We start from the raw sequence: 56,201 nt of genomic DNA, 5'->3' as shown, positions 1-56,201 counted from the left end.
TCGCAGCAGCAGATATTGAAGTCCCATGCCCGCCCGGGTGACCCAGTTGCGGTACAGCGTGTTGACGGTCCTGGCGCCCCGCACCCGGTAGATCGTTCGCAGTTGCAGGTGGTCCTGAAGGTTTTCACCCACTCCGGGCAGATCTACGGCCACCGGCACCTGATGCTGGGCGAGCAACCCGGCCGGGCCCACGCCCGAGGCCTGCATGAGCTGCGGTGACCCAATCGCTCCGGCGCTCAGGATCACCTCGCGGCGGGCGTGGACGTCGACGACTCGGCCATCTTCGAGCACCCGCACACCGGTGGCGCGGTGCGCTGCTTTGGTCCAGGCACCGCGACGCTGACTGTCGCGGACCTGGTCGTCCATCAGCAGCTTCAAGGCTTGGGTCTGGGTGTAGACCACTAGATTCGGTCGGTGGGCGACGGGATGCAGGAAGGCATCGGCCATCGACCAGCGGCGGCCACGGCGTTGGTTGACGTGAAAGTATGCGCTGCCGGCGTTGTCACCGCGGTTGAACTCGTCGATCGGAAGGATGCCCACCTGGGCAGCCGCGGCCTGCCAGGCGTCCAGGATCTTCCACCGCACCCGGGGTCGCTCGACGGCGATCTCACCCCCGGTGCCGTGCCAGTCGTCGGCGCCGCCGAAGTAGTCCTCCAACTCCTTGTAGATCGACAGTGTCTCGCCGGCGTTGTCCCACAGCCAGCGTTCGTCACCGGTGGCCTGCGCCCACAGCTCGTAGTCACTGGCCTGTCCGCGCATGTGGATCATGGCGTTGATCGACGAGCTGCCGCCGATCACGCGGCCCCGCGCATAGTGAATGCTGCGGCCGGCCAGACCTGGGTCGGCCTCGGTCGTGAAGCACCAGTCGGTGCGGGAGTTGGCGATCGTGTACAGGTAACCCACCGGCACCTTGATCCAGAACCAATCGTCCTTGCCGCCAGCTTCGATCAGGAGCACACGATGATCGGGGTTGGCGCTGAGCCGATTTGCCAACAGACAGCCGGCGCTGCCCGCGCCGACGATGACGAAGTCGAACTCGGCGACGGGGCTGGGTTCCGGCATCCGTACACCGTAGGGGAGGACGGGTCGAGCATTGCCCCGCTTTGGCTCACCGGTCGAGAACTGCCTGGCCGCAGCTCATTGCGTAGCGGACTACTGGATGATGCGCGCTGGGATCACGTGATCATCGTCGGGGTCACGCCTCGTCCCGCCAGGCGAGCACCTGCTTGAGAGACGTGAGGTCGTAGCCGTCGTCGGCGGTGAGTTCGGTCTGGAACAGCGTCACACCTGCCTCGCGGAAGGCGTCGGCGCTCTCGGGGTTCTCCCACAACGTCGAGCGCTCGATGTCGGCGCCGCTGCGCCCGAACGTCGCCGCCAGCTCGTCGACGAGGTCGCTGGACTTGCGGAACGCGTCGAGGTCCTGGAATGCGTGCCAAATGTCGGCGTGCCGGGCGACGGCGGGCAACGACCGCTTGGGCCCCGTACCGCCGATCAAGATGGGCAGCTTGCGCACGGGTGGCGGAATCAGCGCGGTGAGCCGATTCTCGATTCGGATCAGGCTTTCATCGAAGAGGTCGAAACGCGAACCGAAGGTGCCGAAGTCGTAACCGTAGGTGGTGTAGTCCTTTTCGTACCACCCCGCACCGAGGCCGAGGATGAGGCGGCCGCCGCTGATGTGATCGACGGTGCGGGCCATGTCGGCCAGCAGGTCGGCGTTGCGGTAACCGACACCGGTGACGAGGAGTCCGATCTCGGCGTGCGAGGTGATCTCACCCCACGACGCCAGCGCGGTCCAGCCCTCGAAGTTCGCGACGTCCGGTTGTTCGTCGAACATCACGGGCTTGCCGTCGACGATGCCCTTCATCGCCGGGCGGTGGAAGTGGTCGTAGCCGAAGATCACGTCGACGCCAAGCGCGTCGGCGCCCACTACGGCGTCGCGCCAGCTGGCGTAGTCGGGCGTGCCGCCTGGCTGGACCTGCACGGCGACGCGGACGGGACGGGTCATGGATGCTCCTGGGTCGGGGACGGTGCGACTCTGGTGCCAAGCTCGCCGATCCCAGGTTTATTCCAACTAGCTTTGTTCGCCAACGCCCGCTGGCCGACCGCCACCCGCCCGTGACGACGGCGCTCGCAGGACGAAGGTGCGTTCACCCGTACCGTTGGCTCCGACGGCTACGCTGCGCCGATCCTCCCGGGCCGTGTCAAGGATTCGACGCACCACGAGCCTCGGGGTGACGGCGACTTCGCACGGCGGCGAACCACCGCACGCCGGCTGAGCCGGCCGCTCGATGATCACCGCCGCTCAACTCAAGCGCTCGTCAGACCAGGCCAGCAGGTCGGCCACCACGCGACGCGCATCGTCGTCGGCGAAATACTGGACACTCACGCCGCGCGTGCCAGTGAGCGTGATCGCCACCATACCGTCCTCTACGCCGACGCTCGCGAGCCGTAGCGATGAATCGCGCTCCAGGCCCACGATTTCGGACAACGCCCGGGTCTCACCCGAGATGAGGCGTGCAGTCATGTCCTCTGCCTTACCAACGCAGCGACGGGGTCCAAACCTGGTCACGTGCCGGGAATTACCCGCGCGAGCAGATAGAGCAATGCGCCCACCGCCAGCAGGGCCGCACCGAACAGCCATACCTTGGCATCCTGCTGGGTCAGCAAGAGGATGCAGGAGCCGACGCCGAGAACCGGCACCGCCGTCCACACACGAAAGTGGCTGTGCTCGAGAGTTTCTCGCCGTAGCACCAGTACCGCCACATTCGTCGAGATGAAGACGATCAACAACAGCAGTACCACCGTCTTGGCGAGCGTGGACACGTCACCGCCGAGGGTGAGCATCATGGCGATCACCGTCGTCGAGACGATCGCAACCCACGGCGTCCGCCGATTGGGCAATAGTCGGGTCAACGCCGAGGGCAACAGTCCCTGCTCGGCCATTCCGTAGGACAGCCTGCTGGACATGATCATCGTCAACAGGGCGCCATTCGCCACGGCGACCAAGGCGATCGCACTGAACACCCAGTTGGGAATGCCCACGCCGGAGGCGCCGACGACAGCGAGCAGGGGGCCCGTCGACTTGGACAGTTGGTCCGGGGACAACGCGGTCGCGCTGGCGACGCCGATCAACACGTAGACCATGCCCGCGGTGAGTAGCGCGCCGAACAGGGCCGTCGGATAGACCCGCCGGGGATCTCGAACCTCCTCGATGACGTTGGCCGAGGTCTCGAAACCCACGAACGAGTAGTACGCCACGATTGCCCCGCTCAAGACTGCGAGCGCGGGTGCCGAGCCGTCCGGAAACGACGTCACGCGGCTCGGGTCGCCACGGCCACCGGAGACCATCATTGCGACCACGACGACGACGATGAGCAGACCCGATAGTTCGACGACTGTCATCACGACGTTGCTCTTGACACTCTCGCTGATGCCCCTGGCGTTGAGTGCCGCAACGACGACCAGGAACGCCATGGCGGCCGGCACTGGCGGGACGTCGACGAAGGTGCGCAGGTAGTCACCGGCGAAGGCGAGGGCGAGACCGGCGGCACTGGTCACGCCGGCGGCGAGCATGCTGAAACCGACCAGGAACGACACCACCGGCCGCCGAAACGCGCGCTCGGCGAACACGGCGGCTCCGCCCGCCTTCGGGTACTTGGTGACGAGTTCGGCGTAGGACCCGGCCGTCAGCAGGGCCATGAGCAACGCCAACAGCAGCGGCGCCCACAGTGCGCCGCCGACGTCCTTGGACAACACTCCCATCAGGGCGTAGATACCCGCGCCGAGGACGTCGCCGAGAATGAACAGGAACAACAGCGGGCCGGTGATGCCACGCTTGAGTCGCCCGGTGCTCTCGTCGTCACCCGATGGGGTCTCGGTCATCCACTCCGTCATGGGGGCGTCTTACCCGCTTCGGTCTGGGGCAAGCGTCGTGGACGCACGGCTAGGGTCGAGTCATGGCAGACGAATCCCTCTACGGCTCCCTCTACGGCGACGTCTATGGCGCCCCAGCCGTGGTCGGCTGACGCCTGGGTCCCGCAGTGGTGAATCGCGCCGTCACCCGGCAGAATCTCGGGGCCTGGGTCATCAAGTGCAATCCACGCAGTACGCCGGTGGAGCCGTTCGTGACCGCGGGCCGGACGAAGTCCACCTGGTGTGTGGCAGCCAACTATCGCTCGCAGCTCATCCGGTCCGGCGACCGGGTGCTGTTCTGGGTCTCGGCGCACCCCAGGCGGGGCATCTGGGGTGCCGGTTGGGTGACGTCCCCGATGTGGGTGCTGGACGGACGCGCGCACGTGACGGTGGCCATTCCGCTCTTCGACGAGCCGCTGGTGGCCATCCGGCTCGGTCGGTTGCCCGAGCTGCGCTCGCTGGAGGTGCTCAGGGCACCGCAGCAGGCCAACCCATCCTGGGTGAGTACCGCCGAGCTGGCGTCGTTGGAGCCGCTGTTGCCCACCGGAGCAAGGGGCGACGGCGAGCACGACGCGAGTTGAAGGGCCACGATCGACCTCATGGCCAACGAAGAGTCCTCTCGCGCAACCTGACTCAGTGTTGGTGCCGCCGTTGGCGCTACTTGCGGGCTGCTCCGCTTCCCGTCGAGCGGCTACAGTCCGAGCTGCAGCCGATATAGTCGGGCGTAGGTACCGTCCGGCACCGCCATGAGTTCGCGATGGGTACCGCGCTCGGTGACGACGCCATCGTCGATGACGAGGATCACGTCGGCGGTGCGAATCGTACTGAGGCGGTGGGCGATGATGATGACGGTCTTGTCCCTCGTGAGCCGATCGAGGCCTTCGATCACCATTTCCTCGGACTCGGCGTCGAGCGCCGCGGTGGGTTCGTCGAGGATGAGGATCGGGTTTTCGCGAATGAACGCGCGGGCGATGCCGATCCGCTGGCGCTGTCCACCCGACAGGGTGAGCCCGCGTTCGCCCACGGCGCTGTCGTATCCGTGTGGCATCCGCTCGATGAACTCGTGGGCATTGGCCAGTTTCGCGGCGGCAACGACCTCGTCTCGGGTCGCTCCTGGACGCCCGAAGGCGATGTTGTCGCCGATGGTTCCACGAAACAGGACGGTGTCCTGCAGCACGAATCCGATCTGTTGGCGCAGGGGATGCAACTGGTAGTCGCAGATGTTCACGCCGTCGATCTGAATCGCGCCGGAGTCTGTGTCTCGGAAGCGCGGAAGAAGGCTGACGATTGTCGACTTGCCGCTGCCCGTCGGGCCGACGATGCCCACGGTTTGGCCTGGATCGATGCGAAACGTGATGTCCCGCAGCACCGGAACATCGACGTCGTATCCGAAGGAGACGTGATCGAAGGTGATCGAGCCCGTGAAGGGCGGTGGCATTCGCGCGTCAGGACGTTCCGGTACCACGTAGTCGGCGTCCAGGATTGCCTTGACCCGTTCGAACGCGACCGACACCGCTGCAATGGTGTTGCTCATGACTGCGAGTTCGCGAATGGGTTGGAAGAACTTGGCGAGGTAGGAAAGGAAGACCGTCAACGTCCCCGCCGTCATGGCCCCGGACACGATGAGAAGTCCACCTCGCCACAACACGAGACCGGTGCACAGCGCGACGGCCAACCCCACGATTGGCGTCAGCACTGCCGACACGCGGCGCGCCCTCAACCATGCGGTGATCGTCTCTTCGCTGGCGCGGACCAACTGTTGCTCCTCGACGTCCTGGCGGTCGAAGGCCTGTACCACCTCGATGCCCTCGAGGCCCTGCTGCAGAGTCGACATGAGTTCTGACTGACGTGTGCGGACGTCTCGGGTCGCAGTTCTGATCATGGCGTTCACGCGCCAGACGAACAGGGCGAGGAAGGGGACCACGCCGATGGCGATGAGCGCGAAATCCATTCGCAAGAGCAGCATCACGACGACCATGCCGATGATCGTGACGGTATCGGTGACGATGTTGAGGGTGGATACCGAAGCGAAGTTCTGGATGGTCTGAACATCGGTCATGATCGTGGACAGGAGCGTTCCGACGCGGTTCTGGTCGAAGAATCCGAGTGAGAACAGCTGCAGACGGTGGAAGGTCCGGACCCGGAGGTCGTTGGCGACTCGCTGGCCAAGCATCTCCGTCGCGTAGTTCGACACGTAGAACGCCAACCCGGTGACCACCGCGATCAACACCGTGGCCAGGCCTGCGGCGGCGGCGATGTGTCCCTTTCCGGCCCCGCCGAGGAGGGGGAGGAACCAGGCGATCCAGGTGGGCGGGGGATGGTTTCCGACGACGTTGTCCAAGATGGCCTGGAGCGGCCAGGGAACGGCCAGGCTCATGGCAGTCTGCACGGCCATCGACATAGCGATGATGGCGATGCTGCCGCGGTAGGGACGGAGCAGATCGGCGATCAGGCGCAGCATCTCGCGTTCCTCGTCATCCGTGCAGTTACTCGCCGGCCCACCCATGACCGACCCCGCGCCACTGAAAGGGGCGACGATACGCCGGGGGTGACGCGCGACGCTGATACTAGCGACCGGAGGGCCGACGGAATAGGGCGATCACCAGCAAGCCGAACTGCGGCCCGGTACATCACCCGGTCTGCGCTTGTTCATCCGCTCGTTGCCCGTTCGGCGTGTGGTCACGGACCGCTTCCGGTAAAACGTATTCACCGGCACACGGTGACGATCGAAGGAGTCGAGCGATGTTGACGATGCGGGATCACGGCGTGGAGGACTATGCCGATCTACGGGACATGGATGCCACGGACGTCGGTGTGCTGGGTGACGACGACCGCGAGTGTCTGACTGAGTTGGGCGAGTACCTCGTTGGTGCCGGCGCCTGGCAGCGATTTGCGATCTGGTTGCTACACAAGCACTTCGAGCCTTCCGATGACGAGCTGTTCGTCGAAAGCGCCAGTGCCGAGCCCAGAAGGATGCAAACTACGCTCATCGACCGGTCCCATGTCGACATGGCCGCTCTGCACCCGACCGCGGTGCGCTTCGATGGCTCGGTCGAATCCGGGACCGGCGTCGTGGGTATGGAGTTCTCCTCGATGGCAGACCTCGGGGCGACCTCACCGGTTTCCGACGACGACGAGGCCGTCCTGGCAGGTATCGAGCAGCGCCTGCGCGCGCGAGCCAAGTCCGACCGATTCGGGGTGAAACTCGTCCGCGATCCGCTCAACCTGGCGGCCGACGAGGTGCTGCTAGAGACGTGTGACTTCGGGAATCGGATCCTCAGCAGCGACGTGACGGGACGGACGGCGATCGAACCGGGCACATTCATCGAGACGGTGTGGAACTTTCGCCCCGCTGCGAACGGGGCGGACATCGTCGTGATGCAGGACTGCAACATCGGCTGCTTCAGCGAGCCCACGGAGGGCCACACCCTCGCTCACGGCCAGGGCGCCGGTAACAACCAGGACGATTAGATTCGTTCATCGAAGCACGAATTCGTCGAGGGTCGGCGTCTCTGGGTAGTCCGACGACCCGCGGTGCTCTGCTCCATCGTCTCGGCCCGTTGCCGCGGACGCAGTTGAGCGGACGCCGCACCGCGGGCAGGACGGAGACCGACGATGGACCTGTTCGTGTCCTCGATCGACTGGAACGGCCAGTTGACGGCCTCGATGTGGTGGATCTCGTGCACGTGGTCCGCAAGTGCGGCGGGGGCACTCGTCGTCGGGGTCGCTCTAATCCGGTTCACCACGTGGGGTCGACGTTTCTGGCGTGTCACCGGAGGCTTCTTCACGGGTCGCCGCAGTGTCCGCGTATGGGCGGTGCTGGCGGTGCTCCTATTCTCGGTCGTCACCTCCGTGCGTCTCGCGGTACTGATGAGCTACTACAACAACGACCTCTTCTCGGCGTTGCAGACCGCGTTTCAAGGCGCCAGCGCGCACGACCTCGCGAAGCGCGACTCCGGTATTCACGGGTTCTGGATTGCCATCGCAATCTTCTGCGTGCTCGCCACGATCACCGTGGTGCGTATCGTCCTCGACACGTATTTGACGCAGCGCTTCATCATCGCGTGGCGGGTGTGGTTGACCGACCGCCTGTGCGGCGACTGGCTCGACGATGACGTCTACTACCGCACTCAACTCGCGGGGGATGGAGTGGACAACCCCGATCAGCGGATTCAGCAGGACATCGATGTCTTGACCACGGGAGTAGGTGCGAGCACCAACGTGCCGTCGTACTACTCACAGAGCATGTTGCCCTTCGGTGCGCTGAACTCGGTGATCTCGGTGGCCTCGTTCGCGGCGATCCTGTGGAGGCTGTCTGGCACGGTGACCGTGTTGGAAATCGGGATTCCACGAGCCCTGTTCTGGATCGTAATCCTCTACGTCTTGGTGGCGTCGGCCATCACGTTCCGGATCGGCCGTCCCTTGATCGCGTTGAGTTACCGCAACGAACAGACCAATGCCGCATTCCGCTACGCGATGATCCGCGTGCGCGACGCGGCCGAGGCCGTCGCCTTCATCAAGGGCGCGCGCGCCGAGCGTCGCCGACTCGATGCGGCCTTCGGCGCCGTCATCGGGAACTATCGGCGCTATCTGGGGCGAACGTTGCGCATGATTGGATGGAATTACTCGGTTACCCAGGCGATCACGCCGCTGCCCTTCCTGGTGCAGGCGCCACGCTTGTTCGCCGGTGCGGTCACCTTGGGCGACGTCATGCAATCCGGGACGGCGTTCGGAAAGATCGAAAGCGGCCTGTCGTTCTTTCGCAACGCTTACAGCCAGTTCGCCAGCTACGACGCCACCATCGTTCGGTTAGACGGCCTGATGCAGGACAACGCGCGCGCCCGCCGGCTACCAAGGATGGCCAGCGGGCCGAGCGTCGACGGATTGGTGCGTCTCGACGGTGTCGAGGTGCGCTCCCTGGCTGGTGACCGGCTCGTCGCGTCGCTCGATCTGCAGTTGAGGCCAGGCGAGTGGTTGGTCGTCTCGGGCCGGTCCGGGACCGGCAAGACGACAATGTTGCGCGGCCTGGCCGGCATGTGGCCGGCCGTAGGTGGTCGATGGCATCGACCCGATGGACGATACGAGACGATGTTCGTCTCGCAGCTGCTCTACATGCCGCTAGGCGAATTGCGTTCGGTGGTGTGCTATCCGCACCGTGCGGGTGATGTCAGCGACGAGCGTCTTCGCGCCGTGCTCTCCCACGTCCTGCTCGACCAGCTGAACGATCGGCTCGACGAGGCACGCGACTGGGCGAAGGTGCTCTCGCCCGGTGAGCAGCAACGAGTTTCATTCGCCAGGGTGCTGCTGACCCGACCGAAGGTGGTCTTCCTCGACGAGGCGACTTCCGCCCTGGACGAGGGCGTGGAACGCGCGCTTTACCGGGTGCTCCGTGACAGCCTGCCCAACCTGATAGTGATCAACGTGAGCCACCACGGCTCCGTTCATCGACACCATGATCGGCATCTCGAATTGTTGGGCGACGGTGGGTGGAGGTTGCACAGCATTGCGGCACCGGGCTGAACCCGGGCGGGAATCAGCGCCCGCTGTCGACCGAGGGGGACTCTGCCAGTACCCCTACTACGGGGATCTCCCTGACGCGGTGATTGCCGCTTAGCGTGTCACGCGTGGTAGGAAGCCAATTCTCGACGCATGCGGAACGTTTCAATCTGACTGGTAAGCGCGCCCTGGTCACCGGCGGCACCCGGGGGATCGGAATGATGATCGCCCGCGGGCTGCTTCAGGCCGGCGCCAGTGTGGTCGTCAGCTCACGCAACGCAGAGGCGTGCGCTCGGGCGCGGGACCAGTTGTCCCAATTCGGCGACGTCCTGGCCGTACCCGCGGATCTGTCCCGACACGACGGATGCGAGCGCCTCGCTCAACTCGTCACGGCCGACTCCGGGAGTCTGGACATCCTCGTCAACAATGCGGGTGCGATGTGGGACGAACCGCTGGAAAACTTCCCGGACGCTGCCTGGGACGCCGTCGTCGACCTCAACCTGAAGGCACCGTTTTGGCTGGTGCAGGCGCTGCTTCCGGCGCTGCGCAAGGCCGGGACCGCAGACGATCCCGCACGGATCATCAACATCGGCAGCATCGCCGCCATTCACATCCCTGCGCGGCCCAACTACTCGTACTCCAGCAGCAAGGCTGCGCTGCATCAACTCACCAGAGTGCTCGCCAAGGAGCTTGGCCCGCAACACGTCACGGTCAACGCGGTGGCTCCGGGACCGTTCCCGTCGTCCATGATGGCTGCCACCCTCGACGAACTCGGCGAGGCGATCGCGGCGGCGGCGCCGCTGCGTCGGATCGGCCGCGACGACGACATGGCGGGGGTGGCCGTGTTCCTCGCCAGCAGGGCAGGCGCCTATCTGACCGGCACCGTCATCCCGGTAGACGGGGGCATCGCCACGACCGCGTAATACTGAATGGATGGCTGTCGAGCTCGATCTGCGTACCGAGATCCGGGAGTTTCTGACGTCGCGTCGCGCTCGCGTCACGCCTGAGGTGGCTGGATTGCCCACCTACGGCGGCCGGCGTCGGGTCAAGGGACTGCGCCGTGAGGAGGTAGCGCTGCTCGCGGGAGTCTCGGTCGAGTACTACGTCCGCATCGAGCGCGGCAGCTTGGCTGGGACGTCGGACGGAGTGCTCGACGCGCTGGCGTCGGCGTTGAGGCTCGACGACGCGGAGCGGGATCACCTGTTCCATCTGGCACGCCGGTCGGAGGTGCCGGTTGGTCGACGGCGCCGCCCGCCAGCGTCGCTGGTGCGTCCGGCGCTGCAAGACGTTCTCGATGCGATCACCGATGCGCCGGCGTTGATCCGCAACTCGCGCTACGACGTGCTTGCGATGAATCGCCTTGGCCGCGCTCTGTATTCACCGGTGTTGGCGGACCCGCGACGGCCCGCCAACACCGCGCGGTTCGTGTACCTGAACCCCTGCGAAGCCGAGGCGTTCTTCGTCGACTACGACCAGGTGGCGCGGAATGCGGCCGCGATGTTGCGGATGGAACTGGGCCGCAGCCCGTACGACGACGAGCTCCTAGCTCTGCTGAGCGAATTATCAACGGGCAGTGAGCGATTCCGACAGCTGTGGGCGTGTCGTGACGTTCGACAGAAGGGACATGGCAGCAAGCGGCTGAACCATCCCGTGGTGGGGCGGCTCGACGTGAACTTCGAGTCCTTGGACCTCGCCACCGAACCCGGTCTGCAGTTGAACGTCTACACCGCACCGGAGGGTGGGGCGACCGCGAAGAACTACGCAAGGTTGGCGTCGTTGGCCAGCCAGGAGGCGCGGTGACGTGACCGTCACCGTCCGAGACATCGGTCAGTCCGGCGGCGCGGCAGTTGCCATCCATGCCGACACGAGCGCGCGGAGCAGGTCCGGCTCGACGCCTCGTCAGCTCGGGTCCAACCCGAAGGTCACGGGGCGGCGACGTCGAGAACGACTCGAAAGCGCGCGCGGCCCGACATCATGCGTTCGTAGGCCTGGGGTGCGTCGGCGAAGGCCATGGGCTCGATCATCGGCGAGATCTGATGGGCGATGCTGAAGGCCAGGTTGTCCTCGTTCTAGACGGCCGACCCGGTCAGGCTGCCCACCACGCTGCGGCCCCCGAAGATCAGATCCGAGGTTCGTACCTCGATGGGGTCGGGGGCGGCGCCGACGACCACCAGTCGGCCGCGTGGGCGAAGTCCGGCGAGCAGCGGACTCATGGACGCACCACTGGCGGCCGTGGCGATGATCGCCGATGCTCCACCGAGTGCGGTCAGAGCTTCCCCGGGGTCCTCAATCGCACTGTCGATGTAATGTTCGGCGCCCAAATCGGCTGCCAATGACGACTTCTCGGATCCGCGGGCAATGGCGGCGACGCGGTAGCCCATCTTGCGGGCGTACTGGATTCCGAGATGCCCCAATCCTCCGATGCCCTGTATGGCGACCAGGCCGTTCAATGCCGCGGTGCTGGCTCTGAGGGCATTGAACAGCGTCAACCCGGCGCACAGCAGGGGAGCCGCCGTCAACGGATCGAACTCGTCGGGAATGCGGACGAGCCCGCTCGACCGGGCGTACACCATTTCGGCGTATCCGCCGTCGACGGTGGTTCCGGGCTGAGGTTGATCGGTGCAGTCGACGAACTCACCTCGACGGCAATGGTCACACTGGTTGCATTGCCCCCCGAGGAATCCCAACCCGACGCGTTGGCCGACAGTCCATCCCCGAACCCCGGTGCCCACGGCGTCGATGACGCCGACCACTTCGTGACCGGGGACCACGGGACGGTGTGGGTCCTCGCGTTGGCCCTCCACGGCGAGCACGTCGCTATGGCAGACGCCGCATGCCAGGGTGCGGATGCGAACCTGCCCGTCGAGCGGTTCGACGACGTCTCGCTCGACGAGGGTGAAGTTGCGCTGCCCGCTGACTTGGTATGCCCGGTAGGTCTGCATCGTCGTTCCCCTTCATGTGCCGTCCTTCGGTCCGTCGCACACCACGACACCAAGACCGAGCCTCGGGCGGTATCCGCACGATGACTCTTCGTCGACGTCCCCGCCACGACGTGACTCCCTCGCGCCCAGATCAGGACAGGAAGCGACTGACTTCGGCGGCGAAGTCCGCTGCGTGTTGAAAGAGGAATCCGTGACCGGCGTTGCTGTAGAGGATGATCTTGGCGTCGACGAGTGATCGAGGCAGTCGACGACTCGCCGCTGCTGCTGAAGTCGCTGGCCTTCGCCGCCGAGGCAGTCCTGGACCGTCACGGCGCGCTCCGGTGCTGGGTCCGCGTGCAAGAGCAGGCCCGCCGGACCGGGACACCGGCCAACGAATGCGAAGGGCTGCGCGGCGCGGCCCACATGCTGCTCACCGAGGGACGCATCGGAGCGGCAGCGATCAGTGCGCAGACCGCGTTGCGCATGGCCGAGGACATGAACCTCCCCATGACCGCCGCCTCCTCCGCCGCCTTCCTGGCTCGCGCCTCGGTCTGGCAGGGCCAGCCCGAGCGCGCCCGCGACACCCTGGACCGCGCCCGCCAGCTAGTGGCAGCCTCGCCCAGCATTCTGTGGAACGACGACATCCATTGGGCGGCAGGACTTTCCGCTCTCTGCGAATCCCGCCACGTCGAGGCGTTGGAGCACCTATCGAAGATGAAGCTGCACCGGACCAGTCGGCGGTGGGCCATCGCCGACGTGGCCGAGGCGGCGGCCGGAGCCGAGCAGCCGGACGCCGCTCGACCGCTGCTGGCCGACGTCGAGGAGCAGGCCAAGCGGCTCGGCATGGACAGCTTCCTCGTCCACCGTGCTCACGCGCTGCTCGCCAAATCGATCACCGGTGCCGACGACCACTTCCGCGCCGCCCTCATCGGAGCCGAAGGGGTCGGCGCCGAGCTGGAAGTAGCGCGTACGCATCTGCTCTATGGCGTGTGGCTCCGCCGACAGCGACGCATCGTCGATGCCAGGACACACCTGGCAGCTGCGCTGACCGCCTTCGACACCGCCGGGGCGGTGCCCTTCGCCCAGCGCGCTGCCAGTGAACAGCGCGCCGCCGGGGTCAGCTCGGCGGCACGACGAGCCGTTGGCTCGGCTTGCGGCGCCGCCGCGTTGACCCCGCAGGAGCTACAGATCGCCCAACTGGCTGCGGTGGGGATGACCAACCGGGAGATCGCCGACCGCATCTATCTGTCCCACCGCACCGTGGGTGCCCACCTCTACAAGGTGTTCCCCAAGCTCGGAATCACCAGGCGCAACCAATTGCCCGCAGCACTCGGTGAACCCGCTCGATCGGCCGGCGTGGTCATCTGACGGATATACGTGCGCCCACGTCGCATTCGTAACCCGAGTCGGCCGTCCGGCGTCATTCGGCCGCGGGCACCGGGGTTCGGGGCTCGAGGACGAACAGTCCTGCACCCGGTGGATCAGACGGAGCGCTTGCCGGTTCACGTGACACTGCTGATGATCGCGATCACCAGTCCGCAGACGGTCAGTACCCCGACCATTGCCGCCGCGGCGATCGCCCTGCCGCGGCGGTGCCGGCGTGCGTCGTAGACCGCAACCGCGATACCGGCGAAGATCAACGCTGCATAGGCCGCGAGCCCGACGGTGAGTGCCGCCGTTGACGTGGCGCTCGCCAGGGTGACTGCGTGCACGCCACGAGCCTACGGTGCGACGCTGCCGCCAGTTCGGCGCGGCAACCCCCCGGGGGTCCCGGTGCTGGTGACGGTTCGACCTGATCGTGCAGCAGACCCACCCTCGTCCGACGCCCAAAGCACCGTCGAACCGACGTTGCGAGCTCGTCAGGAATCCGACTGCTCGAAGGCAGCGTCGAACCGCGCGTCGGGCAACCGCCAGAGCAGACTGCGGACATACGCGACCGCCTCGGCGGCTCCATGGCGCCGGTCCATGCCGGCGTCCTCCCACTCGACCGATATGGGGCCGCGGTAACCGATGGCCTCGAGTGCTCGAAAGGCGTCCTCCCATTGAATGTCTCCGTGTCCCGTCGACACGAAGTCCCAGCGGCGCCGCGGGTCACCCCATGGCAGGTGTGAACCAAGGAGTCCCGAGCGACCGTTCGCCGGGCGGACTCTGGTGTCCTTGCAGTCGACGTGATAGATCCGGTCGGCGAAGTCGACGATGAACGAGACGGGATCCAAGCCCTGCCAGATCAGGTGGCTGGGGTCCCAGTTGAGCCCGAAGCCGGGGCGGTTCCCGATGGCGTCGAGCGTCCGACGCGTGGTCCAGTAGTCGTAGGCGATCTCCGACGGGTGCACCTCCAAGGCGAACCGGATTCCCTCGTCGTCGAAGACGTCGATGATGGGGTTCCAGCGAGTGGCGAAGTCCTCGTAGCCGGCGTCGATGACGGAATCGGGAACCGGGGGGAACATGGCGACATACGGCCAGATCTTGGATCCGGTGAACCCGGTGACCACGTCCACTCCCATCCGACGCGCAACGCGGGCCGCGCGTTTCATGTCGTCGGCGGCGCGGGTGCGGACGCCCTCGGCGTCGCCGTCGCCCCACACGCTCGGGCGCAGGATGGCGCGGTGCCGGAAGTCGATGGGGTCGTCGCACACGGCTTGTCCGCCCAGGTGGTGCGAGATCGCGCGCACGACGAGACCGTGCCGATTGAGCAGATCGAGTCGGGTCTGTAGATAACCGGGGTCCTCCTCGGCCCGCTCCAGGTCGAGGTGGTCACCGGATGCGGCGATCTCGAGTCCGTCATAGCCCCACTCGCTCGCCATCCCGGCGACCGTCTCCAGGGGTAGATCGGCCCACTGCCCGGTGAACAGCGTCACTTCCCGCCGGCTCTGCATCGCACGCTCCCTTCCCAACGACAGTCTGCTCCTCGTGTCAGGGCGGTCGACGTCAGCGGCGAGCTCCGATCGAGACCGCGCGTGCCGCCCGTACGGCCGTCGTCATCCCGGTCAGGGTGGAATTGCACTTGAGCGCGGTCGGGATGACGCCGCAGCCTGCGACGAACAGGTTCTCGAAGCCCCACACCCGGCAGTCGGTATCGCACACGCTCGTCCCGTCGTCGGCCGCGCCCATCCGCACGGTGCCGGTGAAGTGCAGTGACGACCCCGCCGGAAGAATGGCCGACTCGGTCGCGGGGTCGAACGGGCCGAGGAGTTCGGCCGCCTGACGCTGCACCCGCTGGGCCTGATTCAGGCTGGCTCGATCCGCATCGGTGTAGCCGAAGTCGATGGTGATCCGCGGCATCCCTGCGGCATCGGTGTCGGTGTCGGAGAAGCGAAGCGCGTTCTCCTCGCGAATCTCGGTGGCGACGTAGAACTCGAGGCCGACGGCGTAGGCCAGTGGCGACCGGTCGTGGTCGATCATCACGGCGTTCATGACGTGCACCTGGAAGGGCTGATCGCCGTCGCTGTGCGGTATCCAGATGCAGTCGGCGGCCCACTCGTGATCGGTAGGTGGATCCAACGTGGCGAGATCGAAGCCGAGCCGACCGGGATCGGCCAGCACCTGTCCCGAGAGGAAGATGTGCTCGTTGAGGAACCGGCCGAGTGCGTGCGGGCGAATCCCGGAGGCGAAGAGCAGCTGCGGGGTCCGGATCGCGTCGGCGCAGACGATGACTTGACTCGCCGTGAGCGCTCGGGTGTCACCCGTGTGGACGTCGCGGACGGTTACGCCCGTGGCGCGGCCGTTCCGGTGCACGACGGAGGTCGCCAAAGTGTCGGTGTAGAGGGTGAATTGGTCGTCGCAGGCGGGATTGCCAATGGGTGGGAAGATCGTCGTGGGCCCCGTTCGCTCCTTCAGACCCGACGCGGTGGGATTGACCGCCATCGGCATGGGCTGAATGCCCCGACCCTCTGCGCTCACCGGGTCGAACAGGGTTCCCAGAGTCTTCGTCACCGCCTGCCCGGCCGGTGTCGGGGGATAGGGCAGGCGGTTGACGCGCAGGAGTTCGGTGGCTCGGTGAAGGTCTGCGCGCCACTGACTTTCGTCGATCTGCGGGAAGACCTCGCTGCCCCATGGCGTTGGGGTGGCCGCGGTCCAGTGGACGCCCATGCCGCCGACGTTCCACGCCACTGCGGCCGCTGGCATGGCGGCGGCGTCCTCGCCGATCGACTGCAGGTGATACATGCCCGGTGTCGCGTCGGCCAGGTTGCCGCCGACGTCGGCGCTCGGGGCGACACCCGTGTAGAACCCCTGGATGCCGGTGGACACCCTCTCGTTGTATCGGCCCCAGATCTCCGGTTCGGGGACGTCGTGCAGATGTCGTCCCGGTGTCGAGCCCAGAGGCGTTCCGCCGTCGACCATTCCGATACGCAGGTGTGCGTCGGCCTGTCGCAGCAGATGGGCGACTGCTGCTCCCATCAGCCCGCTGCCCACGATGAGCACGTCGAATGTCGGGTGCTCGATCGTCGAGTTCGTCGAGTGCACGGTGCTCCTCACGTCCAGCTGATTCCGTGGTAGGCGTCGAATGCGGATCGACTGCGCTCGATGGATTCCAGATCCGTGAACCGGGTGTAGTCCTGTTCGAGCAGCATGTACTCGAGGTTGGGAAGAGTGAGGGCCGTGTCGATGATGTCCTGGATGGGCAGGACTCCGGTGCCGATCTCGGTGAAGCAACCGGTGTCCTCGACGTCTTCGAACAGTGCCATGTCGATGTCGGCGGCGAGGTCGACGACGCCGTCGTACAGGTTGATCGGTTGCGGGGCGTCGACCGGAAAGTCCTTCTGGTGCAGGAGCACGACGCGCTCGGGGTATCGCCGCATCCACTCGATCGGATCGTGGCCCGCGCGGGTCACCCAGTAGGTGTCCATCTCGACGAAGACCAGCTCAGGATCGGTGTTCTCGAGAATCGTCTGATAGATCGGCGTGCCGTCGATGCGTTGGAACTCCTGGTAGTGGTTGTGGTAGTAGAACCGCATGCCACGCTCGGCACACAGCCGTCCGACGTCATTGAAGAAGGCAATCCGCCTCAACAGGTAGTCACGGTCGCCCCTGGGGTAGAACTCGATGTCGTTGCCGATTTGGCGGCAGCCGATCTCCAGCTGGTAGTCCAGGATCGCTGGGAGCCGGTCCAGCTGAAGTGGGTTGACGTGGGCACCCACGATCTGCAGACCGAGGTCGGAGAACATGGTGCGCAGTTCCCCGGCCGACACGCCGAAACCGATGCCGTCGTCGGTCGCGGCCGAGTGGTTGGCCGCCTCCAGGTAGTGGTAGCCGAGTTCCGAGATGCGTCGAAGCGTCTTCGGTGTCGATTCGGCAAGGGAGGTGCGGACGGAGTACAGCTGGAGCCCGATGCGGAGTGGCATGGTTCCTTCCTCGGCGTGGATGGGTGGATGGTTCAGGTGAGGCTCTCGGCGAGACGTTCGGACACCCGCCAGGCGTTGGCCATGATGGTCAGTACCGGGTTCACGCCGCCGTTGGTGGGATGAAGCGATGCGTCGGCGATGGTGAGGCCGCGATGGTTCCACAGCGCACCGTTGACGTCGGTGACCGACGTCTCCGGGTCGGTACCCATCCTGCACGTGCCGGCCTGATGTTGATCTGCGGACGGACCGCGCCGGGGCATCCACTGGGTGGCAACGGTTTCGACGGCGCCGCTGGCGGCCAGCCAGTCTCGGGCCTTCTCCGTCAGCAGAGCTGCCACCGCGAGGTCGTTGGGATGAGGGCCTGGGGAGTCGAGGTGAACGAGGGGTACGCCGACCCGATCACGAAGGTGGTCACTGACGGTCACCCTCGATTCGGCGCGGGGGACCTCCTGGACGGGCCCGATGACGACCGCGGACCGCGGGTAGGCGAACGCGAGCTCGTCGATCGTGCTCGGTCCGTAGGCCGAGACGAACCCGGCGTCGACCAGGCCACCCCATGCCTCGAATGGGGTGCGGGTGAAGTCGTTGGCCAGGATTCCCCCTCCGGCGACCCCGGTGTTGCCATGACGGTAGAGCGTGGTCGCGATGCTGGGACCGGGTCCCACCATGTCGTCGACGGGGTCCGCGAAAAGTCCTGTGGCGCCGGCATACAGGTGCCCTTGAAGGTAGCGGCCGATCTGGTCGTGGGGATCGTCGATGGCGCTGGCCAGCAGGAGGCGCGCAGATTCGATGGCACCCGCGGCCAGGACGACGTGGTGCGCGCGTACCCGGCGGTGCCGTCCGTCGGCGACGAATTCGACACCCCTGACCGCGTTGCCCTCCACGATGAGACGGGTGACGACTGCGGAGGTGACGATGGTGCATCGGCCGGTCGCGACCGCTGACGGTAGCACCGTGTTGTGGGTGCCGTTCTTGGCGTTGGCCGGGCACGCGTGTCCCACGCACAGCGCGCATTCGACGCATGCGGGCCGTCCGTCGTCGGCGCGCGTATTGATCGCCAATGGCGGTGTCACGGTGGGTAGGCCGAGTGTGTTCGCGCCCGTGGCCAGCCGATGGCCGACCGAGTTCAATGGCGTGCCGGGCATCGGGTACGACCGACTGCGGGGACCGTCGTGCGGCGCCAGGGAGGTGGCGCCGGCGACGCCGATGACGTGCTCGACGGTCTCGTAGAACGGCGCCATGTCGTCGTAGCCGATCGGCCAATCCACGAACGGGCCGCCGTAGACCGATCCCATGGCGAAGTCCTCCGGGGTGAACCGCCAGGCCATCGCGCCGTACACCCGGGTACCGCCGCCCAGCGTCATCGCGTTGCCGTTCCACTGCGACGTGCCAGGCACTGTGAGCTCGCCGTTGACCATCCGGGGAGCGTTCAGAGCCGGGAGGTCCACCAGGCGGTCGAAGCCTGAGAACGTTCGGGCGCTTGCGCCATGCGGACTCGCCAGCTGGCGCGTGGTCAGCGCCGGAGCTCGTTCGATGACCAGGCAGTGCAGTCCGGCGCGGGTCAGCACGTGCGCCGCAACACCCGCTCCGGCTCCGGATCCGACGATGACGACCTGATAGTCGGGGTCGAGTTGGTCGGCTGGGGTGGTCGCGAGTAGCGGATCGTTCACGTCGGGCCAGTCCCGTCCCGGTGGCAGCACGCGGAACCCGACTTGATCGAGTACGTCGGACTGTGTGAGTACGACGGCAGCCACCCACCGGCCGAATCGCGCGACCGCCTCGCGGCGCATCGCGTCGCCAGTCAGCAGCATCGACTGCAGCGTGGTCAGTCGTTCCGCGGTCGACCTTCCCGCGAACGGTACGGACGACTCATCGCCGGCGACGTCGCCCAGTGCGACCCGAACGGCAGTGCCGATGTGGTCGGGCACCTCGGGCAGTTCCAGGAGCTCGGGGAACAGGGCGGAGGCAGCGGCGACGAGCAGGGGATCGGGCATCAGGTGGAACCGGTCTTCTCGCGCGGTGTGTTCCATGCCTGCCTCGCGAACTCGGCCGCCCGCCGGAGGTCGTCGTCATCGGGGACGGTGTACTCGAGCGTCACAGAGCCGTCGAATCCGGCGGCGGTGAGCACCGAGATCACCTCGGCGACACGATGTGTCGCCGACGTGATCCTGGTGCGGTCGGCGGCGGCGAAGTGAACGAGCGAGATCTTGTCGGCGTGCGGACCGACGATCTCGTCCAGGTCGCCGTCGAGATCGGCCAGATGGTAGAGGTCGGCCAGGAGCGTGACGCGGTCGTCGTCGATCATCTCCCGCAGTCGATCTGCCTCGTCGAGCGTGTTGAGCAGGAAGCTCTCGTCGGTGCGGAGCGCTTCGAGAGACAGCTGGACGCGTGCAGGCGCGTCACGGAGCACCTCGCGGATCGCGGATGCGGCGCGTTCTACGCCTGCGGGTCGCGGCTCGTCCTGCCAGGGGACCTCGCGGCATGCGGGGACGACGACGACTTGGGTCGCGCCGAGATGTTCGGCCTGCTCCATGGCGGCCGCCAGGTACCGCTGGGCGGCAAGGCGGCTGGCGCCGTCGGGTGATCCCAGCTCGGCATCGGGGTTCCACTGCCAGCACAGCGACGGTGTGCTGAGACCGCGTTCGCCGAGTGCGGTGCGAACCGACTCCGCATCGAGATCCGGTCGCGCGTCGAGTTCGACGGCCGTCAGTCCGGCGGTCGCAGTCCGTGCCAGCGCCTGGTCTCGATCGCCGAGAACCCATTCGCTGGAGGCGATTTCGATGGGGCGCGGCGGCGTCACGTCGACCACGTGTCAGCTCGCCGCATCTGGCGATGGGACGTGTAGATAGCGTCTGCTCGCGGCCAGGGCATCGAAGATGTCGCCGTCGTAGGCGTCGAACTCGACGATCCACCACGCCGCGTCTTCGGCCGCGGCCAGCGTCGGCTCGAGGCTGACGCTGCCCCGACCCAGGGCGACCATGGGTGCGTCGACGTCTTCGGCGGCGCCGTCCTTCACGTGGATCAGCTGTACCCGCGAATCGAGTCGGCCGATGAGTGCGGCGGGGTCGACGCCGGCCACCGTGGCCCAGTAGACGTCGAGCTCGAAGAACACCGAAGGATCGAGTGCGGCATGCAGGAGCTCCAACGCCGGCGTTCCGTCGATAGGATGCAGTTCCCACCAGTGGTTGTGGATACCGAACTCGAGACCCTCCGCGCGGGCGACGTCGTTGGCCCGGCCATACACGTCGAGGAGTTCGTCGACGCCGCCCGTGCTGCGATAGCGCGGGTCTTCCGGCCAGCCGTGCCAGACGATGCGGCGGGTGCCGAGGATCTCGGCCTGTCGCAGCACGCCGTCACGGTCCTTGCCGAGAGGGAGCTCCACGTGGGCCGAGCAGACCTGCAGCCCGTGCTTCCCGAAGACGCCGGCGGCCTGAACGAAGTGCTCCTCGTAGACTTCCGCCTCGACCCCGAAGGCGGTTTCGACACCGGCGAATCCGATGTCGGCAAGGACCGCGACGGTACCGTCGAAGTCCGCGGCGAGCTGGTCGCGAACGCTCCACAGCTGCACGGCGATGGGGGGTTGAGCCATCGGAGACCTCTATTCGCTCGGGACGGGAATGGACACGGGTGGGGTGGAGACGCGGGACAGCCGCCGGATCACCAGCGCCGTCAGCGCGGCGACGACGAGGATGGCGGTCAGCAACAGCGCGGATGCGGCGTTGACCTCGGGGCTCACCCCGAACTTCAACGCCGACAACAGGTATAGCGGCCAGGTGGGCGTGCCGCCGGCGGTGAACTGTGAGGTCACCACGTTGTCGAAGGACAGGACGAACGTGAGGAGGAATGCGCCGAGCAGCGCAGGGGTCAACCGCGGCAGAGTCACCTGCCACAGCGTGGCCCATGGGCCGGCACCCAGGTCGGCGCTGGCGTGTTCGAGATCCAGACCCGTCCCGGTGTAGCGCGCACGCACGATCAACAGTGCGACCGACGTCCCGAAGACGGCGTGGCCGACCATGGCGGTCAGCGGGCCGAACGGGACGCCGAATCGCATGTAGAACAGCAGAAGTCCGATTGCCAGGACGACTTCGGGCACCACGAGGGTCAACAGCAGCACGCCCTCGTAGGGCAGCCGCACGGCGCGCTTCGCGCGTCCGATGACGAGAGCCGCCGCACAGGCGAAGGAGACCGACAGTAGCGCGGACCCGAGCGCGATCGCAGTCGAATTGCCGATCGCTTCGACGATCTGCGGGTTGTGCAACGCCTGGGCGAACCACTTGGTGGAGAAGCCCGCCCACACGGTGATGATCTGTCCCGCGTTGAACGCGTAGCCCAACACGACGACGATGGGCGCGAACAGGAATCCGTACGTCAGCAGGGCGAATCCGCCGAGGAGGTGCGGTACGGACAGGCAGCGGAACGTCAGCGCGAGCACCGCCGCGCCAGCGAGGAACAACACCGCGCGGGACCCGGTCACGCCACCGGTCAGCACGCCCAGGATGCTCGACACGACGGAGACACCCCCGATCAGCAGACCGGCCGCCGCCGCGACCGAGCGGTAGCCCTTGCGCTCAGACGACACCGAGATTCCTCTCCGCTCGATTGGTCATGAACAGGTACAGCGCAAGGCAGCCCGAGAGCGCGATCACCACCAGGAGGCCGAGCGCTGCGCCGAACGGATAGTTCTGCCCCTCCAGGAACGCCCGGCTGACCAAGGTGCCGACGAAGTCGACCCGACCACCGCCGAGCACCGCAGGGATGACGTATTCCCCCGTCATCGGGATGAAGACCAGCAGCGAACCCGCGATGACACCGGGCGCCACCACCGGCAGGGTCACCTGCCGGAACGCCGAGAACCGGCTACTGCCAAGGTCCTTGGCCGCATCGACCAGTCGCCAATCCATGCGCTCCAGTGCCGCGTAGAGGGGCAGGATGAACAGGGGGAGATAGCCGTACACGATGCCGATCTGCACCGCGGTCCCCGAGTTCAGCAGATTGAGCGGGCCGTGCAGCAGCCCCAGACGGTGCAGCAGATTGGCGAGGAGGAAGTCGTCGCTGAGCACCAGTCGCCATGCATAGGCACGGATCAGGAACGCAGTGAGGAAGGGCACCATCACCAGTGCAAGCAATAGGTTTCGCCGCCGGATGGGGGAGTAGCGGGCCAGCCAGTAGACGAAGGGAAAGCCGATGAACACGGTCGTGATGGTTCCGATGACGGCGAACCGTACGCTGCGCACGAAGGCCTGCAGGTACAACCCGCTCAGCGCGTCGGCGAAGTTGTGGAAGGAGAAGCCGTACACCACCTCCCCGTAGCCCTGCCTGGTGGCCAGCGAGTAGACGATGATGAGCACCAACGGCAGCAGGAAGAACGCGGTGTACAGCGATGCCGACGGCGAGGCAAGCACCAGTGGGTACTCGTCATCGGGACGGGAATCGCGTGCGCGCAACCAAGCTGCCCGCACGGCCACCCCCAGCGGTAGCGTGCCCAGAAGCAGGAGGACCGTGGCGATCTCACCGAACCCGGCGGCCGTGATCGTCACCAGGAGACCGGCGCCCAGCACGCTGGCCGCAACCGCACGGAGCGCATGTCCGGCGGCTGCCCCGCTCACGCGGCCTTGAATTCGTCGTAGGCGCGGGTCACCATGTCGAGGTATTCCGGCGTGGGCATCAGGATTTCGTACTTGTCGAGCTGGGCCTGCGGGATGTTGATGGTGGGGTCGTCGATCAGAGTGGGTTTGACCAGGGACTCGATGCCCTCGACCGGGACCAGGGTGCCGACGGCGTTCATCTCCTTGGCGGCCGCTTGCGGGGCGCATACGTAGTCGATGAACTCGTGCGCAGCCACGGGATCCTTGGCCGACGACGCGACGGCCCAGTTGTCGATGAAGTACTCCGTGCTCCCCGTCTTCGGGAGCAGGAACTGCACCTTGGTGCCGCCGGCCTGTTCGTTGATGTTCTTGGCGACGTAGTTGTACCCCATGCAGATGTCGATGGATCCCGTTGTCCCGCCTTCGAGTTCGTCGGCACCGAAGCTGGTGATCCTGGGCTTTACCGAGATCAGCAGCTGTTTGGCAGCCTCGATGTCGGCGGGGTTGGTGGAGCCGATGGGCTTGCCGATCGCCGCAAGAGCCAGGGTGAACGTCTCCTTGGCGCCGGGGAAGAAGTTGACCTTCGCCGACGGGTTCGCCTTGATCAGGTCGAACACTTCGGCCAATGAGGTGGCATTTCCCTTGACCGTGGCGGTATTCCACCAGAACGACGCCACGCCGATCGCCTTCGGGACGGTGTAGAGGTTCTTCGGGTCGTACGCCAGGCCCATCACACCGGGGCGAACGTTCTTGAGGTTGGGGATCAGCGACTTGTCGAGTTCGCGCAAGAGCTTGCGGTCGACGAGCTGGACGGTTTCCGACGGTCCGGGGACCACGATGTCGTAGTCGGCGTTACCGGAGGCCAGTGCCGAGATCATCTCCGTACCGGTGGAGTAGGTGACGAGGCGGACCTTGGGGCCGACGGCGCCGGTGAAGGCGGAGACGTTGTCCTCTGCGATGTAGTCGGCGTAGTTGCCGATCACCAGCTGGCCTTCTACCTTGTCGCCGTTGAGCGGGGCTGGTGTCGACGACGCGCTGGACTGCTGGGGCCCGGAGGTCCCGCATGCGGCGAGCGCCAGGAGTGCCGCTCCGCCACCGAACCCGAGCAGCGCCTGTCGACGGGTCAGAGCGGCTCGGATGTGGGTGGCTTGCTTCTCGTCGGCCAGAATGGTGAGCACACGGTGGTTACGCATCGGGGTTCTCCTTGAGATCGGATTCGGCCGCTCCGAGCAGCAGGACGCTGTTCGGAGCGAGGTTGAGGACGACGTGCTCGCCGGTCCGCACATGTGCCGCGTCGGCTGCCGTGCGGTGGCGATCCTGTTGGGCGACGACACGTTGGCCGTCTCGCAGGACGACGACGAGCTGCACCTCGTGACCGGTCAGCATCGCCGTCTCGATCCGGCCGTGCGCCTCGGCTTCGACGCTCGAGCGCACGGAGACGTCGGCGGGCCGGACACCGACGAGCACGTGACGCTGCCCGGCAGCGGGAGCTTCGACCGTGGCGGCGATCGGTGCGTGCAGGGCTCCGTCGAGCAGGGTGGCGGTCTCGCCGTACAGATCCGCGCGTAGCTGGTTCATGTCACCGATGAACGACGCGACGAACCGCGACCCCGGTGCGTCGTACACCTCCTGAGGCGTCGCGAGTTGCTCGATGCGCCCGTCGTTCATCACCGCGATGCGATCCGACATGCTCAGTGCTTCACCCTGGTCGTGGGTGACGAAGACGAAGGTCAATCCCACCTCGGCGTGAATGCGCTTCAACTCGATCTGCATGTGCTCGCGCAGTTTGAGGTCGAGTGCTCCCAGGGGCTCGTCGAGCAGCAGCACGCGGGGACGCAGGACGAGGGCCCGCGCCAGTGCCACCCGCTGCTGTTGGCCGCCCGACAGGTCGGCAGGCCGTCCGCCAGCTCGATCGGCGAGCCCGACCAGTTCCAGCGCCTCGGCTGCCTGGTGCCTGCGGACGGCCTTCTTCACACCGCGCTGCTTGAGTCCATAGGCCACGTTGTCGAGTACCGACAGGTGCGGGAAGAGCGCGTAATGCTGGAACACCGTGTTGACGTCGCGTTTGTGCGGCGGCAGTCCTTCGGCGGGCTGCCCACCGATCACAATCCTTCCCTCACTGGGCTGTTCGAACCCGGCGATCAGCTTCAAGGTGGTCGTCTTGCCACAGCCGGAGGGACCCAAGAGGGAGAGGAACTCACCGTGCTCGATGTCGAGGTTCAGATCGTCCACCGCGATGGTGTCACCGTATCGCTTGGTCACTCCGCTGATGCGCACGTCGACGCCATCGAATTGCCCTGCGGGAGAGCTCGACTGCTTGGTGATCGCCACGCTCGGGCTGGCTTGCCGGATTCTCATGTCAGCGCACCGTCCACGATGGCGCCCATCGGCGAGATCTTGGTGACCGTGCCGGTAGCGGCGGAATGCAGCACCGCGTCGCAGATCAGCGCGGCGCGATAGCCGTCCTCGAAATCGGCGCCGTGCGGGCGCACCGATCGGTGCGCCGCGACGGAGGAGAGGAAGTGGTGCAGTTCGTGGACGAAGGTGTGCTCCCACCCCAGCACGTGACCTGGCGGCCACCACGGGTCCAGGAGTGTGTCGTTGCGCTCGGTGACCAGCACGCGGCGGAATCCGCGGTGACCATCGGAGCCAGGCGTGTCCACGTCGAGCTCGTTGAGTCGTTCCAGGGAGAAACGGGCAGATCCCTCGGTGCCGTTCACCTCCAACGACAGATCGTTGACGTGTCCGTGGGCGACGCGGGACGCCTCCAGTGTCCCGATTGCGCCGTTGTCGAACCGGACGGTCGCCACGAAGGCGTCGTCGACGGTGACGGGTCCGCCGGGGCGTTCGTCGAAGAAGGTCGCCGTCGCCCCAGTGACCGCGTCGACTTCTCCGATCAGATACCGGCCGAGGTCGGCGATGTGGGAACCGAGATCACCCAGTACGCCTGACCCGGCTTGGTCGGCGTCCAGGCGCCACGTGGCTGGGGCGTTCGGGTCGGTCAGCCAGTCTTGGAGGTAGCGCGCCCGGAAGTGCAGGGGCCTCCCGAGCGCTCCTCCGGCGATGAGCTCCTTGAGCTTCCTGATGGCCGGGACGAAGCGGTAATTGAATGCGCACATGTGCACGACGCCGGCGTGTTCGGCAGCCTGCCAGATGCGAAGGGCTTCGGATCCGGTTCGCCCGAGCGGCTTTTCGCAGATCACGTGCTTGCCGGCCGTGATCGCAGCGATCGTCGGGGCTTCGTGCAGATCGTTGGGTGCGGAGTTGTCGAACACCTCTACCGACGGATCGTCGACGATGGTCCGCCAGTCGCCGGTCGTCCTCGTCACCCCGAAGGATCGAGCAAAGTCGTTGCGACGCTGCTCGTCTCGGCCGGCCACCACCTCGAGCCGAGGCAGGAGCGGGGGAGATGAGTACATCGAGGCGACACCGTGGTATCCGCGGGCGTGGGCGCGGCCCATGAACGCCGTGCCCAGCAGGCCGATACCGATCGAGGGCGTAACGGTGCTCACGACCGCGGCACTCGAGGGATGTGCGCTTCGCTCTTGGTTCGGTGCTGCATCCCACTCCTCGTTCGACTGATGAAGGCGACGCTAACCCAGACTTACGTCGATTGTCGGTCAGAACTTCAAAAGTTACGGTGCATTAACATGCATAACTGGGACACCGAACACTCTCGATGGGAGTGCGGGGTTCCTCCATCGACACGGACTACCGAGTTAGGGTCTGCACGTATGAACGCGAACGGCGTCGACCGGTCGGGCGGTGCCACGCCCGCCGACGTGCTCAGACTCATCCGCGCGGGGCATGCGCGCACCCGCGGCGATCTGCAGCGGCTCACCGGGATGGCTCGATCCACGGTCGCTCAGCGCATCGATGCCCTCGCCGAGCGCGGACTCGTGGTGACGGGTCAGGACAGCGTGTCCTCCGGCGGACGGCCGTCGAGCACGTTGCTGTTCAACCACAGTGCCGGTCTCGTGCTGACCGCGGATTGCGGAGCCACCCATACTCGAACGGCGATCTTCGACCTGGGTTTGAACGTCGTGGCCGAAGAGGTCTCCGACCTGAACATCGCCGATGGTCCCGTCGCGGTATTGGATTGGCTCGCCGACCGATTCACCGCGTTGCTGACGACCATTGGCGGTCAGGCGCGCCGCGTGATGGCCATCGGCATTGGCCTACCGGGTCCGGTCGAACACGCCACCGGCAAGCCGGTGGCCCCGCCGATCATGCCGGGGTGGGACGGCTTCGACGTCCCGCTCTACCTGCAGCAGACGTTCTCAGTCCCCGTCCTCGTCGACAACGACGTGAACCTCATGGCGCTCGGTGAGGCTGCCATCGCCCATCCGCTCGTCTCACCGCTGGCATTCGTCAAGGTTGGCACCGGCATCGGGTGCGGAATCATCACCGGCGGAAGGGTTTTCCACGGGGCACACGGTGCCGCTGGTGACATCGGGCACATCCGCGTCACCGATCACCACGACGTCGTCTGCTGGTGCGGCAACGTCGCCTGCCTCGAGGCCGTTGCCGGTGGCAAGGCCCTGGTGGCGAAGCTGCACGGATCCGGAGCCCGCACGAATGGCGACGTCGTGGACCTGGTGTTGGCCGGTGACGCCGCGGCCGTCCGCGCCGTCCGCAATGCGGGAAGGGAGATCGGAGGCGTCCTCGCCGGATTGGTCAGCACGCTCAACCCCGCCGTCATCGTCCTGGGGGGCCAGATCGCCGATGCGGGGCAATACCTGCTCGCGGGTGTCCGTGAGACCATCTACGCCCGGTCGCTACCACTCGGCACCCGCGATCTCGAGGTGACCAGGTCGCAGTTGGCCGACCGAGCGGGCATCACCGGTGCAGCCATGATGACCACCGAGCACGTGCTGGCGGCCGAATCGATCGATGCGCTGTTGGGCGCGGTGCGCTGAGGAGCTTCGTCGGCCGAGTGACCCGTACCCGTGCGATCCCGCTCAGCCAGCAGCCCGCACGTCACGTTCGGCGGTCAATCGGGTGCGGTGCGAGGCGGTTACTCCACGGCCTACGCGCAACCTGGCATCGCCGGGGCGTCGCGTAGATTCTTCGAGAAGATCCAAGCACCCACACAGCACTGAACGAAGGCCATCATGTCCGAGGATCAGCACACAGACGTGCCACCGAATCATCTCTCCATCGATCCGCGCAGCGCGTTCTATAGCGAAGAGGCGCTGCGCCGCGACGTGGGTATTCGCTTCAATGGCGTCGAGAAGACCAATGTTCACGAATACGATGTGGCTGAGGGCTGGGTGCGTGTTGAAGTCCCTACCGCGAAGGACCGCCGCGGAAATCCCATGGTCGTCAAGCTCAGCGGCACGGTCGAACCGTATTACCGCCCGGAAAGCTAGCGGACGCCCCCGATATCTCGCGCGGCTGACGGCCATCCCCGGTGGTCAGTCCCTGGCTCGATCCGGTCGCATTCCCTGCGGGCGACGACATCTCGATGACCGTTGTCCGCATGCACTGTCGCAGCCAGTGGTGCCGCCGGTCGGTTTCGAAGGCTGAGCGCCAGATCATCCGATACGGCATCGTGGGCGATCTCAGATGGCACGGGCAACACGGACGCTTGCGCCAGCGCGGCGGTCATCTCGTTGACCCACGGCGGATGGAATCTCGACTCCCGCACCCGAGGTCGGGAATCGCGCCGGGAAATACGGGGTTGGTCAGATCATGTCGAAGATGACCCGCACTGAACGCGAGACCTACCTGGCGGATCTACACGTCGGCGTGATTGGCATCGAACGCCCCGATCGCGCACCACTGACGGTGCCTATCTGGTACGTCTACGAGCCCGGCGGCGAGGTTCTCGTCTCCAGCTTGGCGGGGTCGCTCAAGGCTCGCCTCATCACCGCCGCCGGGCGTTTCTCCATCACTGCTCAGGATGAGACCTATCCGTACCGCTACGTCACCGCCGAGGGGTCGTTGACGTCGATCGAGACGGCCGACGATGCCACCATGAGAGTGATCGCCGTTCGCTATCTCGGCGAGGAGGGCGGCAACGCGTTCACGGAGTCCTTCGCTAGGGACCATCCCGAGGCTGAATCGCTCTTGTTCCGCATGCGGCCCGAGCACTGGCTCAGCGTGGACTACTCCAAGGAGTCCTGATTGCGGTTTGGCTCGCTCAGGCTGATGGCGCCGGATGAGCACGTCGGTGGTGGCCCCACGACCACCATCGAGCACTGGAAGGTGGGGGTGCAGCGCTCCGCTGCGGCGCAACGTACAGGGTTTCGCACGGTCCAGGAGGGACTGACCAACGTCGCCAAGCACGCGCCCGGAGCGACGGTGAGGCTGACATTCGACGTCACGCGCGACACGGTCTCGATCTCGCTCACGAACTCCGCCGCCCTCCAGGATCCAGATCCGTTGCCGTACAGCAGGTCTAGCCTGTTGGACCTACATGAAAGAGCGCACTACTGGGCGGCGCACTGCGGCACGGTCGATGCGCCGACGGCGGTTACGCGCTTTCGACGCTGCTACCCACCAACCGTCCGGCGCGTTCGAGTTCGTGACCTCGCCAGGCGCGGGTCGCCCGGTGTCCGGCAGCGCGCCGAGGTAGGTATCGGCCCTTCCGCGAGGTGAATCGACGCAGAGCGGGTCCGCGAACGGGCCGCCAGTCGGATCCGGAATGACCACGATCGGCGCGAAACCCGCGTGAGTCGAGGCGAAGGCGTTCATGATCGTCACCAACCGACCCGCACCAATCCAGTCCTGGGGCGTGCCGGGCTGACCCGTCAGCAACACCACCACCGGAAGCCTGGGCGCCAAGAATGGGAAGAGGGCACGTAAGCAACCGCCAGTCAAGCATCGTCGACGCTCACCGGAGGTAGATGGTGAATATCCTCGTCGTGAGCACGACCGCTGACACGACGAGGGCGAGCACGGCGATCCTACGATGGTCCCAAGCCGTGAACCCCGTGGTGCGGCCGTGCGACTGGGTCGACGTGGACTGCGGATGGGCGGACACCTCAACAGTCTCGTGGGAGGTGTTACCCGCGACAATCGGCCGGCCGGAGGTAGTTGAGGAACGATGGGCCGGCGAATCCAGCCATCGGGCGATTCGATGCAGCCAGATGGGTGATTGACCCGTGTCCCGGACCGTCGCGGACTGAACCGTTTCCATAAGGCTTTCATAGGCGAAACTAGTGGACCTCATGGAATCGCCAGGAAGCATGGCCAAGTGCCACCTTCTCCTACACCGGCTCCAGGGCCGGGCCCCGTCGAGCTCCCCCAAGATCTTCTCGAGATGAAAGAATGGCATCTCGTTGTTGGAGGGTTGGTTGCCTCTGACGATCGAGATCGTCGTCGTCGCAGTCCTGATCGTGGCCATTGGGTGGCGGACCAGACGGTGGCGGTTGGTCTGGGTTCCCACATCGGTCGGGGTGGCTGTACTGGTGGCACTGTTGGCCTGCAGCTACATGAACGATCAGGGCTTGGCTTCGGACCCGGCGCCATTCGGACTGTGGGCGTGGATTGCCGTCTTCGGCCTGGCCGTCGCGGTGGGTGTGCTCAGCTGGCGTAGTGCACGCTGGTGGCGGCGGATCATTTCCGTACTGGCCATTCCGCTGACTCTGTTGGCCTCGGCGCTGGCCCTCAACCAGTGGGTCGGCTACTACCCGTCGCTGCAGTCTGCGTGGGGAGCCCTGACCGCGGGCCCACTGCCCAACGAGGTCCAGGCCTCGGATCTGCCGTCGCCGCGCAACACCGCACCACTGGCAAGATCGTCAAGGTCGACATCCCCGACGCTGCAAGTGGATTCAAACACCGAAGCGAATACGTCTACCTGCCGCCTGCCTGGTTCGCCGGTGACGCACCGCCGACCTTGCCGGTCGTGATGATGATCGGCGGCGAGTTCAACACTCCCGCCGACTGGATGCGTAGCGGCAACTTCGTGCCCACGGTGGAAGGCTACGGCGCCACCCATCGCGGGCAGCTGCCGATCTTCGTGTTCGTCGATACGGGCGGCACCTTCAACAACGACACCGAGTGTGTCAACGGTCCGCGCGGCAACTCGGCAGATCATCTGACCAAGGACGTCCGTCCCTATGTCATCTCCAGGTTCGGGGCGTCCGCGGCCGCCGCCAATTGGGGCGTGGTCGGGTGGTCGATGGGCGGCACGTGCGCCGTCGATCTGGCCGTCATGCATCCCGATCTCTTTTCGGCATTCGTCGACATTGGTGGTGACGCAGGTCCGGTCTCGGGCATCAAGGCGCAAACCATCCAGCGGCTCTATGACGGTAACGAAGCTGCCTGGGAGGGGTTCGATCCGCGGGCCATGATGGCCAAACATGGCCCCTACAGCGGGGTTTCGGGCTACTTCGCGGACACGATCGAACCGGCCAATGCCGATGCGGTGATGGAGGAGGTCCGGTCAGGCAAGCATGACTCGGGCGGTCAGGGTCTCGGTGGCCGCGATGCGATGGGGGAGAAGGGTCCCGAAGCCGAGGAGGCCGCCGACATCCTGTGCGACGCTGCCCAGAAGGTCGCCATCACCTGCAGTGTGCACGAGACCGTCGGCTTCCACTCCTGGCAATTCGCCGCCCAGGCATTCGCCGGCGACGCCGTGGCTCATCGAGAGGATGTCCGGCGGCGCGAACTATGGTTGAGGGACCTGAGATCGGGCACCAAGGCATGCCGGTGAGTCGAGGCTCGGACAGCGGTCGTTTCGCCTGGACCCCGGAACTCTCTTGCGCGGGCAGTGGCTAACGGGTGTTCTTCAGGCTTGGCGTGAAGACACTCCAGCCAACCAGCGTCCCGAGCGCGATGGAGAAGATGGCGCCGACGGTCTGGCCCAGGCTGGCGGAGTCGGTTCCGTTGCCAGTGGCTGCCTCGCTCATCGACTGGAAGCTCAACGCTCCCGGGACCAAGGACCAGAATGCGGCCAGCAACATCACGATTGCAGGAGGTGAGGTCTTCAGTCGTGACGCCATGGTGGCGAATGGAACGACGAGGAACCCGCCGATGACGCCCGAAAGCTCTGTGCCGAACAGCATTCCGCCGACTTTTTGGCCCACGAGCGCTACGGCGACCGCGGCGGTGATCCAGGCCAGTGACCCCTTCGGGGCGGACAGGTAGACGTAGAGGCCAAAGCCCACCACCACGATCGCCGCGTAGAGCGACCAGGACCCCATTTGCGGAGACGGCGTCTGCGGTGCCACCTGCCCGACGAGGTGGATGCCCAGGGCCACGCCGAATACCAGCAGCATCAGTTGCACGACACCGTAGACCAGCCGGCTGGCCCCGGAGATTACTTGGGAGCTGGCCAACTCCATCGCACCGATGGTCAACGACATGCCAGGCAGCAGAGCGACCAGGGCGGGGCTGATTACCCTCAGTAGCCCGTCGTTGGCGGCGTCGGCGACGAACCAGGTCGCCAGGACGGTGATGACCATGGCCGCCACCGTCGGCAACACCGCGGTCAACGACGGGAATGGTCGGCCGATGGCGACGATGGCGCCCACGACGAGCCCCAGAAACAGATAGCCCGGCAGCGAAGCCCAGGTCGGGTTGATCACCATGCCGAATCCGACGGAGGTCAGGGCGTAACCAACCACTGTCGTGACCGGGCCGAAGCGCGGCGTCATGACTCGGGCAGCGGCGACGGACTTGATCGCCTCCACCGGTGTGATGGCTCCCCCTTCGGCGAGTTCGGCGATCGCGTCGATGCGGCCGGCGAGATCGAGCTGGACCGTGGCGTGTGTGGAGGTCTCGACCTCGTAGGCGACGTTGCCGACCTGGATCACCAGCACGGTGGGCAACACGATCATCCGGACCGGGTGTTCGGTGTACTGCGCGGCGATCCTCTGCAATCTGGCGGTGACCAGCAGGGTGGGCTGTTGCACCTCGACCAGGGCTATTCCGATCTCCCGCAGCATGGCCGCTACGTCCTTGTCGTCGTAGGAACCTGGTGCTCCCAGCCGATCGGGGGACTGCTTGCGCAGCGACCGCAGGGCCTGATGCGCGTGATCCAGACCGAGCCTCATTGGTCACCACTACTGCGGACGTCCACACCTGCTGGTGGGGTTGGCGACTCGTCTCTAACTGGCGCGCAAAGAGCGACGCTCGGGCGCCACGGCCCCGGCGAGTCCCGAGACGCGCAGCCCCCGTCGAGGGAGTCACCGCCGATGTCATGTGTCACTGGATCAGTTCACCATCACCATCGACCGAAGGCGAGGTCCGGGGGCGACGGGATTGGCGAACCGGTCGAAGCCGCGGGCTGCCGCACGTGATTAGGTCGTCATGGCGTGTTCGGGCAACTTGCGACGCAAATGGGGCCGGCTCCTTAGGATGGGCCCGTTTGCTGTAAGCCGCACGAAAGAGAGGGAGCTTCGGTGATGCACCGATGGGCCTTTCGCGTCCGAGTCGTGTCCGTCGCCTGCGTGGGCATCATCACCGCCGCGGCGTGGCCGGCCGGTATCGCTCACGGCGACAACGCTCAGCCGTCGTATCCCTACTCGTGCAATCGAGATTCGTTGACCGCGGATTTCGCCGCCCGTGACACCCAGCCTCAAACGCGAGTACCGCCGGCGGACTGGTATCAGACCGATGCCGATGGGCGGTACGTCAATCGAGGCTGGGGTCCGGCAGCGGACGCCCTGCCGGCTCCGGAGATTCCCTCGAACGCGGGATGCGACACCTCCACCTGGAAGCAGGAACGCGTTCTCGCCGTGGCGATGCGATACATCAACGACCCCGACAACCCGCTCGGACTGCAATATCGTCATCACCATATTCCTGGCTGGAATCCCACCACCTCGACGTATGCGGGTGCATCAGCGGAGAATTCCGACGTGGACGCGCCCGACAAGACAATCGAGTGGGCCGCCGGGCCCGGCCTGGACTGTTCCAATTTCACCGCTTGGGTGTATGACTACGGCCTGGGGATCAAGTTCAGTGGCGACGTGCATCAACAATTCGCGGGCACCGCTGGTCCAATGGGGCAGGCAATTCCCAGAGAAGGTCCGTTCGAGCCCGGTGATCTGATCTTCCTGCATCCCAACGGAAATTCGAATGAGGTCTCGCACGTCGTGATCTTCATGGACGACCAACACATCATCGACAGCCGTGTGGACGCCCAGAACTTGGTCGGGGTCCAGATTCGAAATCGCGAGGGTTGGTACCGGACCGCAGTTCTGAGCGCCTACCGGCCAATCGGCTAGCCGATGCGCCGGGTTGTTCGGTAGGCCGAAGGCAGATGTCGGGCCGCGGTCACCGGCGAACCATTGACGGGTTGCAGCGCGGAACGAGATGCACAACTCGAGGACTGACGGGTCCAGCCAGGTCCGGCTCGGTGATCAACTGCGATCGACCGTGGGGCGGCGAGCCTTTCGGTGCGCCGCGCGCATGCCTACTGTTCACGCCCAACCTCTACGGCGGCGGCTCTCCGCGATGCCGAATCGCAGTGCGTCGTGCAGATCCGCATGAACGTTCAGAAGTTGAGTGATACCTGCTCGGCCGTAACCACTTCCGCGGTTCGACCAGGTGCCGTCTGGTAGGACCAGTAGAGGTTGGTGTGGGTGATGACCTGTTCCGGGGGCGGCGCGCCCCACTCCGACAGATCCTCGGTCGTATGCGCGTCGGCGACCAGGGTGACGTCGTAGCCTCGCGCGAACGCACCGTGGATGGTGCTGCGCACGCACGCATCCGTCTGGGCGCCGACGACTACCAATCGACCAATGCCCGCGGCCGCTAGGACGTCCTCGAGCTCCGTGGCCTCGAACGAGTCGCCGAAGTGCTTCTCGATGAGCGGTTCGGTGTCGCGCGGGTCGACCTCCGCGACGAGCTGCCACGCCGGGCTGCCGTGCACCATGCCTTCGTCGGAATGTTGGACCCAGACGACTGGAACGCCTTCTGCCCTGGCTCTGGCCACCAGGCCGGTGACCGTCGCAACGACGGCATCGCGGTTGGGCGCCCCATCGACGGCGCCGTTCTGCACGTCGATCACCAGAAGCGCGCTGTGTGGCCGATTCTCGAGGGTCGTCATGCTAGTTGAGGCTAGCCGAGTCCCAGGGCGATTCTGCGGGACCGGCGGGTTGGTGCCAGCCGCAGCCTCGCCCCGGGGAATACCGGCGCCATCGCTGGCCTTGTAGGCACTGACAACATCCCCGACGGCGACGCGAGGTCCTCGATGACGACTACTGATTTGGCGGGGCGTCGTGCCCTGGTGACCGGCGGGTCCCGCGGCATTGGCGCAGGCATCGTCCGTCGACTCGCGGCCGACGGTGCGGCCGTCGCCTTCACCTACGTCAGCGGCTCCGAGGCCGCCGACGCTCTGGTCGCCGAGGTCGATGCCGAAGGCGGCCGCGCGGTGGCCATCAAGGCCGACGCCGCCGATGCTGCGGCGATAGCCGCGGCCGTCGAGCGCGCCGTGACCGAACTCGATGGTCTCGACATCCTGGTCAACAATGCTGGCACCGCCATCCTGTCACCGGTGGAAGAGTTCACCGCCGCGGACTTCGACCGGTTGCTGGCAATCAACGTCGGCGGAGTGTTCTGGGCGGTTCACAGCGCCCTGCCCCACTTGCAGGACGGTGCGCGAATCATCAACATCGGCAGCGTCAACGCCGATCGCATCCCCGGACCGGGCGTAGCGGTCTACGGGTTGACCAAGGGGGCCGTTTCCTCGTTCACCCGCGGGCTGGCCCGTGAGCTGGGTCCGCGAAACATCACCGTGAACAACGTCCAGCCCGGGCCGATCGCAACCGACCTCAACCCCCCAGAGGGCGAGTTCGCCGAGAGCCTGAAGTCGATTCTGCCGCTGGGCCGTTACGGAGAGGCCGCCGACGTCGCGGCGGTGGTCAGTTTCCTGTCCGGTCCGCAGGCGTCGTTCATCACGGGCGCCAACCTCAACGTCGACGGCGGCTTCACAGTCTGACCTCCGCGCGACTCGTCGCCGGCACGGAATCGTCGAGCGCATGCAGGACGATCATCACCCGCTCACCGCGCAACGTGGCGCTAGCAGTGCGTGGCTGCCGCCGCGACGACGGGTGACGTGCTGCCGAGTGTTTCCTCATGACAGGATCTTGGCTGAGAATGGACCTGCCGGGTCGTCTACCGCGGACAAGCCTGGGGGTACCGTTCGACGGGTGGCCGACACCGAGGGAGCTCAGCTCATGGCTGATCCGCAGAAGACCAGAACCACTGCGGCAATCGAACGAATCGCTGCCCGCCGCGTCCCCTTTCCTACGCTCTAGGCCATTGGTGGCGATCCTCACGGAAGTGAGCAAGGCGTGCGCCGCTCGTCCCGCGTCGTAGATCTCGGCACCGCATCAGCGGTGCGGACGAACGACGTGGACGAGGCCCGCGATTTACTAGGCAGGGCCTATCTGCCATTGGACATCGACCCGATCGGTTGCGCGGCGCTCGACCTGCAGATGAACGCCGCGGACCTTGGGGTGATGACGGCTGGCTACGTCCACTTCGGTGGCGAGGTAAGACTTCGTGCATCCGACGTGCACGACTATCACATCGACATCCCATTGTCGGGACAGGCGACGAACGCGTGGGACGATGGCTACGAGGACGTGGCGGTCGCCTCGGTCTCCGCGGGGATCTTCATGCCCGACATGCCCGTCGACCTCGCATGGTCTCCAGATTGCGGGCAGATCTGCCTCATGATTCCCGCCCGGGAGATGCTGCGGCAGTTGGCAATGATGCTCGACCATTCCGTCACCGCCGCATTGGAGTTCGAGCGTCGCCTGGATCTGACCGGCCCGTCGTCGGCCAGTTGGTTGGACCTGGTGAATGTTCTGGTGCGCGAGGCCAACCGGCCGGACGGACTGCTCAGTCATCGGCTCGCCAAGGCGAATTTGCAACACTCGATCATTCAGTGTCTGCTGCAGATGCAGCCGCACAACTACACAGAAGTACTCCTTGCCGACGGCAGCACGTCGTCGGTCAGAGTCGCCAGGCGCGCGATCGAGCTCATCCGGGCCTACCCCGAAACCCCATGGACGACGGCAAGTTTGGCACGCGAGATGGGGCTTAGCGCCAGAGCGCTACAGAAGAGCTTCGCTCGCGCCGATGAGGTGCCGCCCATGACGTATCTGCGGCATGTTCGCCTGGACCGTGCACGTGACGAACTTCTCTCCGCCGATCCGAAGTCCGTCACCGTCACCGCGGTGGCCATCCGATGGGGCTTCCTACACTTTGGACGTTTTGCTCAGCAGTACTGCAGGAGATTTGGCGAGTCGCCCTCGGCCACTTTGCGTGGCGACAGTGCCCGTGAAAGGACGATGGCGGCGTCCTCGTAGCAGGCGTTGCCGATTGTGGAGGCTTTGGCAGAATCCGCCACCGGACGCGAATCGGACAGTAAGAGGTCGCTCAACGGATATCTCGTGGGCCCTGGGGTGAGCTTGACTAGCCCTGCGAGGTGTCCATGGAGGTGACGTGAGCCGAAACGGCCAAGGAAGGCAAGTCCAGTCGATCGCCATCGACGTCGAGCGGTTGACCCTGTGCGACACGGTCGTTCACGTGGCCGGCGACGTGGTGGGTGATGCCGCCGCCGTGCTGCAGCAGACCTTGACCGCGCAATTGTTGGGGGAGCCGATCCGATTGGTCGTGAATCTCTCAGCCGTCGTTCTCCTCGACGCCGTCGGAATCGACGCTCTCATCTCGGTTGCTGCGACCGCCGGCGAGGTAGATTACGCCTTCTGCTTGGTGGACGGTCACGAAGGTCGAGTCCAGGCCGCTCTCGCCGCCGAGCAGGCGACCGACCTATTCGAGATCTTCTCATCGGTCCCCGAGGCCGTGCGGAACTCGGTCTGACCTGCAGTTGGGGGGCCGGCGCTCAAGGATCCCACGTTCCGGTGAGTGCTGCGAATCCGGATTGCCCTGCTCGTTGCGTTTGGTCATCGAGTCTCGACGACTGCGCCGTCCTCGCTTTCGGTGTAATAGGTTGCAGCGCAAAGCAACGCGTAGACGGCTTCGGTGAACTGGGTCCCGCGATACAGCACATCGACACCGCCGTCGGTGGCGTACGCGGCGTCACATCAGGTCACGGCTCACCTTCACCGGATGGATGACGATGCGCACCCACTCCTGGGTCAGCATGTCAGCGAGATCGCGCGCGCGAACGGGATCGTTGCGATCCCAGTAGCGCTCGGCGAGGCGGACCACGAGTTCGTCGGCGCCGTCGGCGCTGACTGTGGCGGGCCCGGACACCGACACCCAGCGTTCGCGTTCCCCGACCGGGGCTGCGACCACCAGCGATGCCCGCGGGTCGGCGGCGAGCCGGCGGATCTTGACCGTGGCAGGGTCGGTGAACAGCGCTACCGTGTCGTCGGCGGTGAGCTCGAACCACACGGGCCGCGGTTGGGCCGGTGTGGGTCCGGCCGCGGTGGAGAAGAACCCGTGCAGTGGGCGTCGCAGGAATTCCCTGTCGGCGTCGGTCATCACGGCGCTCGGCGAATTCATCGCGACCACACTCCCGTCGCGGCGACCCGCAAGACGTAGTCCTCGAACGTCCGCGCCGGACGACCGAGAACCGTGGCGACGTCGTCGGTGGTCCCCGACAGTGTTCCGCGTGCCATCATCACGAACATCTCGGCGATGTGATGCGCAGCGTCTTTCGTGAGGCCCTGTTCGATCAGCAGCTGGGTGTACGCCGACGGCGGCACCGGTGAGTAGGTGACGGATCGTCCGGACGCGCGAGCGATCAGATCGGCAGCCTCGGCGAATGTGACCGACCGCGGGCCGGTCAGTTCGTAGGTCGTGCCGCGGTGGGCGGTGGGTTCGGCGAGAATCAGGGCGGCGACGTCGGCGACGTCCTCGACGTCGATCAACGGCTCCGGAACGTCGCCGGCCGGCAGTGCCAGCTCACCCGCCACGATGGGCGCGTACCACAGCTCCTCGTTGAAGTTCTGTGCGAAGTTGTTGGGGCGCAATACCGTCCATCCGAGTGATGAGCCGCGCACCGCGGCCTCGGCGTCGCGCATGTCACGCCCGAACTCCGAGTCGCCCCAGGAGTCGGCGCCGCGGCCGGACAGCAGCACCACATGCGCTACCCCGGCGTCCTCGGCCCTGGCCACGAAGTCGTGCATGGGTCCGGGAACCGGTGGTGCCACCAGGTAGGCCGCGGAGACGCCGTCGAGCGCTGCATCCCACCCGCCCGGATCGGACCAGTCGAACGGCGTCGAGCTGGATCGGGAGGCGAGGCGGACGGGCAGGCGACGCAGCCGCAGCCGCGCGGCCACACGGCGACCGGTCTTGCCGGTGGCGCCGAGGACGAGGATCGGGTCGGTACTCATGAACGTGATTCAACCCCGCAACGGAAGACGATTACATGGGTCAGGGACCGATAAGCATGTGAATTCGTCTAGCCTGGGAGCATGGATGTCTTCGGAGACCTTTGTCGCGGCGTGCGCGCCCACGGCTCGCTATTCGGCAGTTCGTCGTTGACGCCGCCGTGGTCGCTGCACTTCGTCGACGGAGCGCCGCTGACGCTGTGCACCGTTCTCGGCGGGTCCGGGTGGATCGTGCCGGAACGCGGGTCTGCGGTCGAGCTGCGGGACCGCGACACCGTCGTGGTTCGCGGCCCCGAGACGTTCACGTTCGTCGACGCCGTCGGCACCTCGGCCGCGTCCATCGCCTGTGGAGCCTTCTGCGCGACCCCTGACCAGGGTGGGACGCGCCACCGGCTTGGGTGGAATGACGCGGTGCGCAATGGAATCGGGGCAACCACGCTGATCGTCGGCGCCTACCCGGTGCGCGGTGAGATCAGCCGGCGCCTTCTCGATGCTCTCCCCGATGTGCTGCGGGTCGAAGGCGGCAATACAACCGGCGACGCGGTGCTCGACCACCTTGCTGCCGAGGTTGCTCTCGACATTCCGGGTCAGCAGGTGGTGCTGGACCGGCTTCTCGACTGGATGCTGGTGTGCACGCTACGGGAGTGGTTCGACGGCCCCGACGGGACACCACCGGCGTGGTGGACGGCCCTGCGCGATCCGGTGGTCGGTGACGCGCTGTCGGTGTTGCACGCCGAACCTGCCGCGCCGTGGACGGTGGCCTCGCTAGCCGAACGCATCGGCGTCTCGCGTTCGACGCTGGCCAAGCGATTCAGCGAATTGGTCGGCGAGCCACCGCTGACCTATCTGACCGGCTGGCGGATGACACTTGCGATGGATCTGCTGGTCGAACAGGACACCGCCACCATCGCCCACGTGGGACGGGCGGTGGGCTACCGGGACCCCTTTACGTTCAGTGCGGCGTTCAAGCGCGTCCGCGGCGTCAACCCCAGCGAGTACCGGCGCGCCGCGGCAACTCGATGACCACACCCGCCCGCCACCAGACACAGAGCCCTGCTGTACAGCGCTGAGCCAGGAATCGAGCCGTCCAGGATCTCGACGAACGAGACGATCCCACAACGCCTGCGGAGGCTACGGGCTCATGGGTCGCTCGGGTGAAGCGAGGACCTGTGAAACCTCGAGAGTCATCTTTGGCGCGTGACACGGCGACGGCTCGGGCCAACAGCGCTGCCCCCGCGCTTGCTCGGGTACACGGCGGGGCTGCTCGGGGGCAGCCTGCTCGGGGAGTTCGAGACCGACGACTCGTTCGCGCCAAGGATGGATTCAAGTAGTCGGCATTGTTGGTCAGTAAAACTTGCGGTCAATTGACGCGGGTGGCTGGCGGCTTTCCGTCGGGGATTCCCAGCATGTTCGGTTGGTCGCCGGCGTCGCCACGCTGGACGTCATTGCCTACCGGTGGAGCAACGGACGGTCCGGGGGAATCCGGTGCCAGAGGAGGCGGCCACACGAACGCCTGCATGGTGTCACCGGCGGGCCACGGTGTGTCCGGCGGGGCGGAGGGCGCAACGCCGATGGCCTTGCAGCGGCCCGCCACGATGGGCTTGTTCCAGGCGCCAACGGGATTGGGTTGCTCGGCGAGGTAACGCTGATCCGGACAGCGCCAGCTTGACGACCATGCGCCGCCGCCGAAGGTAAGGCCGCCGCCAATGTTGTTGCTGCCGCCGTCGCGGGTGACGTTGGCACCCGCGTTGAACCCAGCGTCGAGCGTTAGCGCCTCTTGGTGCAAATGCGCGCCGTTGATCTCACGGGGAAAGTCGCACGCAAAGATCACGCCGGTGACGATCGCGACATCCGCGCGCACGTAGTAGCCAGTTGCCGGATATCCGCAGCTGTTCGGCACGTCGGCGCGAGCCGGTGCTACTGCGCTGTGGCCGGCAAGCAGGGCCGTCACGATGGTCGCCGCAGCGATTTCACGCTTCACGCTTTACGATCCTATGGATTGGCGCAATACATACGCGACCGGGTCGTCGAGGTGTGACCCCATGCTGGCGCCCCGGCGAACTCCTCCCATGATTATCGGCGCCGCCGTCGCACTGCAATGTCTCGAAACGCTCGCATGCCCTCCGCGGGTCGATGACAGGTCTGTCTTCCAAACCCGAACGGCGAATTGCCGACTAGCGGTCACGCCGGCGCCACGGAAGCGGTCTTCGCAGCTGGTTGGCAAAAAAGTTGAGTGACGCGGTGGTTGCGGTAGCCGAGCGCGCAGGCATGAGACCGCCCAGAGGGTTTCTGCTCTAAAAGTGAGGTCTACCTTCTGCTGGTAACCCTGCATATTCGATTCCTGCATATTCTCGCGTGCGCAATAGTGCACTCTTGGTACGCTGCTTTGACGTCTCACCGGTGATACACTACGTACGTGGATGCAGTCACGGTGCGCGAATTGCGCAACAGTGGGGGAGAGGTTCTGCGCCGTGTCGAGCATGGCGAGCGCATCGTCATCACACGGGACGGGACACCTGTTGCTGAGCTACGGCCGTTGCCTCGTTCGAGCGCAGGACCTGCGGAACTGATTCGTCGCCGCAAGAATCTTCCGCCGGTGGACCCGGATGCCCTCCGGCGCGATATCGACAATCTCATCGACCCGTCGCTGTGACGCAAACCCAGAGCCGGGGGATGCTGGATACCTCGACGGTGATCCTCTTGGGTCAGCTGTCTGACCCAGCCGAGCTTCCCGATGAGTCGGTGATCAGCGCGATCACGCTGGCTGAGCTTTCCGTAGGTCCACACGTCGCCAACGACGATGCTGAGCGCGGTGCTCGCCAGCAGCACCTGCAGCAGGCCGAGGCGGATTTCGATGTCCTACCGTTCGATGGAGATTGCGCTCGGGCGTTTGGAGCCGTAGCGGCGGCGCTGCGCGCGGCGGGTCGCAAGCCGGCTGCGCGCGCCTACGACGCGCTTATTGCGGCCAGTGCGATCGCACATGGAGTGCCGCTGTACACGTGCAACCCCGCCGACTTCGCGGGAATCCCGCGACTGGAACTACGGTCAGTTACTCACCCGCATCTCGGATAGCGACGACGCTCTAAAGCGTTGAGCAGCAACACTTTGCCGGCAATTCGCCATATTCGATCTCGTCGTATTCCACCCGGCCGCAAGCGTTATGTCAAGGCCAGCACAGCTTCACGGGGTCGTGCTGATGGCCATCTTCAGGTAGCTCAGGGGAACCGTCGAGCGGAGCACGTAGCTCGGGTGTTGTTTTTTTGCCGCCTCGGCCGATCTGACTGTCCGGCCGTCTAGATTCTGCGTTACATGTAACATGTTGGCATGGCGGTGAGGGAAAGGGTCGGCGAGTACCGACGGCGGATGCGGGAGCGGGGCCTGCGGCCGCTGCAGGTCTGGGTGCCTGACGTGCGCACCGAGAGTTTTGCCGCCGAAGCGCATCGTCAGGCTTCGTTAGTCGCACGAGCGGACGAAAGCACCGATGACCAGGACTTCATTGAGGCCATCTCGACGCCATGGGACGAGGAGTGAACAGAGGGGAGATCTGGACCGTCGCGGGGGGCGTCTGCGCGATCAAACCGCGTCCCGCCGTGATTGTTCAGGATGACCTCTTTGATGCCACGAGTTCCGTGACTGTTGCTCCCATGTCCAGCACGCTGTTGGATGCGCCTTTGATGCGCATCCGGATAGCCGGCGGAGACGGCCGGTTATCCGGACTCGATCACGACAGCGACGTGATGATCGACAAGCTCACAACCGTCAAAAGGTCGAACGTCCACGCCCGAATCGGTCGGCTGACAGCGGAGCAAGTCGTCGAGGTCGAGCGAGCGATGATGGCATTCCTCGGTCTTGCGCGATAGGCGAGAACTGTTGGGCCGTACTGCAATACGGCGACATCTACTGGTAGCCCGCCATGTTCGATCTCGCTGATAGGCGCGGCGTGCTTTACCGGTAAGTCTCCATATTCCATTTGGTCGTATTCCTGCGTTGTGTAGCAATGTCTTCGAGAGTCGCGACGGTGGGCTGACTGCTGGCTCAGCCCGTGGGAGCTCTCGTCAGGTTGCGGATCGGTCGGAGTAGCAATTGGCCGGTGATTGTTTGCTGTCCCTCGCAGGCTCGGTATGGATTGCCGGGGAGGATGGCCGCCTGATCCGTCTTCGTCCGACGGCTCGGCGAAATGTTGACGACAGCCGGTGGCCGAGGCTGCAACACTGGCCGAATGCTCCCCGATCCGGCAGTGCAGCTGCGGCTGGCGATCCCCGAGGACGACGTGTTCATTGTCGAGATGGCCCGTCACGCCACAGTCATCGAGGACTGGCCTCTTCCTGACGTGGAATCCGAAGACGTGCGCAGTCTGCTGCCTGCCGCCGGTGAGGTGTCGATAGTCGCGGTAAAAGCCGGGGGTAGGCGAGTTGGCGCGGTGTGGACACTTCACAACGAGCCTCCCTTGCGCGTCGGCTCGGCCGGAGTTCCGTTGCCGGAACTCTGCATTGCCGTGGTGCCCGATATGCGTGGCAGCGGGGTGGGTAGTGCACTACTGGATGCCCTGTTTGTGCAATGCGCGGGAACCCAGACCGCGCTGTGCCTGAACGTTCATGTGCGCAACCCCGCGCGAAAGCTATATCAGCGCAAGGGTTTCGGGGAGATTGGCCAGGGCCGTGGCCCTCTGGGCATAGCTATGCAGAAGGATCTGTGATGGCGATGGCCTCGGTGCGGGTGCGTCCGATGACCGTCGATGATGCCACGCATGTATCTAGCTGGCGTTACCCGCATCGGTGGTCGGTGTATGACCTGCAGTCCTCGATCGACATCCTGGACGAACTCGACATGTACCGGTCGGTCACCGATGCCGACGGCACCTTGATCGGATTCTTTTGCCTAGAGTCCGCGGCCCGCGTCCGTGGCATGAGCGCGGATCCGGAGATCTTGGATCTGGGCGTTGGAATGGATCCTTGCCTGGTCGGCCATGGAAGCGGTCGCGCATTCGGGGAAGTGGTGCTCGATCACCTGGGCCACGAATATCCCGGGCGACCCTTGCGCGCGGTGATTCAGTCGTGGAATCTGCGCAGTCGGCGGTTCGCAGCCTCGTTGGGGTTCGTCGACGTTGGTGAGCTGGCCTGTTCCCCACGTTCGCAGCAGGAGTCATATCGGGTCCTGCTCAAGCCGGAGGCAGGGTCATCACGGGGCTTCGTGGTGGCCCAGTCTGGCATCTGGCTGTTCGGTGACAGACTGATGCTGCGTGAATTCCTCGCTGAGGACCACCCAGCGGTACATGCCTACGCCTCGGATGCTGAGGTCACCAGGTTCACCGATTGGGGTCCGAATAGCATCGCTGAGACTCACGCGTTCCTGGCCGGTGCTGCCGCCCAGCGTGAGGTCGCCGAGAGGGCCGAGTTCACGTTGGCGGCGGTGCAGATCACCTCTGGCACGCTGATCGGTTCGGGGGTGATCGGTGTGACGAGCGCCCATCACCGTCGCGGGGAGCTCGGCTATGTCGTTAACCGCGACTACTGGTCACAGGGCTATGCCACCGAAGTCGCCGAGTTGCTCGTCCAGTTCGGGCTCGAGCACCTGCGGCTGCGTCGGATCGAGGCGACGTGCGACCCCGCTAATCAGGCATCCGCACGTGTGCTGCAGAAGGCCGGGCTGAGCTACGAGGGCCTGATGCGCAGCCACCTCCTTGTCGGCGGGGTTGGTCGGGACTCCCTGCTGTATGCCCTCGTTGAGGACGGGCAGTAACCGGCACGCTCTGCGCCACGGTCCTGTCCACAGGCGATGGTCTGTCGCGGCGCTTTTCGAAATGCACTGCGTGTCAGAGAAACTGACGCGGCTGAGGACTTCGTGGCGTCACGTATCGTGCCCATGTGTTTCCAGCTTCGGCGGCGTGCCGTTGAGTGACTTGATCGCTGTATCCGAGCATTTCGGCGACCAGCGGTGCGGGTATCTCGGCAACGAGTTCCTGCAGAGCGGTGTTGCGTGAGCCTTGCAAGTTGATTCCCAGGGCTCGGAGCCGCTGCATGATGGCCTGCGGGTCGATGTGTCGTCCCGGCCGGTTGCTGGGGAACAGCCATGGCGTGCCGACGGCTCCGCCAGCAGTTCGCAGATTGGGTCGGTTGTGGCGGTGGTAGTTGAGTTGGGAGGCGAAGGGTTCGGGAACCGAGATGGGGTCCTTGCCCAGCGCGATGCATGTCTCATCGCCCAGGAATGCGATCGCGCTGGCGTGTAGAGCTGCGATCTTGGTCAGCGGTTGGGCGTAGAGCAACAGCAGCACGCCGGCGATCCGGTAGGGCAGGCTTTCGGAGTCGCCGGTCAGCAGTTCCTTGAGCCAGGCCAGGCGTTGGTCCTGAGTGATCGTCGGCGTCGTCTTCGCCTGCCGATGGCCGATCTGCAGGGCGACGTTGAGCTTGCTCTTCTTGGCCCAGATGAAGAATGTGCGGATCAGGTGTCGGGTGGTGGGCCCTGAGGTGAGGTAGGCGTCGACGTCGTGTTGTGTGCAGTCGGCGAGGGTGCGTTGGTGAGTCTGCTCGAGCCAGGTGAGGAACTTGATGGTTTCGGTGATCTCCTGCTTCGCGGAACGTTTCGGCCCGTCGGAGGATTGTCCGGGTCTAGATTCGCTGCGCAGGCGTCGGAGGTGGTGCCAGGTCGCGAACTGCTCGACGGGGGCGCGAACTGCGGGGGAGTCGATCGCGTCGAGTTTGACGGCCAACCAAAATTCGAAGCGGGCGAGGTGTTCGTCGCGTTGCGGGAGCAGTCCGTGATGTTGGAGGATGCTGCGTAAGTGATCGACGTGGCGGCCCGATCCTGCTGCGGTGAGCCCTTCATGGGTGAGAGGTATTGTGCCGGAGGCAATTCCACCCAACAGCTCTAGCACCTGGACGTTGCGTTTCCAGGTGAGGATGCTTTCGGGACGGTCGACACCGCAGAGCACGTCGACGAGCGTCGCCATGGTGGCTGGGTCGACGGGATGGTGAAGCAGGACGGTGCAGAGATCGTTGCGGAGAACGCATCGTGCGCATTCGCCGCGGCGGTGAAGCTCTCCTTCCCGGTGACAGGTTCGGCAGGTGAAGTTGCCGGGGATGCCGGCGCAGGTCAGGCAGATCGGTTGGTCGTCGGTGCGGTTTCCTCGCCCGGGGAGGACGCCGTCGTGGCCGCAGCTGGGGCAGATGCCGTGGGTGCGCATCGCGGTGTAGAAGCAGCTGTGGCACAGCTGATCACCTGGCCAGTGGACGCGCATGGTGTTGGCCATGCGATGGCAGCGAGTGCATTCAATGGCGCCGGTGGTGATGCGTGGTCGGCCGCGTGTGGTGGATCGCGGGGTGGGGTCAATCGGTGTCATCGGTGATTACTCGTGCTCGCCGGGGCCGGACGGACTTGTTGAGTTCGACGACGTTGGGCGGTGCAGTGGTGCCGGAGGCGGTCTTTTTCTTGCGGGCGTCGGTGGCGGTGACGGTGACGAGGTCCTCCACGCCGCAGCCGAGGATGTCGCATAGTGCGGCCATCAGCTGCAGCGAGATGCGTTCGGGTCGTTGAGCGACGATCCGGTAGACCTGGGGACGGGACAGGTTGATGCCGCGCTCGGCGAGGCGGGGCATGAGGTCGGTGCTGTTGTGCATGCCGTGGGCGGCCATCAGTTCGGCCAGGCGCCACCGGTAGTCGACGTCGCGTTTCACGAGGTCTCCTCGCCGAAGGTGAGGGCATCCTTGATGGTTTGGTCGAGCACCCTGCGCAGGGTGCGGGTGCGGAAGTCGCTGGAGACGCCGGTGTAAAGCGAGGTCGTGCTGGCGTGTTCGTGGCCAGCCTGGTCTTGGACGAACTTGGCGTCCCAGCCGTCTTCGATGAGGTGGGTGATGTAGGAGCGCCGAAAGGAATGCAGATCGAGGCCGCCGGAGAGTTCGAGGTCGTTGCAGTAGCGCCGGAATCGGCGCAGCAGGGTGTTCTCAGCGACCAAAGATCCTCGCTCGCTGGGGAACAGGTCAATGCCGTCGTCGAGGTAGGGCTGGCCGTGGGTGAGCCAGTCGGTGATGATGTCCGGTGTCCAGTCGAAGACCGTGAGCACGGTGCGGCGTTTGGGTGGGGAGCCCTTCTTGGCCTTGCCGTAGCGGACTTTGACCACACCGTAGCGGCCGAATTCGGGGGCGTGCGGGTTGCGGGAGAAGTCGACGGTCTGCAAGTGCCGCAGCTCGTTGAAGCGCACCCCGTAGGAGTAGGCGACCTTGAACATCACGGCATCGCGGTAGGTCGGCAGCCATCCCTTCTTCTTGGCGCTGGCGATCAGGGTGACCTGGTCGTCGGCGTGGTCGAAGAAGTCCTGCAGTTCCTGTTTGGTGAACGGCCGTTTCTCGGGGTTTTGCTCGTTGTCCTGGACGTGGGTGGCGGTGTTCCAGGCGAAGAACACCTGCGCGGGGTGGGTGCCGAAGCGTTGCTCGCAGACCCGATCCCAGCCGTAGTCGGGGTCGGCGATGTAGGAGCAGAACAATCGCAGGCCGTTCTGATAGCCGCGGACCGTGGATTGCGCTCGGCCCTTGATGCCGCGGAGGTCGGCAAAGAACTCCTCGACGATGGCCGGCGTCCACGACCAGGGATACTCGTTGGTGTGCGCGATGAAGCGGCGAACCAGGCCGACGCGGTCATCGATGGTGTCGGGATCGAGGTTGCGGCACAGTTGCTGGTTGCGCCAGCCGTCGAGCATCTCCTCGACCGTCTGGACCTCGGGATGGAGCAGCGGAACAGAGCCCACCAGGAATACTCGGCCGCTCTTGTCGACGGGCACCGTGCCTCCGAATCGGTTTCATTCAACGATTCAATGAATCACTAGATGAATCAATACCACATCGACGCTGGTAGATCCATCGGTACGTCGAGCGGCGCCTTGGCGTGTCGTCGTGTTCGTACGCCGGGACCACCCGGCTCACGTACCGCGATCTGCCGAAACCCCATGCTAACAATCAGTTTTCGCGTCAAGGCAGTACGCCGATGGCAAGCGGGCAGTGGGGTTCGTCCTGATTCATCTGATGAACATGGAGTAGTTAACTTGACATAATGTTGCTTATCGGCAGTAAACCATTGCGAGTTGCATCTGATGAGAATGCTCGCACCACATGGTGATTGGTGATCGGCGCTGCTCAGCGCGTCGTGCGGCTGCCTGGGAGCCCCGGCCTCGTGCGCATCTGTTGGCAGTACGCCGTGGTTGTCGTATGGTTCAGTCACTTAGTGATTGATTCGGTTGTTAGGTGATCCATGAAGGCGCTCCGTAGCGGTCATATCGCGTCCAGCTGCCCGTCCAAGACTGACGTTCCCGTCCCCGGCCGCTGGCAGCGCGATGGCGACGGTGTGATCGACCGTTGCTACCCCTACGTCCCTCCGCTTAGACCGCGGGTAATTCGTCACAGTGACGAATTACGTTGTAACACTGGGTCATTGCGAGACGTCGAGTTCGGACGCGCAGATGGCTGAGGAGCTGCCGGGGTTCATTCCTCGGGTCCTCCAGCGTGGCGATGTATCGCTGCTGCGGGCCGATGAAGCGGTCCTGAAGGCCATGGTCGACGGGTGGCGCGCTCAGATGCTGGCCCGGGGTCTCGCAACGAGCACCATCACGGCCCGATGCGGCCTCATCGGCCGGTTCGTCGAGTTCACCAATGAGTATCCGTGGCGCTGGCGTCCACTTGATCTTGATCAGTTTCTCGCCGATCTCAGGTCGCGGGAGACACCGATCGAATTGTCGACGTTGCGGTCCTACAGCAACGCGATTTCGATGTTCTGCTCCTATGTCAGTGACAGCCGGTACGGCTGGGTTCCGTTCTGCGAGAAGCAGTTCGGTGACGTTCCGTCTCAAATCTGTTTCGAGTGGAACACGGCTAGACATACCACCGACGATGCCGTGCCGACCAGGCGGCGAGCGTTCACCAAGACCGAGTTGCAGCACTTCTTCGACGTCGTCGACGACTTCGTCGACGAACAACACCAGGCTGGCTCCAAGCGCTGGCTGACCGCGTTGCGTGACTCGATCGCGTTCAAGATCGGTTATGCCTACGGACTACGGCGACGCGAGTTGGTCATGCTGGACCTGACGGACTTCGGGCCCAACCCGCACGTGCCGCGCTTCGGCGACTACGGCGCCATGACGGTGCGGTGGGCCAAGGGCACGAAGGGATCGGGTCCGCGGCGGCGGACGGTGCTGACCGTCCCGGAGTTCCCCTGGGCAGTCGAGCTTTTGCAGTATTGGTGCACTGAGGGCCGGCAGCTGTTGCGCACCGCGGACCGCTCCCCCGCGTTGTGGCCTAGTGAACGTGGCAGCAGGTTGACCATCAACGCCCTGGGGCGCTCGTTCACCGCGCTGCGTGCTCGGGCGGGTCTGCCACCGGAGTTGAAGCTGCACTGTCTGCGGCACTCCTACACCACGCATCTTCTCGAGGCCGGCTACGACCCGTTGTTCGTCCAGCAGCAATTAGGGCATTCCTACGCCTCGACGACGTCGCTGTATACCTCGGTGGGCTCGGACTTCAAGCAACGCGTAGTGCAGCAGATGATCGCTCGACGCCTCCGAATGGAGGAAGCTGATGGCTGAACAGCGCCGCATTGGGTTTCACTGGCATCTGCGGCGAGTGATGGCAGCCCACAATTTGTGGAAGTCCACCGAGCTGCGCCCGCTACTGCGCTCGCGAGGAATCAATCTCTCTGATGCACAGGTCTACCGCCTCGTCACCGGTGAACCTCAACGGATTCCGGCCCTTACCTTCGCCGCGCTGTGTGACATCTTCGATTGCTCGCCCAACGATCTGTTCGAGCCCTACGTCGAGCTGCGGGCCGCGGCGACGGCGGACGCGCCTCGCCCACGCGAGTTGGGGATCGCGCCGGGCAACCCCGTCGCCAAACGGATACGGATCGTGCAGGACGACGATGGCTCGGCCCCGCAAACCTGAGGACCCTGGGCGCTGGCCAGTCGCGTGCGCCCGATGCAGGGGGCACTACCAGCTGGTGGCGAACTGGCCGGATGGGTCGATCTGTGGATACTGCTATCAGGCCGCGAAACGCACGGTCGGGATCTGCGCGTGCGGCCACCAGGGCGTGCTGCCCGGGGTCGTCGAGGGACGTCCCGCGTGCCGGCGGTGCAGCGGCGTCAGGCTCAACGTCGACTGCATCGGATGCGGTGATGAGGCCGAACTCTACAGCGGCGGCCGATGCCAACGGTGCGGGCTGCGCGAGACCGCTCAGCGGTTGCTCGCCCATCCTGACACCGGTGTGATCGCACCACAGCTGCGAGTGATCGTCGATGCACTCGCCGAGATGGACCGACCCAACAGCGGTCTCACCTGGATTCGCCAAGCGCACGTCCAACGGGTACTGCGTGAGCTGGCGGCTCACCCGACACTCACCCACGAGGTGCTCGACCAGCTGCCTCCGGGTCGCACGACCGACTACGTGCGTGGATTGCTCGTCGAGCACGGCGCCCTGGCATCACGCGACGAGAGGCTCGCCCGGTTTCAGTCCTGGGCGGTCACCGCCCAGCAACGCATCACCACCGACGAGCACCGAAAGCTCGTCGCCCGGTTCATCCGATGGAGTCTTGGAAAACGGCTCCACTCGATGAACCTGGTGACCGACTCGGCGTTCCTGCGCGCCAAACAGACCGTCACCGTGACGATCGAGTTCTGCAATTGGCTGACCGCCGAGCACGGCATCACCGTCGAGCACCTCACCCAGGCCCACATCGATCTGTGGCAAGCTACCGGCCCGAGCACCCGTGAGCACGTCCTGCGTTTCATCAGGTGGGCCATCAAGGCCAAGCTGATCCCGGCTGACCTGGAGGTGGCACCGCACCGCCGCGGAACCGCACCAAGAATGCCGATCGACCAACAGAATGCCGTCATCGAGAGGGTCGCCCACCAACAGACGCTCCATCCCCGTGATCGCCTCGCTGCGATCCTGATAATCGTTTTCGCCCAACGCGCAGAAGACGTCGCCGCCCTCACCTGGAAACAGATCACCATCAGCGCCGACGCCGTGACCATCGACCTGGCCGGGATCCCGATCGAGCTTCCACCTCCGCTGGATGCACCCGTTCGCGCGCTGGCTGCCAGCAACTACAACAACCAAACTGCCGCACATCCGAAGTCCCCCTGGGTGTTTCGCGGCTACCGCCCTGGAATGCACGTCACCCCGACGCATCTACGCGGTCGACTTCGGCCCGTATTAGCCGCGCTGGAAGCCCGCCTGGGCACCCTCAACGAACTCACGCAAACCACACCAATCGGCATCCTCGCCGAAACACTCGGCTACAGCCCCCAAACACTCGAAGCTCACGCCCGAGCATCCGCATCAACCTACGCGCGATACGTGGCCACGCGGCTCGACTGACAATGTTTTAGGGCGGCCTCGGCGGCACCGCTGGCCATTGCGAATCAGCGTGGCCTGGCCACAAACGTTCGTACACGACGGTCGCCATCGGGAGAGGAAGATTCCGAATCCATATGCCGTCCCTGGCTATAAAGAAGACGAGACGAACGCTTTGGATAGGCTAGGGTTGCTGGCGGTCGCCCGCGCTGATGGATAGCGTTTAGGGAGTGTCGACGATCGCTCATCCCGCCGAGCCGCATACGGGCTCGGTGTCCTCGAAACTGAACTGGTTGCGTGCTGGCGTCTTGGGGGCGAACGACGGGATCGTCTCCACCGCAGGCATCGTCGTCGGAGTTGCTGCTGCCACGGCGTCACGGACTCCCATCCTGACCGCCGGAATCGCCGGACTGGTCGCCGGGGCCGTCTCGATGGCTTTGGGCGAGTACGTGTCCGTGAGCACCCAGCGCGACACCGAGCAAGCCCTGCTCGGCAAGGAACGCCAAGAGTTGCACGAGGACCCCGCGGGCGAATTCGAGGAACTCGCGGCGATCTACGAGGGCAAGGGGTTGTCGACCGCGACCGCGCGAACCGTCGCCGAGGAGCTCACCGACCACGATGCCTTCGCTGCCCATGTCGAGGTGGAATTGGGCATCGACCCCACCGACCTGACCAACCCGTGGCATGCCGCGCTGTCTTCGGCTTTGTCCTTCACAGTCGGCGCGCTGCTGCCGCTGATCGCGATCCTTCTGCCAGCCATTGCATTTCGCATCCCGGTAACCGTGGGCGCCGTGCTGGTGGCCCTGGTGGTCACGGGAGCAGCGTCCGCGGCACTTGGCGGAGCTCGGAAACGACGCGCGATTGCCCGCAACGTCCTTGGTGGAGCCTTGGCTCTTGCCGTTACCTACGCCGTCGGACATCTCGTCGGCGCCGTTATCGCCTGAACTTTCGCACGCACCCGTCGAGAGCCCACCACAGAGAAGGCGCACCCGTGTCAACGATTTTGGGACTGCCCGCACACATTCTGCTCATCCATTTCATCGTCGTACTAGCTCCACTGACCGCCGTCTTGGCGATCGTCTGCGCACTATGGCCGGCAGCGCGCCAGCGCCTCACCTGGCTCGTCGTCGTTCTCGCGGCGGTGACCGTCGTTCTCACCCCGCTGACCACCAACGCCGGCGAGTGGCTTGAGCAGCGCACGGAGGGTTCTCCCGTCCTGGAGGAGCACACAGAGCTCGGCGACACCATGCTGTACTTTTCGCTGAGCCTGCTGGTGGCCGCCGCGTTGCTGGCGTTCGTTCATCTACGAGAAAGCCGTCAACGGCCGTTGAAATCGGCGATCACCTGGGTGGTTGCTGCCGTCGTGATCCTGGCGAGCGCCGCCACGACAGTTCAGGTGTACCGGATCGGTGACTCCGGAGCGAGGTCCGCGTGGGGCGACAAGGTCGCCGAATCCTCGGAAGGCTAAAAGACGGCCGACCCGGCCCGCAATCGCCTTCCCCGGGACGCCAGTGGAGGCGGGGCGGCCGCTTCGAAGGGTGGGCGCCACCGCGCGGTCATCTCGGTTATGGCGTTCAGCACTCCTTCAGCGAACGTCATTCAATGTGGGTTGCAGCATCCAGTGGGATGCACTCACGACGGGACCGGCAATGATCGCCAACAGGATTCAAGGACGTCGCATTACGAAGAGCCTCTCGTCGATGACACGCCTAGGCGTCGCCACCGTGGTTGCCGGAGGATTGCTGGTCGCTGGTCTGGAGCTGTCGGTCTCGGCTCAAGCGGCGTCGGCGGACACGGGCAACGCGCAAGCCACCGTGAATTCCCTGACGGCTCAGGGCTATACCGTCATCGTGAACAAGGTGGGCTCGGCCCCGCTCAATCAGTCCACGGTCACCTCCGTCCGACTGGGCCGTACGGTGATACGCACCGACGTCGGAGTGCACGATCACTCGTCCGTAACTTCCAGGACCGTCTACGTCAGCGTCAAGTAGTGCACTACTCGTGATAGGCGCCCTGACCCGAGCGGTCTTCTGTCCAGCCGAAGTGGTTCGACGTTCGTTCGGGGTGGGCTGTGGCGCATCGTAGGGTCTGGTGATGGTGTCGCGACTGCGTCTCGTCGTCACCCGGCGAACGGGTGTGCGTGTCCAGGCGGCCGCAACTGCAGCGGCCGTGGTGGCGTTGGCGCTCATCGTCGGCGGGGTCGCCCAAGTACTGCTCTTGGAGCGGTCGCTCGGTTCAGCGGCGGAGGGGGCCGCGCTGGAGCAGGCCGAGCACGTAGAGGTGCGATTGCTGGCGGCTGGTCCAGCCGAAGCGGTGCGCGAGTTGAGCGCCGCGTTGGACCTGGTGCAGATCCTCGATGCCGGTGGCACGCCTATTGCCGCCAGCGCACCGCTCGTCGACCAGCCACCGTTGACGACGGTGCGACCGCGCCCCGGTGAGGTCGTGACGCAGCGAATCCTCGCTCCGGCCGTCGATCCCGACGACACGCTGATCGTGGCCGTGCGGGGCGCGAAGACCACCCATGGCGTCCAAACCGTCATCGCCGCAGTCACGTTGAACGGCGTCGACAACAGCGTGCGCACGGCGCGCAAACTGCTCTGGCTCGGAATTCCCCTGCTGGTTCTGGTGACCGCACTAGCCACCTTCGCCGCAACGGGTCGGGCCTTGCGCCCGGTCGAGTCAATCCGAGCACGGGTGGCAGCGATGACGGATCGCGACCTCGACCAGCGGGTACCCGTCCCAGCCACCCGCGATGAGGTCGGGCGGCTCGCGACGACGATGAACGCCCTGCTGGGTCGGCTGCAGGGCGCGCAACGCGTACAGCGGCAGTTCGTCGCCGACGCCAGCCACGAGCTTCGGAGCCCACTGTCGACCATCACCACCGGCCTGGAGTTGATGCACAGTCGCGACGAGCGGGACGACGCGCGGCTTGCCGCCATGCGAGAGGAGGCAGCGCGACTGGATCGGATCATCGGCGATCTTCTGCTGTTGGCGCAAGCCGATGAACGTGGGCTGCTGCCCCGCGCCGACGACGTCGACCTCGACGAATTGGTCTACGCCGAACAGCTCCGGCTGCGTGATGCCACAACGCTGCGACTTGAAGTCGACGTCGTCGCGGCACGCATTCACGGAGATCGGTCACAGCTGGCACGGATGCTGCGCAATCTCGTCGACAACTCGGCACGGCATGGCAATGGCCACATTGTAATTCGGCTCCGACCGGAGACCGATGGAGCCTCGCTGGAGGTCGCCGACGACGGTCCTGGCGTTCCACTGGATGTCCGCGACCATATCTTCGCCCGGTTCGTTCGGCTCGACGCAGGACGTGACCGAGCCGCCGGTGGCACGGGACTCGGATTGGCGATCGTGGCAGAGGTGGTCACCGCGCATGGTGGTCAGGTCGAAATCCTCGATGCGCCTGGCGGGGGCGCGCTGTTCCGCGTCCGGCTTCCCGATCAGCCGCCGTCGGTGGCACCGTCGGAAAGCATCAGGTAGCCCGCTCCCCTGACCGTCGTGATGTACCCGGGTTCACCAGTGGGGATGGCCGTCTTGCGCCGCAGGTATCCGACGTACACCTCGACGATGTTCACGTCCCCCTCGTAGTGCGGATCCCAGACGGCATCGAGGATGGCGCCCTTGCGCATCGCCTGGCCGACGTGACGCATCAAGAACTCCAGAAGCCCGAACTCCCGCCCGGTCAGGGACAGGGTTTTCGTCCCGCAGCGGACTCGGTGCACGGCGGGGTCCAGGGTCAGCTCCCCCACTGTGAGGATGGTCGGCCGGGCGTGCACCTCGCGTCGCTGCAGGGCCCGCAACCGGGCCAGGAGCACGACGAAGGAGAATGGCTTCCTCAAATAGTCGTCGGCCCCGAGGTCGAATGCGTCGGCCTCGTCGTACTCACCGTCCTTGGCGGTCAGCATCAGCACCGGTGTCCACACTTGCTCGGCGCGCAAGGCCCGCAACACGCGGTAACCGGACAGACCGGGAAGCATGATGTCGAGGACAACGACGTCGAAGGTCCGGTTGGTCGCGGCCCACAGGCCGTCCGGGCCGGTGTGCTGCACCTCGACGCTGTGCCCTGCCTCAGTGAGACCGTCGCGGACCGTCTCCGCCAGCCGTAGCTCGTCTTCGACCAGCAGCACCCGCACCACGCCAGCCTAGGACGGCGACGGTGTCATCGAGCACGGCGCGATCGAGCCGTTAGCGGGGATGATGACGATGTCGCTGAGATCGACGTCCTCGGTCTGCCCTCCTCGGTGCCGGATGGTGGCACCGAGGAGGGTCCAGCCCTTGGGAATGTTGCACACCAGCAACGTCATTGGCTCACCCGGGCGGGCTGGCGCAACGACA

General features: G+C 65.5%; 58 protein-coding genes (2 of these 58 only partly in view). 29 read left to right on the top strand and 29 right to left on the bottom strand.

Features of this window, described 5'->3' with window-relative positions; genetic code table 11:
* The 4 genes from SBI80_RS19185 to SBI80_RS19170 all read right to left on the bottom strand — a co-directional run.
* Positions 1 to 1,062, bottom strand: partial view of a GMC family oxidoreductase gene (locus SBI80_RS19185; protein ID WP_318976390.1) — the 5' portion only. The gene continues 624 nt to the left of window position 1, outside the view; 1,062 of the gene's 1,686 nt are visible here — the first part of the coding sequence; it begins with the start codon at positions 1,060 to 1,062; its stop codon lies off the left edge, out of view.
* A 133-nt stretch (positions 1,063 to 1,195) separates the two neighbouring features.
* Positions 1,196 to 2,005 carry an LLM class F420-dependent oxidoreductase gene (locus SBI80_RS19180; RefSeq protein ID WP_318976389.1) on the bottom strand — a complete coding sequence of 270 codons (810 nt, stop codon included), beginning with the start codon at positions 2,003 to 2,005 and terminating at the stop codon, positions 1,196 to 1,198.
* Positions 2,006 to 2,302: 297 nt separating this feature from the next.
* Positions 2,303 to 2,524 carry a hypothetical protein gene (locus SBI80_RS19175; RefSeq protein WP_318976388.1) on the bottom strand — a complete coding sequence of 74 codons (222 nt, stop codon included), beginning with the start codon at positions 2,522 to 2,524 and terminating at the stop codon, positions 2,303 to 2,305.
* Positions 2,525 to 2,565: 41 nt separating this feature from the next.
* Positions 2,566 to 3,882 carry an APC family permease gene (locus SBI80_RS19170; RefSeq protein WP_318976387.1) on the bottom strand — a complete coding sequence of 439 codons (1,317 nt, stop codon included), beginning with the start codon at positions 3,880 to 3,882 and terminating at the stop codon, positions 2,566 to 2,568.
* Positions 3,883 to 4,124: 242 nt separating this feature from the next.
* On the opposite strand from SBI80_RS19170, the gene SBI80_RS19165 reads away from it, so the two are divergent.
* Positions 4,125 to 4,493, top strand: a complete 369-nt coding sequence (locus SBI80_RS19165; protein ID WP_318976386.1) for a hypothetical protein — start codon at positions 4,125 to 4,127, stop codon at positions 4,491 to 4,493.
* 110 nt (positions 4,494 to 4,603) lie between these two features.
* Here SBI80_RS19165 and SBI80_RS19160 read toward each other — a convergent pair whose 3' ends face one another.
* Complete coding sequence (locus SBI80_RS19160) at positions 4,604 to 6,373, bottom strand: ABC transporter ATP-binding protein (protein ID WP_318976385.1); 1,770 nt, start codon at positions 6,371 to 6,373, stop codon at positions 4,604 to 4,606.
* Between the two features lie 281 nt (positions 6,374 to 6,654).
* Between SBI80_RS19160 and SBI80_RS19155 the strand changes: the two genes are divergently transcribed.
* From SBI80_RS19155 to SBI80_RS19140, 4 genes are all read left to right on the top strand, one after another.
* Positions 6,655 to 7,383, top strand: a complete 729-nt coding sequence (locus SBI80_RS19155; RefSeq protein ID WP_318976384.1) for a hypothetical protein — start codon at positions 6,655 to 6,657, stop codon at positions 7,381 to 7,383.
* A 144-nt stretch (positions 7,384 to 7,527) separates the two neighbouring features.
* Entirely contained in the window at positions 7,528 to 9,432 is a 1,905-nt protein-coding gene (locus tag SBI80_RS19150; protein WP_318976383.1) for an ABC transporter ATP-binding protein/permease, read from the top strand.
* 104 nt (positions 9,433 to 9,536) lie between these two features.
* Positions 9,537 to 10,331: an SDR family oxidoreductase gene (locus SBI80_RS19145; protein WP_318976382.1), complete on the top strand. Its 795-nt coding sequence runs from the start codon at positions 9,537 to 9,539 to the stop codon at positions 10,329 to 10,331.
* 10 nt (positions 10,332 to 10,341) lie between these two features.
* On the top strand, positions 10,342 to 11,208 hold the full coding sequence (locus SBI80_RS19140) for a helix-turn-helix transcriptional regulator (protein ID WP_318976381.1): 867 nt from the start codon (positions 10,342 to 10,344) through the stop codon (positions 11,206 to 11,208).
* Between the two features lie 269 nt (positions 11,209 to 11,477).
* Here the strand turns inward: SBI80_RS19140 and SBI80_RS19135 are convergent, their stop codons facing one another.
* On the bottom strand, positions 11,478 to 12,350 hold the full coding sequence (locus tag SBI80_RS19135) for an alcohol dehydrogenase catalytic domain-containing protein (protein ID WP_318976380.1): 873 nt from the start codon (positions 12,348 to 12,350) through the stop codon (positions 11,478 to 11,480).
* Positions 12,351 to 12,581: 231 nt separating this feature from the next.
* Here SBI80_RS19135 and SBI80_RS19130 point away from each other — a divergent pair, with 231 nt between their 5' ends.
* Positions 12,582 to 13,697, top strand: a complete 1,116-nt coding sequence (locus SBI80_RS19130; RefSeq protein WP_318976379.1) for a LuxR C-terminal-related transcriptional regulator — start codon at positions 12,582 to 12,584, stop codon at positions 13,695 to 13,697.
* A 134-nt stretch (positions 13,698 to 13,831) separates the two neighbouring features.
* Here SBI80_RS19130 and SBI80_RS19125 read toward each other — a convergent pair whose 3' ends face one another.
* The 12 genes from SBI80_RS19125 to SBI80_RS19070 all read right to left on the bottom strand — a co-directional run bounded on the left by SBI80_RS19125 (position 13,832) and on the right by SBI80_RS19070 (position 26,768).
* On the bottom strand, positions 13,832 to 14,041 hold the full coding sequence (locus tag SBI80_RS19125; protein ID WP_318976378.1) for a hypothetical protein: 210 nt from the start codon (positions 14,039 to 14,041) through the stop codon (positions 13,832 to 13,834).
* A 147-nt stretch (positions 14,042 to 14,188) separates the two neighbouring features.
* A complete protein-coding gene (locus SBI80_RS19120; RefSeq protein ID WP_318976377.1) occupies positions 14,189 to 15,205 on the bottom strand; it encodes a sugar phosphate isomerase/epimerase family protein in 1,017 nt (338 codons plus the stop codon).
* 52 nt (positions 15,206 to 15,257) lie between these two features.
* Entirely contained in the window at positions 15,258 to 16,793 is a 1,536-nt protein-coding gene (locus SBI80_RS19115) for a GMC oxidoreductase (protein ID WP_318976376.1), read from the bottom strand.
* Positions 16,794 to 16,801: 8 nt separating this feature from the next.
* A complete protein-coding gene (locus tag SBI80_RS19110) occupies positions 16,802 to 17,671 on the bottom strand; it encodes a sugar phosphate isomerase/epimerase family protein (protein WP_318976375.1) in 870 nt (289 codons plus the stop codon).
* A 32-nt stretch (positions 17,672 to 17,703) separates the two neighbouring features.
* Positions 17,704 to 19,701, bottom strand: coding sequence for a GMC family oxidoreductase (locus tag SBI80_RS19105; protein WP_318976374.1), 1,998 nt, complete (start codon positions 19,699 to 19,701; stop codon positions 17,704 to 17,706).
* On the bottom strand, positions 19,665 to 20,471 hold the full coding sequence (locus SBI80_RS19100; RefSeq protein ID WP_318976373.1) for a sugar phosphate isomerase/epimerase family protein: 807 nt from the start codon (positions 20,469 to 20,471) through the stop codon (positions 19,665 to 19,667). Before SBI80_RS19100 ends, SBI80_RS19105 begins: the two co-directional genes overlap by 37 nt.
* Before the next feature lie 12 nt (positions 20,472 to 20,483).
* Entirely contained in the window at positions 20,484 to 21,260 is a 777-nt protein-coding gene (locus tag SBI80_RS19095; protein WP_318976372.1) for a sugar phosphate isomerase/epimerase family protein, read from the bottom strand.
* A gap of 9 nt (positions 21,261 to 21,269) precedes the next feature.
* On the bottom strand, positions 21,270 to 22,250 hold the full coding sequence (locus tag SBI80_RS19090; protein WP_318976371.1) for an ABC transporter permease: 981 nt from the start codon (positions 22,248 to 22,250) through the stop codon (positions 21,270 to 21,272).
* Positions 22,240 to 23,277: an ABC transporter permease gene (locus SBI80_RS19085; protein WP_318976370.1), complete on the bottom strand. Its 1,038-nt coding sequence runs from the start codon at positions 23,275 to 23,277 to the stop codon at positions 22,240 to 22,242. The genes SBI80_RS19090 and SBI80_RS19085 overlap by 11 nt, the downstream gene beginning before the upstream one ends.
* Positions 23,274 to 24,449: an ABC transporter substrate-binding protein gene (locus tag SBI80_RS19080; protein WP_318976369.1), complete on the bottom strand. Its 1,176-nt coding sequence runs from the start codon at positions 24,447 to 24,449 to the stop codon at positions 23,274 to 23,276. Before SBI80_RS19080 ends, SBI80_RS19085 begins: the two co-directional genes overlap by 4 nt.
* Positions 24,442 to 25,614, bottom strand: coding sequence for an ABC transporter ATP-binding protein (locus tag SBI80_RS19075; protein WP_318976368.1), 1,173 nt, complete (start codon positions 25,612 to 25,614; stop codon positions 24,442 to 24,444). Before SBI80_RS19075 ends, SBI80_RS19080 begins: the two co-directional genes overlap by 8 nt.
* A complete protein-coding gene (locus SBI80_RS19070; protein ID WP_318976367.1) occupies positions 25,611 to 26,768 on the bottom strand; it encodes a Gfo/Idh/MocA family protein in 1,158 nt (385 codons plus the stop codon). The genes SBI80_RS19075 and SBI80_RS19070 overlap by 4 nt, the downstream gene beginning before the upstream one ends.
* Before the next feature lie 222 nt (positions 26,769 to 26,990).
* Between SBI80_RS19070 and SBI80_RS19065 the strand changes: the two genes are divergently transcribed.
* The 5 genes from SBI80_RS19065 to SBI80_RS19045 all read left to right on the top strand — a co-directional run bounded on the left by SBI80_RS19065 (position 26,991) and on the right by SBI80_RS19045 (position 31,918).
* Positions 26,991 to 28,175: an ROK family transcriptional regulator gene (locus SBI80_RS19065; protein WP_318976366.1), complete on the top strand. Its 1,185-nt coding sequence runs from the start codon at positions 26,991 to 26,993 to the stop codon at positions 28,173 to 28,175.
* Between the two features lie 195 nt (positions 28,176 to 28,370).
* A complete protein-coding gene (locus SBI80_RS19060; protein ID WP_318976365.1) occupies positions 28,371 to 28,628 on the top strand; it encodes a DUF3297 family protein in 258 nt (85 codons plus the stop codon).
* Between the two features lie 322 nt (positions 28,629 to 28,950).
* Complete coding sequence (locus SBI80_RS19055) at positions 28,951 to 29,385, top strand: pyridoxamine 5'-phosphate oxidase family protein (protein ID WP_318976364.1); 435 nt, start codon at positions 28,951 to 28,953, stop codon at positions 29,383 to 29,385.
* Positions 29,386 to 30,557: 1,172 nt separating this feature from the next.
* Complete coding sequence (locus SBI80_RS19050) at positions 30,558 to 31,112, top strand: hypothetical protein (protein ID WP_318976363.1); 555 nt, start codon at positions 30,558 to 30,560, stop codon at positions 31,110 to 31,112.
* Positions 31,112 to 31,918 (top strand): alpha/beta hydrolase, encoded by an 807-nt coding sequence (locus SBI80_RS19045; protein ID WP_318976687.1) that lies wholly within the window; start codon positions 31,112 to 31,114, stop codon positions 31,916 to 31,918. The genes SBI80_RS19050 and SBI80_RS19045 overlap by 1 nt, the downstream gene beginning before the upstream one ends.
* 61 nt (positions 31,919 to 31,979) lie before the next feature.
* Here the strand turns inward: SBI80_RS19045 and SBI80_RS19040 are convergent, their stop codons facing one another.
* Positions 31,980 to 33,260: a threonine/serine exporter family protein gene (locus SBI80_RS19040; RefSeq protein ID WP_318976362.1), complete on the bottom strand. Its 1,281-nt coding sequence runs from the start codon at positions 33,258 to 33,260 to the stop codon at positions 31,980 to 31,982.
* A gap of 396 nt (positions 33,261 to 33,656) precedes the next feature.
* Here SBI80_RS19040 and SBI80_RS19035 point away from each other — a divergent pair, with 396 nt between their 5' ends.
* Positions 33,657 to 34,436, top strand: coding sequence for an NlpC/P60 family protein (locus tag SBI80_RS19035; RefSeq protein ID WP_318976361.1), 780 nt, complete (start codon positions 33,657 to 33,659; stop codon positions 34,434 to 34,436).
* Between the two features lie 269 nt (positions 34,437 to 34,705).
* Here SBI80_RS19035 and SBI80_RS19030 read toward each other — a convergent pair whose 3' ends face one another.
* On the bottom strand, positions 34,706 to 35,260 hold the full coding sequence (locus tag SBI80_RS19030) for a cysteine hydrolase family protein (protein WP_318976360.1): 555 nt from the start codon (positions 35,258 to 35,260) through the stop codon (positions 34,706 to 34,708).
* A 144-nt stretch (positions 35,261 to 35,404) separates the two neighbouring features.
* On the opposite strand from SBI80_RS19030, the gene SBI80_RS19025 reads away from it, so the two are divergent.
* From SBI80_RS19025 to SBI80_RS19015, 3 genes are all read left to right on the top strand, one after another.
* Entirely contained in the window at positions 35,405 to 36,151 is a 747-nt protein-coding gene (locus tag SBI80_RS19025) for an SDR family NAD(P)-dependent oxidoreductase (protein WP_318976359.1), read from the top strand.
* A 355-nt stretch (positions 36,152 to 36,506) separates the two neighbouring features.
* Positions 36,507 to 37,529, top strand: coding sequence for an AraC family transcriptional regulator (locus SBI80_RS19020; RefSeq protein WP_318976358.1), 1,023 nt, complete (start codon positions 36,507 to 36,509; stop codon positions 37,527 to 37,529).
* Between the two features lie 136 nt (positions 37,530 to 37,665).
* The gene (locus SBI80_RS19015) at positions 37,666 to 38,043 is read left to right on the top strand and encodes an STAS domain-containing protein (RefSeq protein ID WP_318976357.1); all 378 of its coding nucleotides are present in this window, start codon (positions 37,666 to 37,668) and stop codon (positions 38,041 to 38,043) included.
* A gap of 219 nt (positions 38,044 to 38,262) precedes the next feature.
* Here the strand turns inward: SBI80_RS19015 and SBI80_RS19010 are convergent, their stop codons facing one another.
* Entirely contained in the window at positions 38,263 to 38,691 is a 429-nt protein-coding gene (locus SBI80_RS19010; protein WP_318976356.1) for a pyridoxamine 5'-phosphate oxidase family protein, read from the bottom strand.
* Positions 38,688 to 39,524, bottom strand: coding sequence for an NmrA family NAD(P)-binding protein (locus tag SBI80_RS19005; protein ID WP_318976355.1), 837 nt, complete (start codon positions 39,522 to 39,524; stop codon positions 38,688 to 38,690). Before SBI80_RS19005 ends, SBI80_RS19010 begins: the two co-directional genes overlap by 4 nt.
* Positions 39,525 to 39,605: 81 nt before the next feature.
* Here SBI80_RS19005 and SBI80_RS19000 point away from each other — a divergent pair, with 81 nt between their 5' ends.
* Complete coding sequence (locus SBI80_RS19000; protein ID WP_318976354.1) at positions 39,606 to 40,544, top strand: AraC family transcriptional regulator; 939 nt, start codon at positions 39,606 to 39,608, stop codon at positions 40,542 to 40,544.
* 337 nt (positions 40,545 to 40,881) lie between these two features.
* On the opposite strand, the gene SBI80_RS18995 is transcribed toward SBI80_RS19000, so the two are convergent.
* Positions 40,882 to 41,502, bottom strand: coding sequence for a hypothetical protein (locus SBI80_RS18995; RefSeq protein WP_318976353.1), 621 nt, complete (start codon positions 41,500 to 41,502; stop codon positions 40,882 to 40,884).
* A gap of 435 nt (positions 41,503 to 41,937) precedes the next feature.
* On the opposite strand from SBI80_RS18995, the gene SBI80_RS18990 reads away from it, so the two are divergent.
* The 6 genes from SBI80_RS18990 (at position 41,938) to SBI80_RS18965 (ending at position 45,260) form a co-directional block, all read left to right on the top strand.
* The gene (locus tag SBI80_RS18990) at positions 41,938 to 42,174 is read left to right on the top strand and encodes a type II toxin-antitoxin system Phd/YefM family antitoxin (RefSeq protein WP_318976352.1); all 237 of its coding nucleotides are present in this window, start codon (positions 41,938 to 41,940) and stop codon (positions 42,172 to 42,174) included.
* On the top strand, positions 42,171 to 42,593 hold the full coding sequence (locus tag SBI80_RS18985) for a type II toxin-antitoxin system VapC family toxin (RefSeq protein WP_318976351.1): 423 nt from the start codon (positions 42,171 to 42,173) through the stop codon (positions 42,591 to 42,593). The genes SBI80_RS18990 and SBI80_RS18985 overlap by 4 nt, the downstream gene beginning before the upstream one ends.
* Positions 42,594 to 42,845: 252 nt before the next feature.
* Positions 42,846 to 43,052, top strand: a complete 207-nt coding sequence (locus SBI80_RS18980; protein WP_083072498.1) for an antitoxin MazE family protein — start codon at positions 42,846 to 42,848, stop codon at positions 43,050 to 43,052.
* The gene (locus SBI80_RS18975) at positions 43,049 to 43,381 is read left to right on the top strand and encodes a type II toxin-antitoxin system PemK/MazF family toxin (protein ID WP_318976350.1); all 333 of its coding nucleotides are present in this window, start codon (positions 43,049 to 43,051) and stop codon (positions 43,379 to 43,381) included. Before SBI80_RS18980 ends, SBI80_RS18975 begins: the two co-directional genes overlap by 4 nt.
* A gap of 359 nt (positions 43,382 to 43,740) precedes the next feature.
* Positions 43,741 to 44,217, top strand: a complete 477-nt coding sequence (locus SBI80_RS18970) for a GNAT family N-acetyltransferase (protein ID WP_056547466.1) — start codon at positions 43,741 to 43,743, stop codon at positions 44,215 to 44,217.
* Complete coding sequence (locus tag SBI80_RS18965; protein WP_200959740.1) at positions 44,217 to 45,260, top strand: GNAT family N-acetyltransferase; 1,044 nt, start codon at positions 44,217 to 44,219, stop codon at positions 45,258 to 45,260. Before SBI80_RS18970 ends, SBI80_RS18965 begins: the two co-directional genes overlap by 1 nt.
* 73 nt (positions 45,261 to 45,333) lie before the next feature.
* Here SBI80_RS18965 and SBI80_RS18960 read toward each other — a convergent pair whose 3' ends face one another.
* The 3 genes from SBI80_RS18960 to SBI80_RS18950 all read right to left on the bottom strand — a co-directional run bounded on the left by SBI80_RS18960 (position 45,334) and on the right by SBI80_RS18950 (position 48,291).
* Positions 45,334 to 46,767 carry a site-specific integrase gene (locus tag SBI80_RS18960; protein ID WP_056547469.1) on the bottom strand — a complete coding sequence of 478 codons (1,434 nt, stop codon included), beginning with the start codon at positions 46,765 to 46,767 and terminating at the stop codon, positions 45,334 to 45,336.
* Positions 46,768 to 46,843: 76 nt separating this feature from the next.
* A complete protein-coding gene (locus tag SBI80_RS18955) occupies positions 46,844 to 47,191 on the bottom strand; it encodes a helix-turn-helix domain-containing protein (RefSeq protein WP_056547472.1) in 348 nt (115 codons plus the stop codon).
* Complete coding sequence (locus SBI80_RS18950) at positions 47,188 to 48,291, bottom strand: tyrosine-type recombinase/integrase (protein WP_056547475.1); 1,104 nt, start codon at positions 48,289 to 48,291, stop codon at positions 47,188 to 47,190. Before SBI80_RS18950 ends, SBI80_RS18955 begins: the two co-directional genes overlap by 4 nt.
* Before the next feature lie 675 nt (positions 48,292 to 48,966).
* Here SBI80_RS18950 and SBI80_RS18945 point away from each other — a divergent pair.
* The 7 genes from SBI80_RS18945 (at position 48,967) to SBI80_RS18915 (ending at position 55,346) form a co-directional block, all read left to right on the top strand.
* Complete coding sequence (locus SBI80_RS18945; RefSeq protein WP_318976349.1) at positions 48,967 to 50,085, top strand: tyrosine-type recombinase/integrase; 1,119 nt, start codon at positions 48,967 to 48,969, stop codon at positions 50,083 to 50,085.
* The gene (locus SBI80_RS18940) at positions 50,078 to 50,440 is read left to right on the top strand and encodes a helix-turn-helix domain-containing protein (RefSeq protein ID WP_318976348.1); all 363 of its coding nucleotides are present in this window, start codon (positions 50,078 to 50,080) and stop codon (positions 50,438 to 50,440) included. The genes SBI80_RS18945 and SBI80_RS18940 overlap by 8 nt, the downstream gene beginning before the upstream one ends.
* On the top strand, positions 50,418 to 51,875 hold the full coding sequence (locus SBI80_RS18935; protein WP_318976347.1) for a site-specific integrase: 1,458 nt from the start codon (positions 50,418 to 50,420) through the stop codon (positions 51,873 to 51,875). Before SBI80_RS18940 ends, SBI80_RS18935 begins: the two co-directional genes overlap by 23 nt.
* 206 nt (positions 51,876 to 52,081) lie before the next feature.
* Positions 52,082 to 52,795 (top strand): VIT1/CCC1 transporter family protein, encoded by a 714-nt coding sequence (locus SBI80_RS18930; protein WP_318976346.1) that lies wholly within the window; start codon positions 52,082 to 52,084, stop codon positions 52,793 to 52,795.
* Between the two features lie 47 nt (positions 52,796 to 52,842).
* Entirely contained in the window at positions 52,843 to 53,319 is a 477-nt protein-coding gene (locus tag SBI80_RS18925; protein WP_318976345.1) for a DUF2231 domain-containing protein, read from the top strand.
* 232 nt (positions 53,320 to 53,551) lie between these two features.
* A complete protein-coding gene (locus tag SBI80_RS18920; protein ID WP_318976344.1) occupies positions 53,552 to 53,842 on the top strand; it encodes a hypothetical protein in 291 nt (96 codons plus the stop codon).
* 103 nt (positions 53,843 to 53,945) lie between these two features.
* Positions 53,946 to 55,346 (top strand): sensor histidine kinase, encoded by a 1,401-nt coding sequence (locus SBI80_RS18915; RefSeq protein ID WP_318976343.1) that lies wholly within the window; start codon positions 53,946 to 53,948, stop codon positions 55,344 to 55,346.
* On the opposite strand, the gene SBI80_RS18910 is transcribed toward SBI80_RS18915, so the two are convergent.
* The 3 genes in view from SBI80_RS18910 to SBI80_RS18900 are tightly spaced (at most 9 nt apart) and all read right to left on the bottom strand, a layout consistent with a single transcriptional unit that may run on beyond the window.
* Entirely contained in the window at positions 55,307 to 55,999 is a 693-nt protein-coding gene (locus SBI80_RS18910; protein WP_276763395.1) for a response regulator transcription factor, read from the bottom strand. The genes SBI80_RS18915 and SBI80_RS18910 overlap by 40 nt on opposite strands.
* A 9-nt stretch (positions 56,000 to 56,008) precedes the next feature.
* Positions 56,009 to 56,170: a hypothetical protein gene (locus SBI80_RS18905; protein ID WP_276763397.1), complete on the bottom strand. Its 162-nt coding sequence runs from the start codon at positions 56,168 to 56,170 to the stop codon at positions 56,009 to 56,011.
* Positions 56,167 to 56,201: the 3' end of an MIP/aquaporin family protein gene (locus SBI80_RS18900; protein ID WP_276763399.1), read on the bottom strand. It continues 631 nt past the right edge of the window; the window shows 35 of its 666 coding nt (coding positions 632-666); its start codon lies off the right edge, out of view — the gene reads right to left on this strand; the stop codon is at positions 56,167 to 56,169. Before SBI80_RS18900 ends, SBI80_RS18905 begins: the two co-directional genes overlap by 4 nt.

The sequence above is a fragment of the Mycolicibacterium sichuanense genome, from assembly GCF_033741125.1.
In the GTDB taxonomy this organism is placed as follows: domain Bacteria; phylum Actinomycetota; class Actinomycetes; order Mycobacteriales; family Mycobacteriaceae; genus Mycobacterium.
Note: the sequence above shows the minus strand (reverse complement) of the source record. Positions and strands in the feature narration are given on the sequence as shown.

Excerpts from the sequence above, each read along its gene's own strand:
- SBI80_RS19180 (WP_318976389.1), bottom strand. The coding sequence starts at position 2,005 with ATGACCCGTCCCGTCCGCGTCGCCGTGCAGGTCCAGCCAGGCGGCACG.
- SBI80_RS19175 (WP_318976388.1), bottom strand. The coding sequence starts at position 2,524 with ATGACTGCACGCCTCATCTCGGGTGAGACCCGGGCGTTGTCCGAAATC.
- SBI80_RS19170 (WP_318976387.1), bottom strand. The coding sequence starts at position 3,882 with ATGACCGAGACCCCATCGGGTGACGACGAGAGCACCGGGCGACTCAAG.
- SBI80_RS19160 (WP_318976385.1), bottom strand. The coding sequence starts at position 6,373 with ATGCTGCGCCTGATCGCCGATCTGCTCCGTCCCTACCGCGGCAGCATC.
- SBI80_RS19155 (WP_318976384.1), top strand. The coding sequence starts at position 6,655 with ATGTTGACGATGCGGGATCACGGCGTGGAGGACTATGCCGATCTACGG.
- SBI80_RS19150 (WP_318976383.1), top strand. The coding sequence starts at position 7,528 with ATGGACCTGTTCGTGTCCTCGATCGACTGGAACGGCCAGTTGACGGCC.
- SBI80_RS19140 (WP_318976381.1), top strand. The coding sequence starts at position 10,342 with ATGGCTGTCGAGCTCGATCTGCGTACCGAGATCCGGGAGTTTCTGACG.
- SBI80_RS19135 (WP_318976380.1), bottom strand. The coding sequence starts at position 12,350 with ATGCAGACCTACCGGGCATACCAAGTCAGCGGGCAGCGCAACTTCACC.
- SBI80_RS19120 (WP_318976377.1), bottom strand. The coding sequence starts at position 15,205 with ATGCAGAGCCGGCGGGAAGTGACGCTGTTCACCGGGCAGTGGGCCGAT.
- SBI80_RS19110 (WP_318976375.1), bottom strand. The coding sequence starts at position 17,671 with ATGCCACTCCGCATCGGGCTCCAGCTGTACTCCGTCCGCACCTCCCTT.
- SBI80_RS19105 (WP_318976374.1), bottom strand. The coding sequence starts at position 19,701 with ATGGAACACACCGCGCGAGAAGACCGGTTCCACCTGATGCCCGATCCC.
- SBI80_RS19095 (WP_318976372.1), bottom strand. The coding sequence starts at position 21,260 with ATGGCTCAACCCCCCATCGCCGTGCAGCTGTGGAGCGTTCGCGACCAG.
- SBI80_RS19080 (WP_318976369.1), bottom strand. The coding sequence starts at position 24,449 with ATGCGTAACCACCGTGTGCTCACCATTCTGGCCGACGAGAAGCAAGCC.
- SBI80_RS19075 (WP_318976368.1), bottom strand. The coding sequence starts at position 25,614 with ATGAGAATCCGGCAAGCCAGCCCGAGCGTGGCGATCACCAAGCAGTCG.
- SBI80_RS19065 (WP_318976366.1), top strand. The coding sequence starts at position 26,991 with ATGAACGCGAACGGCGTCGACCGGTCGGGCGGTGCCACGCCCGCCGAC.
- SBI80_RS19060 (WP_318976365.1), top strand. The coding sequence starts at position 28,371 with ATGTCCGAGGATCAGCACACAGACGTGCCACCGAATCATCTCTCCATC.
- SBI80_RS19055 (WP_318976364.1), top strand. The coding sequence starts at position 28,951 with ATGTCGAAGATGACCCGCACTGAACGCGAGACCTACCTGGCGGATCTA.
- SBI80_RS19045 (WP_318976687.1), top strand. The coding sequence starts at position 31,112 with ATGATGATCGGCGGCGAGTTCAACACTCCCGCCGACTGGATGCGTAGC.
- SBI80_RS19040 (WP_318976362.1), bottom strand. The coding sequence starts at position 33,260 with ATGAGGCTCGGTCTGGATCACGCGCATCAGGCCCTGCGGTCGCTGCGC.
- SBI80_RS19030 (WP_318976360.1), bottom strand. The coding sequence starts at position 35,260 with ATGACGACCCTCGAGAATCGGCCACACAGCGCGCTTCTGGTGATCGAC.
- SBI80_RS19025 (WP_318976359.1), top strand. The coding sequence starts at position 35,405 with ATGACGACTACTGATTTGGCGGGGCGTCGTGCCCTGGTGACCGGCGGG.
- SBI80_RS19010 (WP_318976356.1), bottom strand. The coding sequence starts at position 38,691 with ATGAATTCGCCGAGCGCCGTGATGACCGACGCCGACAGGGAATTCCTG.
- SBI80_RS19005 (WP_318976355.1), bottom strand. The coding sequence starts at position 39,524 with ATGAGTACCGACCCGATCCTCGTCCTCGGCGCCACCGGCAAGACCGGT.
- SBI80_RS19000 (WP_318976354.1), top strand. The coding sequence starts at position 39,606 with ATGGATGTCTTCGGAGACCTTTGTCGCGGCGTGCGCGCCCACGGCTCG.
- SBI80_RS18980 (WP_083072498.1), top strand. The coding sequence starts at position 42,846 with ATGGCGGTGAGGGAAAGGGTCGGCGAGTACCGACGGCGGATGCGGGAG.
- SBI80_RS18970 (WP_056547466.1), top strand. The coding sequence starts at position 43,741 with ATGCTCCCCGATCCGGCAGTGCAGCTGCGGCTGGCGATCCCCGAGGAC.
- SBI80_RS18965 (WP_200959740.1), top strand. The coding sequence starts at position 44,217 with ATGGCGATGGCCTCGGTGCGGGTGCGTCCGATGACCGTCGATGATGCC.
- SBI80_RS18960 (WP_056547469.1), bottom strand. The coding sequence starts at position 46,767 with ATGGCCAACACCATGCGCGTCCACTGGCCAGGTGATCAGCTGTGCCAC.
- SBI80_RS18945 (WP_318976349.1), top strand. The coding sequence starts at position 48,967 with ATGGCTGAGGAGCTGCCGGGGTTCATTCCTCGGGTCCTCCAGCGTGGC.
- SBI80_RS18940 (WP_318976348.1), top strand. The coding sequence starts at position 50,078 with ATGGCTGAACAGCGCCGCATTGGGTTTCACTGGCATCTGCGGCGAGTG.
- SBI80_RS18935 (WP_318976347.1), top strand. The coding sequence starts at position 50,418 with ATGGCTCGGCCCCGCAAACCTGAGGACCCTGGGCGCTGGCCAGTCGCG.
- SBI80_RS18920 (WP_318976344.1), top strand. The coding sequence starts at position 53,552 with ATGACACGCCTAGGCGTCGCCACCGTGGTTGCCGGAGGATTGCTGGTC.
- SBI80_RS18915 (WP_318976343.1), top strand. The coding sequence starts at position 53,946 with ATGGTGTCGCGACTGCGTCTCGTCGTCACCCGGCGAACGGGTGTGCGT.
- SBI80_RS18905 (WP_276763397.1), bottom strand. The coding sequence starts at position 56,170 with ATGACGTTGCTGGTGTGCAACATTCCCAAGGGCTGGACCCTCCTCGGT.